This window comes from Sphingomonas sp. SL1004, from assembly GCF_057815015.1.
The window spans coordinates 3990155-4045857 of sequence record NZ_JBYMUX010000001.1; the positions used below are offsets into that span (position 1 = coordinate 3990155).

Consider the following 55703-nt stretch of genomic DNA (forward strand, 5'->3'; position numbering starts at 1 on the left):
CGCGCGGGCCTCGGTGCCGATCACGCTCTGGAAATCGCGGACCATCTCCGGATACGGATGCGGGCCGGCGGCGGTGCCGATGATGTAGAAGGTGTCGTGGACGTTCGCGACCCAGTCGCGCATGCCCTCGTTCATCGCGTCCTTCAGCGTGTGTGCGCCGCTGGTTACGGGGCGGACTTCGGCGCCGAGCAACTTCATGCGGAACACGTTGGGCGCCTGACGCTCGACGTCCTTGGCGCCCATGTAGATCACACAAGGGAGACCAAAGCGCGCGCAGACGGTGGCGGTGGCGACGCCGTGCTGGCCGGCGCCGGTCTCGGCGATGATCCGGGTCTTGCCCATCCGCATCGCGAGCAGGATCTGGCCGATGCAGTTGTTGATCTTGTGCGCGCCGGTGTGGTTCAGCTCGTCGCGCTTGAACCAGACTTGCGCGCCCATGCCTTCGGGAGCGCACTCGCGGAGCGCTTCGGTCAGCCGTTCGGCGTAGTAGAGCGGGCTCGGCCGGCCGACATAATGTTCGAGCAAATCGTCGAACTGCGCCTTGAACGCAGGGTCGGCCTTGGCGGCGCGATACGCCTCGTCGAGTTCGAGGACGAGCGGCATCAGCGTCTCGGCGACATAGCGGCCACCGAAGTCGCCGAAATGGCCGCGCTCGTCGGGCTGCGCGCGGTAGGAATTGGGAGCGAGGGTTGGAGCGTTCATGCGGAGCGCTTTAGCACTTCGAAATGTCGCGCCAAGCCCTTGTATCCCCGCGAAGGCGGGGACCCAGTCTGGGCACCCGCCTTCGCGGGTGAACAATTCAGGTGCGGGCAGCCGTAAGGAACGACGCGATCCTGGTTTCGTCCTTGATGCCGGGCTCGCTTTCAACGCCTGACGACACGTCGACCAGTTCCGCCCCGGTCCGTCGAATCGCTTCCGCCACATTCGCTGGATCGAGTCCTCCCGACAGCGCCCAAGGCAATGGATGCCGGAACCCGTCGAGCAGGTCCCAGTCGAACCTGAGCCCCATCCCTCCCGGCAAGGCCGCCGAGTCCGGCGTTTTCGCGTCGTACAATATCCGGTCGGCAACACCCGCAAACTCGTGCGCCCCGTCAAGGTCGCCACGCGTGCGAACCGCCACCGCGACCCAGGTCTCGATCCCGAACTTCGCACGGATCGCGGCGGCGCGAGCCGGCGTCACCTTGTGGAGTTGCAGCACGTCGAGCGCCGCGGATGCGACCGCCTGTTCGAGCATCTCGTCCTCCGGATCGACGAACACGCCGACCTTGGCGACATGACCCGGTACGCGCGCCGCCAGCTCGGCGGCCTTGGCAAACGTCACGTGTCGCGGCGAAGCGGGAAAGAACACGAACCCGACATGGCTCGCGCCGTGCCGGATCGCCGCTTCGAGCGTCGCGGGGGTGGAGAGGCCGCAAATCTTGGCGGTGGTCATCATCGTTCCTAAAACGGATCACGGAAGCTTGATCATCCTCCCCCTGGCGGGGGGTGTCACCGCAGGTGACGGAGGGGCGGCAAGCGATGAGCTATCGTTCCGTATCCGCCCCCTCCGTCGCCGTTGGCGCCACCTCCCCCTGGCGGGGGAGGATCGTGAGAAAACAAGTCCGCCTCTACAGCGTTGCGCCGATCGCGCGGGCGGCTGTGTCGGGGTCTTCCGCTTGCGTGATCGGGCGACCGACCACCAGGATCGAAGCCCCCGCGTCGAGCGCCTGGCGCGGCGTGACGACGCGTTTCTGGTCGCCGATCTGCCCGTTGGGAAGGCGTACGCCGGGCACCACGAAGAACCCCTTCGGCCAGATCGCCTTTGCCGCCGCAACCTCCGCGCCCGAACAGACGATACCGTCGACACCCGCCTCGCAGGCCAGTTCGGTCAGTCGCGTGACCTGGTCATGCGCGCTGCCGATAACACCGGTCGCCGCGAGATCGGCCGCGTCGAGACTGGTCAGCATCGTCACTGCGATTACCTTCGTGCCGACCGGCGCGGCTGCTTTGGCGTCTTCCAGCATCGCCCGGCCGCCGCTGGCGTGCACGGTCAGGATCGCGGGCTCGAGCGCGCCGAGCGCCTGCACCGCCTTGGCAACGGTGTTGGGGATGTCGTGCAGCTTGAGGTCGAGGAAGATCGGCAGGCCGAATTCCGCCATCGCATGCACGCCGGGCTGACCGTGGGCGGAGAAGAATTCGAGGCCGAGCTTGATTCCGCCGACATGATGCCGGACCCGCGCCGCCAGAGCCTTGGCGCGGGCCAGATCGGGCGTGTCGAGCGCGACGTAGATGCGGTTGCTCATGACGGGACCCCCGGCGGCGCGGCGGCAGGGACAACGGGTGTCACAGGCATTGCTGCCGGCGCTTCGGTCGGCACGAAAACCACCGGCTCGGGCCGCGGTGTGCGCAGCTCGAGCAATTCGCGCTCGCATGTCGACAGCCGCTGGCGCAATCGCCACCGGATCGCGTGGTTGTACAGCATCGTCGGCACAAACCCGATCAGGAACGTCACGAACAGCAGCAGCGGCAGATTCACGTCGGCGATCAGCCCGCCCCAGAGCTGGATCTGTACCGCATTCCAGTTCGATATCGTGAAGACTGCAGCGATGAACGCCAGCAGGCACCAGAACAGGATTTTCAGGAACTGCATGCGGCCACCTCTATCGCGTCCCCCGGCGCCAAAGCGCCGATGGGTATCGCAGAGCTACCGCCACGCGGCCGGTTTGGCCAGCCTTAGCCGATTTCGGTCCGGATCTGCGCGATCAGCGGCAGGATCGTGGTCAGCCGCGGTTCCTCCTCGTCGAGGATCGCCAGGAACGCCGCGCGCTTGATCGCGGCAACCCGTCCGGGCTTCATCCTCGCCGTCTGGGGGAGGGTGGAGACGGTGATGTCGATCATCCGCTCCGACCCGTGCAGCCGTCCCCAGAGATAGTCGTTCTCGCGGTAGGCCCGGCTGAAGAACGCGCCGAACGTGCCGAACTGGATCCCCTTCAGCGTCGCTTCGGCCCCACCCGAACGGATCGAGGTCGCGTCGTCGGGGGCGATCCGGTCGACCTTGATCGGATCGAATTCGTCTAGCCCTTCGCCCTGCAGCAGCGGCAGGGTTGCCGTGTCGAAATACGGAAAGCCGAGATAGGCGAGCAACAGCGTACGCCGCGCAGGCTTGGCGAGCGCCGCGAAAGCCTCCGCCAGCCGCTGATCGGTCTCCGCATCGAGCCGTTCGAGATCGAAGGTCTTGCCCAGCGTCTCCAGCACCGCAGTCGCATCGCCCTTCATCGCACGCACCGCATCGTGCATTCCGGCATGCATCTCAGCCCGCAGCCGATCGAGATACGGCGACAGCGATTCGTAGATGGCGTCGCGCATTGGTGCCAGTTCGGGCTCGTCGGCGGCGGTCTCGACCTCCGACAACCGCCGCGCCATCAATCGCAGGCGGCGGATACGAAAGCCGATGTCGAAGCGTCGCAGGAACGCGATCGACGCCGGGCTTGCGCCACCCGCAAAACCCGAGCCGAGCTGGTCTGCGCCCGCCGCCGCGACATGCGCGACGATCGCGGCACGGATCTGGGTCAATCGACGCAAGCTGTGATGCAGTCCGGCGTCATAGAGAAGCCCGGTGAGCGTCTCGATCACTGCACTGCGTTTCAGGTGACCATACGCGACGAAGCCGTACCCCGAACTCGCAGCGGCTGCTTTCTGCGCCCGCCGCCGCCACGCGATCAGCCTTGGCGCGGTCGGCCGGTCGAGGAACAGCGTGTGACCGAACAGCGACTCGACGTCAGCCTCCACTTCGGGCCGGATCGCGGTGACGATCCCGCGCATCCGGTCGATCCGGGCCGAGCGCTCGGCGATCGCCTCCAGATTGTCGCGGATCGGTTGCTGGCGCGGAATGTCGCTGATCGCGCCGATGATCGTCTGGAAGAAGCCGGGCGTGCCCTCGCCGCGGTTCAGCCGCAGCTTGATGCCTGGCGAGGGGTCTATGTAGATGAACCGCCGGTCGATCTGACGGCGCGCGGGACGTTCCTTGAGTGCGTCGAGCGCCGGGCGGAACGGTGCGTTGGCCAGGACCGAGCCGTCGATCAAAACCGCGCTCTCGGCGGCGTTCGCCGCGGTGTGGCGGGGCAGGACACGCGCTAGAAAACCGCTACGCTCGGGCCAGCCCAGGCTACGGTCTTTCAGTACTCCATCGAGTTCGGCGACCGTAAACGGCGGAAACGCACCCGGAAAGCTCGATGTCGCACGCGCAGCGAAGGTGAGTTCCGCACTGGGCGCAAGCGTATCGCAAGGATGGCCGTTATCGGTGAAGTCGACAACCATCCGGTGTTCTGTCTCTACCACTTCCGCGGGCGAATTGAGCTGCAACCGCTCGGGATGCCCAGAGAAATCGGTCACCGTCACGAACAGGTCGAGCGGCTGGCCCGGCGGCAACAGCCGCGGCCCGCGCTCGCTCGCGCCCATCGCGTCGAACGCATCGAGCAGCAGGTTGGTGAAGGTCTTCCCCCCGAACGGCGGCTCGAACCAGCGCGAGCGGACGAAATGCGACAGCTTGGCCCGCACCTCCTCGCGCGTCGGCTCGTCGAGCGCATCGACCTTGTCCGTGCTCCGCCCCGCCGCCATCCATGCGAGCGGCATCGCCCACGCCTTCGAGAAGCGCGACTTCGGCGCCGCCTCGGTATCGATCAGCGCCTCGACATCGGCGGACGTCATCCACAGATCGGTCAGCGGATCCAAGCTCTGGCCGGTCGCGATCGCCTGCGCCAGGAAGATGCCGTTGATCCCGCCCGCACTCGCGCCCGCAATGATGTCGGCGAGCACGCGCACGCGGATCGCGGCATGCTCCTCGATCTCCTGGAGCAGCGCGTGATAGACGCCCTGGCTACCCCCCTTCGGCGCATCGCCATCGTGGAACGCGCGGCTGGCGCAGACCAGCCGCCAGATCTCCTTGGTAATCCCGTGCATGTAGACCGCCAGGCTGATCCCGCCATAGCAGACGAGCGCCAGCCGCAGTTCCTTCTCGCGCATTCTACATCCTCGTCCGGCTGGCGATCATACGGCTAAGCGGTTTCCGGCCTCACGGGCTCCAGCATAGCCCAGATCGGCAGATGATCCGATGCTTTCCGCGCCGCCGGGCTGGCATGCACGCCACACTCGACCACCTTCAACTCGCGCGAGACCATGATCCGGTCGAGCCGCGCGACCGCACGCCGCGAATGGAAACTCGCGCCCGTCTCGGCAAACGCATAATCGCGCCCGAAATCGCGCAGGCATCCGGCGCCGGCGCTCCACTCGTTCAGGTCGCCCATCAGCACGGTCGGGTGGCGATGCGTGCAGGCATCGACATGGCTCATGATCGCCGCCGCCTGCTTGCGCCGCCACAGCCCCGACAGGTCGAGATGCATGCCGAGCACGCGGATCGAGCCGCCGGGCAGCTGCACATCGGCCATCACCGCGCCACGCGGTTCGAGCGAGGGGAGGTGGATCGCTTCGCAATCGACGACCGTCGCGGATTTGCGCACGAGTATCACGTTGCCATGCCAGCCCATGCTGAGCGACCGCAGGCCGAAATCGACCGGGATCCAGTCGCTATGCTCGTCGAGCAGATGATGCGGCAACACGCACGCCTTCGCGCCGAACCGTCGGTCGGCCTCCTGCAGCGCGATCACATCGGCGTCGATCTCCCGCAACACTTCGACCACGCGCTCGGGATTACGCCGACGGTCGAGCCCGATGCCCTTGTGGATATTGTAGCTGGCAACTTTGATCATGCGTGCAGGCATAACGCGGCATGCCCGATCCGGGTTGCGGTGTTATGCCTGCGAAACGACATGATCCGACTAAGTCCCTGTCGGAACAGGCTTAGTAAGTATCGATCCGATCAGTTGCTGTCGGAATCATTGTCGTCGGTGATCGCGATGACGCCGCCGGCGATCACGCCCGCTGCCAGAACCGCGACGATGATCGCGCCCGTGCCGGCAAGCTTGTTGCCACGCTTTGCGGTCGAGCCGACACGAACGCTCTTGGCGGTCGACAGCGACAAAGCGGAGTTGGCCGATGCGACCGGTGCAGCGACGGCCTGCGTTGAAACGAGGGCGGCGGCGGCGGCGGCGATCGCCATCATCATCTTGGTCTTCATACTACACTCCCAGACGTGCAGCAAAGACGCTGCAACACAACATAGGTTAGGTCCTCTTGAAAGAAATAGAAAGATGCTGCAGTGCAGTATGCTGCTTTCGCACTCAAAACTTCCTCCTGTGTGCGACCTTCCTAGACTTGGAACAGTGATCGCGCCTTCAGGATCGACGTCGCCCCGTTCGCGTCCGTGACCGCGTAGGTAAAGCCGGGCAGGAGGCAGTAGGCGCCGACATTGCCATGCGTATCGAGCGCGAGAAAGCCGACCTGGACGCCGCGGATCGCGTCGCCGCGCAAGGTCGCGATATGGCGGACGACCTCTTCGCAGGCTTTTTGCGGCGTTGCGCCCGCGCGCATCGACGCGACGACCCGCGCGGACCCAGCGACTCGCGTTACCTCTTCGCCAAGGCCGGTCGAGGTGGCGCCGCCGACCCCGGCCTCGACATAGAGCCCCGAACCGACCTGTGGCGAATCGCCGACGCGACCGCGCATCTTGAACGCCATGCCGGAGGTCGTGCAGGCACCGGCCATGCGTCCGGCCGTGGTCCGCGCGAGCAAGCCGATCGTGTCGTGGTCCAGCGCGCCTCCGGGCACGCGGGTTATGCGGTTTTCGCTATTGGCCTCAGGTTGGTACTTCGAGGTCTTAAGCCATTCACGCCACGCCTTTTCCGCCTCGGGCGTCAGCAGTTTTTCCTGCGGGAAACCCTGGTCGCGCGCAAAGGTCGTCGCGCCTTCGCCGACCAGCATCGTATGCGGCGTCCGCTCCATCACGCGTCGCGCGACCGAGATCGCATGCGTCGTGTTCTCCAGCGCGGCGACCGCGCCGACGCCGCCGGCATCGTCCATGATGACCGCATCCAGCGTGACGTGGCCGTCGCGGTCGGGATAGCCCGAATAGCCGACGCTGTGGTTGTTCGGATCGGCTTCCGGCACCATCCCGCCCGCCTCGACGGCGTCGATCAGCGAGCCGCCCGCGCGCAGCTTGGCGAAGGCGGCGGCATTGGCCGCGGCGCCGAAATCCCAGGTGGACAGGATGAGCGCACCCGTCGTGCCGCCGGCACGCAGGGTGTCGGTCCGTGCAGCGGCCTTGCCGGAGCCTTGCGCGGCACGCGCGAAGGCCGTGGTGAAGGGCAGGGCGCCGAGCCCGCTCAAGGCCGCCAGCATCGACCGTCTCGTATTCACAGATTGATCCCCTATCCAAACACCCGCCAACGCTATCGCAGGCAATCTTGGTGCGCCAGTTCTAACGCCATTACGCAATGATTCGTCTCAAATGTATCTAACAGGTATTGTTTGGGTATTGACTGATATGACAAATTGACGAAATCTGTCGTCCGAACCGGTCGAAGCGTCAGGGCGCAGCCGGGATAAGGGGTAATTATATGATCTTCGACCAGACTGTGTCGCGTATCGCTCTCGCGGGATCGCTGCTGTTCTGCGCGGTCCCGGCAATGGCGCAGGACGTCGCTGCCGATCCGGCCCAGACTCCGGCGCAGGCCAAGGTCGAGGCAGATGCCACAACCGCACTCGCGCCCGATCGCGCACCTGCATCGGACGACACGATCGTCGTGACCGGATCGCGCATTCAGCGCCCGAACATGACGTCGGCCGCACCGATCACCTCGGTCACCGCGCAGGACATCCGCGCGCAGGCGCCGACCAACATCGAAGACGTGCTGAACCGCCTCCCGCAGATCGCGCCGGACGCGCAGCAGAACTACCAGGATTCGGACGGCCGCCAGCGCATCAAGCTGCGCAGCCTGGGCTTCGAGCGCACGCTGACGCTGATCGACGGCAAGCGCATCGGCACGCAGAACGGCGCGGACGTCGGCATCATCCCGCCGTCGCTGCTCGAGCGTGTCGACGTGCTGACCGGCGGCGCCTCGTCGGTCTATGGTTCGGACGCGGTCGCCGGCGTGGTCAACTTCATCCTGAAGAAGGATTTCGAAGGGCTGCAGATCGACGGCAACTACAATTTCTATAACCACGACAACAAGGACACGATCGTGTCGTCGCTGGCGCGCGCGAACACGTTCGGCAGCCCGCGCGGCATGACCAATGACGGCGGCCGGGCCGACATCACCGTGACCGCGGGCAAGAAACTGTTCGACGGCAAGCTGCGCCTGTCGGGCTTCGTCAACTACCGCCACACCGACGCGGTCGATTACGACGCGCGCTCCAGCTCCGCCTGCCAGCTCATCCAGACCGGCAAGGACGGCCCGCTGTCCTGCTCGCTGTCGACCTATTCGCGCAGCGGCTACGTCTCACCCCAGAGCGGCCCCAACAGCGGCGCGCAATATGTCAACAACCCGGACGGAACGCGCACCTTCGTCCCCTACGGCGTCGGCGCGGGCAATGCGGCGAACCCGTATGACGGCTATTCCTATCAGCGCGGGTCGGAGCGGTGGAACGCGGGCGGCTTCGTCAGCGCCGATCTGACCTCCGATATCGAAGTCTACGGATCGGGCATCTGGTTCCGCGACAAGTCCGTGAACGTCTATCCGGCACGGATCTACAGCTACACCGTCTACGGCGATCAGCCGTACCAGGTGAACTGCAACAACCCGTATCTGTCGGGCTCGCAGGCGACCGCGATCTGTGGCGGTGCAGCCGGTACCAACACCAAGGCACCGATCGAACTCCGCTATCGCTTCAACGATCTCGCCGACATCCCCGATACCTATATCAACAGCGGCATCCGCGCGACCGGCGGCTTCCGCGGCAAGGTCGGCGATGCGTGGACCTGGGATGTCGGTGGCGTCTACGCGCGTAACCAGCAGGTCGTGAACTACGGCAATCTGCCCGATTACGACCGCGTCAACCAGTCGCTCGACGTCGTCAACGTCAACGGCGTACCGACCTGCGCCAGCGGCGCTGCGGGCTGCGTACCGTTCAACGCGTTCACCGCCAACACCCCCGGCCAGCCGGTCGCGGACTGGCTGTTCACCGCGCCGGGCGGCCGCACCAAGGGCGTCGGTACGCTCTGGGACGGGCTGATCTCGGTCACCGGCGATCTCGGAAAATACGGCGTCACTTCGCCACTCGCCACCCAGGGCGTCGCGATCGCGCTCGGCGCCGAATATCGCCACGACAACTACACCTCGACCGCCGATTCCTTCTACCGCGACCTGAACGGCGGCAGCGATCTCGACATCTCGCAGGGCGTCTGGGAATCGAACATCGAGGTTCAGGCCCCGCTGATCGAGGACCGTCCCTTCGCGCATCTGTTGCAGGCGAACGGCGGCTACCGCGTGTCGAAATACAGCAGCAATCCCAAGACCTTCAACACCTGGAAGATCGAGGGCATCTACGCACCGGTCAGCGACCTGACCTTCCGCGGCTCGTACAACAAGGCGCAGCGCGCGCCGACGGTGATCGAGATCGGCCAGTCGCGGAACATCAGCTACGGCCTGCAAGGCGGCTCGCAGAACGATTTCTGCGCACCCACCGTCACGACCAATCCGGCCACCGGCGCGATCAGCTACGGCACGCCGGTCGCATCGCGCGACGTCTGCCGCGCGACCGGGCTTTCCGACGCGCTGTACGGCAGCCCGACGCTGCTGTGTAACCAGGGCGACGGCAACCAGTGCACCGTCCAGTCGGGCGGGTTCACCGCGGATCCGGAGACCGCCTACACGCTGACCTACGGCCTGGTGGTGAAGCCCAGCTTCATCCGTGCCCTCGTTTTCTCGGTCGATCGCTATCAGATCAAGATCGACAACTCGCTGGGGTATAATGACTACACCTATTATACTGATGGCTGTCAGCGTTCGAACGGCGATCCGTTCTTCTGCTCGGGCATCGTCCGCCAGCCTGGTACCGGCATCCTCTACGCGCCGGCCAGCAGCAACCCGACCAGCGGCTTCATCCGTCAGGGCACGACCAACTATTACAAGTCGATCGCGCGCGGGATCGATTTCCAGGCGCAATACACGCTCGCTCTTGGCGGCGCAGGCAAGGTCGACTGGAACTTCAACGGCTCGCTGACGACCTTTGCCGGCAGCCAGGATTCGCCGCTCCAGCCCAAGCGCAACTGCGTCGGCTATTACGGCAATGGCTGCAGCCAGTTGCTGCCGAAATGGTCGCACGGCCTGCGCACGACCTACACCACCGGCGACGGCATCTTCAGCACGTCGTTCAACTGGCGCTATGTCGGTTCGCTGACCAGTGCTGACAACTCGGGCGACGAGGCGATCGGCGGCACGCCGGACCGGGCACGCACGACGTTCTACCACATTGCGCCGGCCAGCTATTTCGATCTGGCGCTGTCGTTCGCGATCGCCAAGGACTTCTCGCTGCGGTTCATCGCGAACAACCTGCTCGACAAGACCCCGCCGATCCTGGCGAATTCGTACGACATCAGCCTCGCGCGGAGCAACACGATCCCCGCGCGCTACGATTCGCTCGGCCGCAACATCGCAGTCGGCGCCACCATCCGGTTCTGATCCGACCTGCACGATCGAAGGGTCCGCTGGCGACAGCGGACCCTTTTTTTGTGGCGAGAGGGCGGTGTGGGAGCGATCCCGTCCCTAGGCATGAACGGCTGCGGCCACCTGATTGAACACTATTCGATGTATCGCGTGCACTTCACGCGGCGTATCCCACTGCATAACCTCGACAAAATATAGGATGGAGACCGATCCGCAAACTAAAGGGTCCGATACGGATCGACCTTCATTGACAGTTACTGGCGAGTGGCGCGCTATCGGCAACAGTGAAGGCGTCAGTTTCTCCAATAGCAGGATCTGGACATGCGCAGTGGAACGATCGCCAATAGTCTTGTTCCGCTGGTGCTATCCGGAGCGGCCTTTGCTTTTGCGGCAGCTACGGCGCAGACTATTCCGATGGATGCGCAGCCAACCTGCGCCATCGCTCCTGCCACCTTTGCCGCGATGTTCGAAACCGGTGCGGTCACGCTCAACGGCGTGGTCAAGCCGGCCGACAGCACGGTCGTCCTGACGCCCAACTGCTCGTTCTTCAACTGGAGCGATCAGATGTTCCTGTGGCTGACGTCGCCGGCGCCGCGGCGGTACGGCGGCGGCAGCCGGATCATGTTCTCGCCAAGCTTCTATACCGCCAGTCCGCCCTTTGGTCCCGCCGGTGCGACGCGACGGGATTTCATCCCGAACCGCCCCGGTCTGCCGCTGCGGATGATGTTGCGCGCGACCGAGCTCGGGCCGCATCTGCTGCCGGCGGTCATCTCGCGTACCGGCCAGGTGATCGAGGTGCAGCGCGCCGATCCGACCAAGCCTGTCCCGCCGCTGGTCCGATTGCAGAGCGGCGCGGTGGTGCGGCTTGCCGACGTCCGGCGCGCGCCCGCGGGTGGGCTACAGTTCTTCGACGCGCGCGGTGCACAGCTGCAGGTACGCAAGCTCGCCTTGCCGACGGTGTTGCGGCAGAGAGTAAAGCTGCAGAACGACAGGATCGTTCCGGTCATTCCGCTCCGGGCAATGCAGGCGGCGATTCAAGCGCGCAAGTTCGTCGTCGGCGGCATCCCGATCTTCGTCAACGCCAGCAACGTGGTCATCGACGTGGAACCAGGCCAGGCCGATGGCGGCGTCCTGATCTCGCAGAATGGATCGCTGATCTACTACATCATCGCGCTGAACGACGTGTTTGCCTATTCGCGGACGATGCGCGGCAGCGCGATCATTCCGGAGGCGACCACCCTGACCATGCCGATGACCGGCGCGGATGCGGCGACGATCGCGACCTTCGCCGCCGCGCATGGTCATAATATCGCCGACCCCAAGGCGCTTGCGATCGAATCGAAGAGCAGTTGGGTGGCGGCCAGCGCAGTGACCAACCCGAACGACTATATCCAGGCCGATGCGACGGTCCCGGTGTTCGACAAATCGAACCCCAACATGTGGGTCGCGACCAGTGCCCAGACGACGATCAAGGTCGTGATGGTGGGTCTCCACGTCGTTGGCAGCACCAAGGGACACGGCGAGATGGTGTGGGGCAGCTACGAGCATGTCGGCAACGCGCCGAGCGCCAGCTACACCTATAATTCGACCTCCGGGATCAAGACGGTACCGCAGGATACCGCGGGCGCCTGGGTCTTCACGCCCAGCGGATCGAGCGGACCGTTCAATGCAATGAACGCCAGCGTCGACGGATCGGGGCATATCATCGGTACGCCGGTGCGGTCGACACCGGTCCTGCGCACGTCGCCCTGGGGAATGCCCGGCAACAGCACGTCGATGAACACCCAGGTCATCTCCTCAACCGCCAGCGTGATCAAGCAACTCGCGCCGGGCGACGTACGCCGCAACTATTTCCAGCTCGGCACCACCTGGACGATCAACGGCGCACCACCGAGCGGCAGCAACGAGGTCGGAACCAATCAGCTTGCCAATGCGACGATCGAGACCTTTGCACAATCGTCTGGGCCGTCCGGCAGCGGCACCAACTGTTTCTCGTGTCACCAGCACAATACGGTCTCGGTCAGTCACGCATACAATATGATGAACCCTCTGTTCTGAGTGAACGACCTCGGGTCCAACCGCGTGGGACGGGGAGGGCCGGGGTCGCGCAGGGGCGGTTCGGGGCGGGTTGAGGCGTCGGCGTCAGGACTGCGGCAACAAGACGCGCCGTGAAGCACCACGGTGCCCCCCTTTCAGAAGGCCGGCGTACTATGACCTCGCGGTTCGGCCACGATCGACCGCAAATGCCGATATAGCCTCAGGATAGCGCCGCGCCGAATACCGGTTAGGCCATGCCCTACCGACCAAGGCTCCACCGACCAAGCATCCGACCGAAGAACGCAGCGGCATCGGGGCTAATCTGGGCCCGCCGGTTGCGCACCGATCGGCCTCGGTGCGATCACGCGGCGTAAGCGCGGTTGAACAGATCCAGCGTCTTGACGGCATGCGCGTGGATTTCCGCGACGCTGGGAATGCCGACGACGCCCCATAGACGCAGGTTCTGCTGCATCTGGGCGAGCTGGATCAGATTTATCGCAGCCTGCATCGGATCGTCGTGACGCAAGTCGCCCGCGGCCATCCGGCCGCGAATATAGTCGGAGAGCCGCTCCAGCACGATCTGCGGTCCGCGAGCGTAAAAGATCCGGCCGATCTCGGGAAATCGGCCGCCCTCGCCGACGATCAGCCGGTGCAACCGGATGCTGTCGGGATGGAGCATTTTCAGCACGAACCGCTCGGCGAAATCGAGCAGCGTCGTGTTGCAATCCCTGCCCGGACGCAGCGCGTCGTCGAGATTCTGGCGAAAGCTGGACGTGACGTCGTCCAGGACCGCCGTGAACAAATCTTCCTTCGACGGAAAATACGCCCACAGCGTTCCCTTCGACCCGCCGAGTTGCGCGGCGATCGTCGACATCGAGGTTGCGGCATATCCGTGTTCGAGAAACGCCTCACGCGCGGCCGAGACGATAATAGCCTTGCGCGCCTCCCGGTTTTGATCGCGACGTGTCTTCGTTTCGAACATTACCGTACTATAGGGTACGGTTTAAGATTGACAAGTTAGTAGAGCAAGACCATTTGGCTGCCGTACCGAGGAGTACGGTAATTCAATGAAACTGATTCGATTTGCCGGTTGCGCGAGCGTCGCAGCGGCGCTGGCAGGCTGCGCGGTGCCAGACCTGGGGCCGCGTCCAGAGCTCGCTGGCCCCGGCGCATTCGCGACGCGCGACAGTCTTGCTGCGCCCAGCGGGACCATGGCGGCGTGGCCTGTGGCGCAATGGTGGCGGGGTTACGGCGATACGCAGCTCGATACGCTGATCGCCGAGGCGCTGGCGGGATCGCCCGACATCGCGATTGCGGCGGCGCGGGTCCGCATCGCGCAGGGCGCCGTGCAGCAGGCCGGCGCGGCGAACCAGCCGACGCTCGACGGCGAAGCCTCGGCCGGGCTTAACAAGCAGAGCTATAACAACGGCATTCCGGCGGCGTTCGTGCCGCGCGGCTGGAACGATACCGGCCGGCTGGCGCTGAACGCAGGGCTCGATCTCGACCTGTTCGGGCGCAACCGCGCGTCGCTGGTCGCGGCGACCTCCGAGGCCGAGGCCACGCGACTGGACGGCGAGCAGGCGGCGCTGACGCTCGCGACCGACATTGCCGCGCGTTACGCCGATCTGGCGCGGCTCTATGCCGAACAGGACGTTCTGCAGCGTGCGCTCGCGGTCCGCATGTCGACGGAAAAGCTGGCGGCGGACCGCGTCGCGATCGGTCTCGATACGCAGGCCGAGCTGAAACAGGCGCGTTCCGCTGTACCGGCGTCGCGCGTCGACCTGGCTGCGAATGCGGAGCAGATCGCGCTGACCAAGAACGGCATCGCCGCGCTTCTCGGTGCCGGCCCGGACCGGGCATTGTCGATCGCGCGGCCGTCGACCCCCGTGCTGGCGACCGAGCTACCGGCGGACGCGGCGATCGCGCTCATCGGTCGTCGGCCCGACATTGCCGCGGCCCGCGCCCGTGCCGAGGCAGCCGCCAGCCGGATCAAGGTCGCGCGCGCCGATTTCTACCCGAATATCAGCCTGTCCGGGCTGATCGGCTTGCAGTCGCTCGGCCTAGACAATTTGTTCAAGGGCGGATCGAGCATCGGCAATGTCGGCCCGGCGATCAGCCTGCCGATCTTCCGCGGCGGCGCGCTGCAGGGCCAGTACCGACAGGCTCGCGGCCAGTATGACGAAGCGGTCGCAAGCTATGATCGCACCGTGATCGGTGCGCTGCGGGAGGTGGCGGATGCCGTGACCAGCCGCCGCCAGGTCGCGGCGCAGCGGATCGACGCACGCGCTTCGCTGGCCGATGCGGAGGGCGCGTACCAGGTCGCGCAGTTGCGCTACCGCGGCGGGCTGTCGACCTTCCTCAACGTGCTGAGCGCCGAACAGGCGGTGCTTACCGCGCGGCGCTCGCTTGCCGATATCGAGGCGCGTCGGTTCGCGCTCGACGTCCAGCTCGTGCGCGCGCTTGGCGGCGGCTTCCAACCTTCTCTTCAGATCAACGGGACACGATGATGGCCACCCCATCCACCGACAGCGATCAGACTCCGGCGACGGAGCCCAAGATCGACACCGCCAATCCCGCCAAGCGCAAGCGGTTGCTGCTGATCTTCGCGGCGGTGCTGCTCGTGATTGCTGCCGCGTATTTCCTGTACGACACGCTCGTCCTGTCGAAGCGGGTGACGACCGACAACGCCTATGTCGCGGCCGAGACCGCGCAGGTCATGCCGCTCGTCAGCGGGCAGGTGATCGACGTAACCGTCAGCGATACCCAAAACGTCAAGCGCGGGCAGGTGCTGATGCGGCTCGATGACGCCGACCAGCAGATCGCGGTCGCGCAGGCGGAGGCGGATCTCGCGGGGGCGGAGCGTCGCTACGGCCAGACCGCGGCGACCGGTGACGCGTTGCAGGCGCAGGCCAATGCCCGCGGTGCCGATATCGGCAGCGCCCGCGCGCAACTGTTGCTCGCCCAAGGTAATTTGGAGCGCGCCCAGATCGATTTCCAGCGCCGCCAGGCGCTGGTCGCGGCAGGCGCCGTCTCGGGCGACGAAGTGACGGCCGCGACCAACGCGCTGCGCACCGCGCGTGCCAATGTCGCGATTGCGCAGGCGGGGATCGTCCAGGCGACCGCGACGCGCGCATCCGCCCTGCAGGATCGCGCCGCCAACACCGCACTGACTCGCGGCACGACCCAGGCCACTGCGCCCGAAGTGCTGACGGCGCGCGCGAAGCTGCGTCAGGCGAAGCTCGATCTGTCGCGCACCGTCGTCCGCGCACCGATCGACGGCGTCATTTCGCAGCGCAACGTCCAGATCGGCCAGCGGCTCGCGCCCGGTACCGCAGCGATGGCGATCGTCCCGGTCGACAAGCTCTACGTCGATGCGAACTACAAGGAGGGCCAGTTGCAGCACGTCCGCGTCGGACAACGTGCGACACTGACCTCGGATCTCCACGGTGACGACGTCGTGTATCACGGCCGTGTGGTCGGGCTCGCGGGCGGTACGGGTGCATCGTCAGCCCTGATCCCGGCGCAGAACGCGACCGGCAACTGGATCAAGGTGGTACAGCGTCTGCCGGTCCGTATCGCGCTCGACCCGAAGGAGCTGCGCGATCATCCGTTGCGGGTCGGGCTGTCGATGGACGCCGAGATCGACATCTCGGGCGATCGCTAGGAACCGATAGATGGCCGACGATAGCGCCCCGCAGCCGCTGACCGGCACGCGCCTGCTCCTCGCGGGCTTCGTGCTGGCACTGACCAATTTCATGGTGGTGCTCGACACCACCATCGCCAACGTGTCGGTGCCGCATATCTCCGGCGGGCTGGGCGTGTCGCCGACGCAGGGGACCTGGGTGGTCACCTCCTATTCGGTGGCGGAGGCGATCTGCGTGCCGCTGACCGGCTGGCTGGTCCGGCGCTTCGGCACGATCCGCGTGTTCATGGCGGCGATGATCGGCTTTGCGGTGTTCTCGGCACTCTGCGGCATCGCGTCGTCGCTCGGTGCGATGGTCGCGTTCCGGATCGGGCAGGGTTTCTGCGGCGGCCCGCTGATGCCGCTGACCCAAACCTTGTTGCTGACGGTCTTTCCCCCCAAACAGCGCGCGGCGGCGATGGGCGCTTGGGCGATGACGACCGTCACCGCGCCGATCCTGGGGCCGATCCTGGGCGGCACGATCAGCGACAATTGGTCGTGGCCGTGGATCTTCTACATCAACCTGCCGATCGCGATCTTCTGCGTCATCGGCGTATTCACGCTGCTCCGCAAATCCGAGACCAAGACGGAGATCGTGCCGATCGATCGGTTCGGCCTGTTCCTGATGGTGCTCTGGATCGCGGCGTTGCAGATCATGCTCGATCTCGGGCGTGAGCATGACTGGCTTGGGTCGAGCTTCATCGTCGGCTGCGCGATCGTCGCCGCGATCGGCTTCGTCACCTTCCTGATCTGGGAGCTGACCGCCGGCAACCCGATCGTCGACCTGCGCGTGTTCCGCCACCGTGGCTTCACGGTCGCCGTGACCGCGCTCGCCTTTAGTTTCGGGACGTTCTTCGCCTCGGTTGTGATCATCCCGCAATGGCTGCAATCGACGATGGGCTATACCGCGACCGACGCGGGGTATGTGACGGCGTTCAACGGCGTGCTGGCGGTGATCTTCTCGCCGATCGTCGCCAAGCTCAGCACCAAGGTCGATCCGCGTGCGCTGGTGTGTTTCGGGATCTTCTGGCTTGGGCTGACGTCGATCCTGCGGACCTTCTGGTTCAGCGGCGCGGACTTCTGGATCCTGGCGGCACCGCAGTTTGTGCAGGGGCTGGGCATGCCGTTCTTATTCATCCCGCTCACGATCATCGCATTGGGCGCGGTGGACCCCGAGGAAACCGCGTCGGCGGCGGGCGTCATGAGCTTTCTGCGGACGCTGGCGGCGGCGATCGGCACGTCGATCGGCAGCACCCTGTGGCAGAACGGCGCGCAGGAGAACCGTGCCGAACTGACCAATATCCTCCACAATGGCGACCAGGTCATCGCCAACGCCGTCCAGCACGGCATGTCGGCGGAGCAGGGACGGGGGATGATCGAGCGCTTGGTCGATCAGGAAAGCTTCGCGCTGGCGACGAACCATATCTTCGCGCTGGCGGCGGTGGTGTTCTTCATCTCGGCCGCGATCATCTGGCTCGCCCCGCGTCCGGCCCGCGCAGTCGACACCTCCGCCGCGCACTAGACGGTTCGTGGCGAACGCTGTGGTGGGGGATGGGACGAGCATGGATGGTGCCGGTTGCAGGGATCGATTAAACATGGCTAAAGTCCCGGAATAGCGCTGAAAATTAGTTTTCGGTTTTGGGGAATGCCCCCAAGAATGCCCCCTCGTTTGGGGGCTTATTCGGCTGGCTGAGGCGCCCGATGCTCGCTGGCCCAAGCGGCGTAATCGCTTTCCCACCACCCTACGCACCGCTTCGTGAGCGCGGTTGGCTTCGGCATTTCGCCCTCGCGAACGCGCCGGCGGATCGTCGATTCGCTTAGGCCGGTCGATGCGATCATGTCATCGAGCCGCAGGAAGCGGCCGCGTGCGCTGGGCACGCCGAGCTGCTTGCTTTGGGCCAAGGTACGGCGCTCCCGGTGCGCAGTAGATCCCGGCATCACAATGTCCCCTGTTTTGCTTGTTCGTAGGCTTGGCTGAGGCGGTCCCACGTCGCGCGGTCACCGCCAGCGTTCGGATGGGCGGTCTTCGCCATCGATCGGTAGGCAGCGTCGATCGCCGCACGATCGGCCCGGGGTGAGACGCCAAGGACTTCCCACCAGCGATCCGGCGCCGGCAGCGCGACGTGGCCAGCGAAGGCCTGCTTCAGATCCGCGACGCCCCAGCGCTCCTGACCCCGCAGCGCCTCAACATGCGCGGCGATCGCGGCGATGTTGTCGGCTACGGTATCCCAGCGATCGCAGGCCAATACGTGCGGCCGCTTATCGAGCGTGAAATAGAACGCGACGCCGGCATCCTCGGGATCGCGGCGGCTGACGTTCTGATCTCGGCTACCGGAGGCGGTGAACCGGATGTTGGTCGACAGTACCATGTCCAGAACGCGCCAGTCCTGACCATGCTTGGTCAGCATGCCGATCTGCTCACGAAGCCGGGTACGGCTCGTCGTAAGGGTCATTCGGCTACCGCCGTTGCGGAACAGTGCCGCCTTCGGCGATTGCGTGCGCGGTCGGCCGGTCGGCCAAGCCAGGGGGTAGCCTGGCTCGATGCGTGGCTCAGTGTTCATTCGGCTGCCTCGCGATCGTCGGCGGGGAGGGGTGCGTAGGGAACGTTGAAGCGCAGCAGCGGGTGGACCCAACGAAGGCCGCGGCTGCCGGCCCTGGTCAGCAGCGCCAGGACGCCGGTCGTCAGATCTGCAGATTTTGCCTTCGCCCAGGTGGCCAGCGTCGGGACGTCGACGAAAGGCTCCGCGATCGCGAGGCGCTGCGCCTTCGGGAACATGTCGAGCATGTCGCCGGTCGGCATCCAATACTTGCGGAAGTTGTCGGTACCGATCCCGGCCTCGCTGGCGACGACGTCGTGAACCGCGCACCGAAGTTCAGGGGTCGCGAGGCTGCGCTCGAGCACGAAGCCGGCGATCGTCGCGGCGGTGAGCGACTTGATCTCTGGCGAGGCAGCCCGATACGCCATAAACGCGGTCTCCAGATCGTCGTCGGTGAAGAAGTCCTGCTGGCTGATTGTAAGGACCGCCTTGGCGGCGATCTTGGCGGCTTCCGTTGCAGCCGCATGTTCCCGCGCGAGCGCCAACGCGTCGTGCGATACGCCGACCAGGCTATCGCCAGCGATGATGCGGATGCCGAGGCGCTGCTGGCGGTAGCCGGTCGTCAGCAGCGCGCGAGCCTGGGCCCAAACCAGATAGTCGAGTCCGACCGTGCCGAAGTCTTTCGCGTCATCGATGAGCGCGGCACGAAGGACCACCTTCCGGACCGCGCTCATCGCGAACGTTCCGTCGATCGTCAGGCCGTCACCCTCGCGCGCCACTTCAGCGCGGTGATGAGCTTCGAACGGACTATCATTCACCGGCGCTGGCGTCCGCGGGACCGCGGCGATCGGCGCGGCCGGCTTCTCGTTACCGAACTTCGCCTTCCGGCTTGCCCACCAGTAGGACACGACCGGAGCGCCGGTAGCGTCGATCGCGATGTGCGCCACGATGTCACCGTCGGGGAGCTCGAGGCCACCTTCAGCACCGGGCTTGGCGTTCACGCTTAGCTGGTGATCGACATTGTCCCACTGATCCTTCGGCTGGTCGGGGATGAAGCGGAGATCCGGCCGCGCGGTGCTCTTGCGGATCTCGGCGCGGACGATCGCGATCTTGTCGTCGACGAGCTGCTGCAGCTTGCCCTCGTCGACGATGCGGCCGCGCTCCTCTGCGACGTCGGCGAACAGATCCTGGTCGAACCGTCCGCCGGCGGCGCGGTAAGCGTCAGCTCCGACGAACGCGAGCTCGCGCTGGGCCCGCACGTCGCCAACCTTCATCGCTTTGCGGATGTCGGCCGGCGTCGGGTGCGTCGGGTTGATCGGCGCGAGGCGTTCGAAGGTGACGCGCTGCAGCTCCTGATCTTCTACGGCAGCGAAGGCTGTTGCCTGGCCCAATGAGATCTTCTCGGCCCGAAACGCCTCGAAGATCGGCGGCGCCAGTCGGCCGAGGCGGAGCCAGCGGCTGACAGTCCCGACGTCAGGTTGCCCGATGCCCTTGGCGATCTGCTCGACGCCGTGACCACGAGCAGCTGCGCGCGCGACGCCGGCGTACAGCTCGTGTTCGCGCAGATCGCGGCGGATCAGGTTCTCGGTGATCGAATGCTCGATAAGCTCCGCGTCGCTCAGTCCGTCTAGGACATTGACGCGCACGGCATAGTCGGCCGGCAGGTCGCCGTTGCCGATCAGCGCCTTAATCGCGCGGTACCGGCGACCGCCGGCGATCGCGCCCCACTTCGTCTTGCCGCCCTTCATCTGGTGGACGGCGATCGGATTGATCAGTCCGTCCGCGAGGATCGAGGCCTGCAAGCCCGCAGTGTCCTCCGCGTCGGGCGAGTAGGTACGGACATTGAGGGGCGATAGGCATAGCTGGTCGATCAGCAGCGTCGTGCTAGACATGGTGGGGCTCCGGCTTTGCGGCCGCGAGCGCGCGTTTCGACAGAGCGGCCTTGGTTGGTGCGCTCACACCGACGGCTGGTACCGTCGGTGCGTCGTTTCCGGGGAGGGGGGCCGCACCCGGCCGGTCCCCTGAACTGGCGGACGCAATCGCGTCCTCGATGTCGGTCTGGCGATCGTCCGCGACGTCCTCGCCGTAGCGAACCGACATGTAGACGTCGGTCCAAGTGACATGCTTTGTGGCGTCATAGTGTCGCGCGGCGACGCCTTGGGCGTTGCCACCAATCCAGAGCGCGTCGCTGCCCCCGCATTCGAAGCAGCCGGCGCGAACGTCGCGGCTGGTGAACGTTGGGCGAGTCACGCGCGAGCCTGCCAAGCTTCGAGCGCCTCGACGTGCGACGGACATATATCTTTGTCCGGAGCCGGCGATGTCGTGCACTTGGCGCAGATCGGCGCGTCGCAAGTGCCACTCTTCTTGGTCGGTACCTTCCAGTCGCACGCCAGCGTCGCGCGTTTGCCGCACGCGCACCGCTGCCGGCTGCGCGTACCGCAAACGATCGCGGAGCCTCCGCCTGGTATGGTGACGTGCTGGCAGGCCATCAGGCTCGCGCCTTCTGCTCGCGCAGTTCGACGAGGCGGGCAATCGCGAAGCGCTTCCAGTCCGCGCCGTGCTCGAGCGCAAACGGAATAAGGAAGTGCAGGGCTGCCGCCTGCTCGTCCTCGTAACGCGTCTTCACTATGACACCGACCTCGCGGAGCGCCATCCAGAACGGATGGAGGACGAAGTTCGGCATGCCCAGGACTTCGGCGAGCCCGGGCGTCAGCTCAGTCGGATAGTCCGCCATCAGATCATCCCCAGCGCTTGGAGATAGACCTCGAGGATGGCTTCCTCCTCCTGGTACTCTTCCTTCTTCTTCTTCCGGATCGACAGGATCCGGCGGATCGCCTTCGGGTCGTATCCACGCCCCTTAGCCTCCGCCATCACGTCCTTGATGTCGTCGGAGATCCCCTTCTTCTCTTCCTCGAGGCGCTCAGCGCGCTCGATCAAAAGGCGGAGTTCATCGGCCGCAACCTTGCCGCCGCCCATGCCGTGCTGGCGTTCGTCGCTCATCGCGGTCCGTCCCGATCATACGAGATCTCTTCGTCGGCAAACCGAACAGCTTCGGTGCCGTACTCGACGACGTGCATCGCGGCTTTGTCGATCGCGAGGTGGACGTCGGTTGTACCGTCCTCCTGCTCATTGTTCTGGAGGGCGTTCGCGATCTCGGCCGCGAACGTGTCAGGATCGACGACCGTCATCGTCTCGTCGTCCCAGTCGTCACCGGCCTGGACGGCGATCATAAGCGTGTCGACGCCGATCCGGATGACGAGTTCGCCTTCGACGATTTCGATCGTCAGCGCCTGGTTGCGATCACCGGCCATGATCAGAAGCCGATCGTCGCGCGCAACGCCGCAGCGGCGCCAGCAGAGTCGATCGCGAACATGATCGCGGACCCGACGGCCGCACCGAGGCAGGCGAGCTTGCCCATGTCGGTTGCGGTCAGTCGATCGGGGTCACTGGGCACGTAAGGCACGCAGGCTGCGCAATCGCAGTCGTGATCGTGGATCTCGACGATACGCAGATGCGGTTCACGCAGGCGATAGGCACGCTCGATCTTGGGCTGACGGCTCATGGCCTTTTCTCCGGACGGGATTGAATGGCGACGCGGAGCTTCTCGATGCTCCACGTCAGCAGGATCGTGCCGATCGCGAGGGCAGCGATGGCGCTACGGGGGGATCCGAGCACGGCCATGGCCAGCACGACGCCGCACTGGATGACGATGATCGCGTGAATGGTCCGAAGGCCGCTCATGCTGCGACGTTCGGCGAGGGCGCCATCCGTATCCTCTACCAGCGCGCCGGCTTCGGCGATCGCCACGTCCCGCACGGATGGCGTGCCAGCTTCTCGACGATCCTGAACGAGCAGCTGCCCGACGAGCGCGCCGCGATCGACCGTGCGCTCGGCCATGTCGGCGGCGGGAAGGACGAGGAAGAGCAGGGGATCAACCGGAAGGTCGAGGGCGCCTACAACCGGTCGACGCACATGCCGCGCCGGCGGCAGTTGTTCGACGCCTGGGCCGAGGTCCTCGCCGGGGCGGCGCCGATCGCCGCGGCGGCCGCGGCGGCGGCCTGACCCCCCGGGGGGTCGAAAGTGGGCAGGGCAGGGTGCCGGACACCGCATAGGGGGTTCGTGTGCACTGCGAGGTATTCCAGGGTAAAAAGATCAGGCGATCGCGTTACCGCGAGCAACGGCCGGCTGAACATCCCGGGCGGCACATAGCGAGGTCACGGGGACGATGCTCTTGGAGCAGACGCCAGTCGTCATCCGATATCTGACCCCGCCGTCGCATCTCATGCTCTAGATCGTGGACGTCGCACGCCAAGTGCGCGCTGAGGTACGCTTCGCTGATCTCTCGGTTGGTCATAGGTCTCGTCATCGACAGCGCCGCGTGCGCGACGCAAGAAAAGAACAACGGATCTCGCACACTTCCCCCATCGATAGCCCGGGGCGGCGCAAGCCGCCTCGCTCCGACAGCCGGGTCTTGGCGGTCGGGTGCTCGAGGCATGCCGTTTCGGCTTTGGGGGAATATCAAATTAGCGCCGGCTCCGCGTTCAGCGGAGACGTTCCTTATTCCTCATACCTGAATGCAGGATAGAGCACATTTCATGTACTCGCGTTGTCAAACGAAGAAGCCGCGCTAGCGAGCGCAGCGCGCAGTGCCGGATCTTGGACTTCGCGGGGCGCGGCTGGGGTGCCAGGCGCTACGGCGGCAGGGACAGCCCCCAGGCGCCTTAGCTTGGCGACGAGGATCTGCATGTACCGTTGCCATGTTCGGGGTGCCATGCTGCGTCTGTGGTCGAAATAATAGGCGTTCGACGTCTGCTCGCGCTGGGGGGCGAACTCGCCTTCGTTGTTCGTCCGGATGCTACGGCGCACCCAATCCACGAAGCCGCGGCTCTTCAGCCGCTTGATCGATTCGATCGCGGCGTTGCGGCTACAGACCGCCCACTTGGCGATGGTATCGTACGACGGGAAGAGCGCGCCGGTCGCGAACTCGATCTTTGCGAGCAGCGCCTCGAGGACGGTAACGTCGATGCGCGTCAGCCGGCCGTCGGCGCGCGCGATCGTCGCGTCCAGGCGCTCGATCTCGTGCCGGAGCGTCGCCGGCCGGCCGATCGGGGCCTGCCCTTGGGCGACGAGCGTCGCCAGCTCGGCCGCGAGCACGTCGCGCAAGTCGCGGACCTCGCGCAGCCGACGGTTGGGCAGCTCCTTCCAATCCTGCCGGCGCTGCTCCTTGACGCTCTGAACCAGTGCCTCGCGATGGATCACGCCCTGGGCGTGTGATCCGTCGCCGACCTTCTTCCATGGCTGGGCGCGCAGGTCGTCGACGTCATAGCTGTGGCGCCGCGGTACGCGGCGGCCTTCGCCGTGGTCGGGGCCTCGGGACTTCTCCGACAAGGTGGCGCCAGCGCCACGGATCAGGTTGCGAACGGCTTGCGCTGATGGCGCGGTACGATCGACCGCGCTCACAGTGCCGCACCCGTCAGGAGTGCCGCTGCCCCTCGAGCAGCTGGGCTGGCTGTAACAGATCGACGGTCAGCAAGTCCGCCCATTCCTGCGCGATCTCGCGACGTCGGGGCATGTACGCATACCGATTGTAGATCGCCTCCGTACTGCCATCGATATGCGCCAACATAAGGTCGACGATCTCTCGATCTCCCTTCCGACCCTGCTCGGCCGCGAGCCGGTTCATGACGGTAGAGAACGTTGCCCGCCAACCGTGCGGCACGTGGATCGCGGCGTAGCCGGCTTCCCGATACAGCTTGCTGATCGTGCTGTCGCTGAGCGGCCGCTTGGCAAACCTGATCGATCGGAAAATCAGACCGGTCGCCCCGCTGAAGCTGATCGCTACCTTCACGATCTCTACGGCCTGCCGTGACAGCGGGACGACAAACTCGAACGCTGGATCGTTGCGACGTTCCTGCGCCAGTTTCATTTTGGTAGCGGGAATGCGCCAGATCGGTGCATCGCCGTCCAGGTCCTCGAACTCGTGCACCTCGGCCAGGCGCAGCACCCCCGACCTTACCGCCGTCAACGCCAGTAGGCGCGACGCTAGGCGCGTCAGCGGGTAGGCCGGTCGCACCTCGACAACCCTCAGCAGCTCTTGCGCTTGAGCGATCGTTTGGACCGCGGGGTAATGACGGTGCCGAACCCGACCAAGCGCCTTGCCCATCTCCGCGGCCGGATTGTTGGTCGCGATCGCGCTGGCTATCGCGTGCACGAAGATGTCGGAGATCCGCTGCCGGCAGCGGTGCGCAACGTCGGCCGAACCGCGCGCCTCGATCTTCCGAAGCAGGGTGACGATCTGCGGCGACGTGACCTGTGAGATCGGCATCTTGCCGATCGCGGGGAATACGTCGTTCTCCAAGGTACGCAGCACGTGCGCCGCATGACGGGGTTTGAAGAGCGGGACCTGACTGGCGTGCCACGTCAGCGCTACCGACTTGAACGTATGTTCGCCCGCAGCTGCTGCCTGTGCCGCCTGCAGCACCCGATCGATCGACGGATCCACGCCCGTCCGAAGCAGCGCCGCGGCCTGCTCGCGCGCGATTCGCGCCTTCTTCAGCGAGACGTCCGGATAGAGGCCGAACGTCAGTCGCTTTTCCTTGCCGTGGATGCGATATTTCCACCGCCAGGACCGAGCGCCCGACTTCAAAATCTCGAGATAGAGGCCGTGACCGTCGAAGAGTTTCGTCTTGCCGTCGGCCGGTGGCGATTTGCACTGCAGGTCGGTCAGCATCTGATGCCCCCACCGCCGATAAACCGTGCCCCCATAATGCCCCCGAATGCCCCCGCCAGTCCTGACAGCCAATGACGGCTTTTGACGGTAACAGAAACCCCCAAAATTGGCTGTTTTCCGGGGTTTTTGGCTGGCCTTGACCGCCAATGGCGGTAAAAAATGGTGCCGGTTGCAGGAATCGAACCCGCGACATCCAGTTTACAAAACTGGCGCTCTACCAACTGAGCTAAACCGGCCCACATATCGGGCGCTGTTCGCCCAATGCTTCAAGAAACGCCGAAGGTCCAGCCCTCGGTTTGCGCGATATGCGAAGTCATCGCCGGTGGCGCCCAAAGCTCGGGCCGATCCGCGTTGTTGCGCAGCCAGGCAGCGGTAAGAATCGCGTCGGTCGCGTGATCGTCATAGCGGGCGAGCGGCTGGTGCGGATCGCTACCGATCGCCGCCAGCGCACCATCGAGCGTGGCGGCGTCGCGGATCTTGCTCAGCCCCTTGCGGATACCGGCGGCGCGCGCGGCGATGGTCGTGTAGATCTCGACGATCGCCGACCCCCGTAGCGGCAATCGATCGAACGGCCATATCGGGATCTGTCCTGCAATCCGGTGCAGCACGCGCATGCCGGTCAGGCTCGACTTGCCGACCTGCGCCGCGCCGACGAGGTTGAGATTGCTGGTCGGGCTCAGCCCCTGCCGCCGCTGCGCCTCCTCGGTCTCGCGCAGCCGTCCGCGGCCCTCGAAATACTCGCCCTTGCGCCCGCCGTGGCGGCGCAGGTGCCGCGCAACCTCGTGATGATCGACGAAACTGCTCGCGCCGAGATGCGGATCGTCGGCACAGATGTTCTCAATCAGCGCCCACAGCGCGCGCGCATGTGTCGGACTCTCCGCCCAGCCAGGAAAGAAGGCACCCCGGTCAACGAACGGCAGCGACGGCCCGAGATCGAGCCCGACCAGCGTATCCGGCGGCATGATGTTCGTCAGCCAATCGAGTGCCGCGGTGCGCGACCAGCCGCCCTCGGCTGCGACCAGTATCGGCGCGGCGGTACCCCGCGCGCAGATCGCGACGGCGATGCCGGGTTGGCGGGGACCGACCGCACCCGACCAGTCGATAGCGGCGAAATGATCGAAGCGGTCAGGGGCGATCGCCGAACCCCTTTCGCTGTTTCACAGACGCCTGATCCCACCACGCGCGGGCGATCACGCGGGCGATCCGCCCCGGATCGCTCGCGCCGTAGCGGACCAGCAGGCCCGGCCAGGTCTCGTAATGCGGGGTCTGCCAGAACGTGTCCGGGTCGGTCGCGATCAGGACGGTTTTCTCCTCATGCGGGCTGCGGACGTGGAAGCTGCCGGCGACCTGCCCGGCGCTCACGAACATTTTCCCGCGCGTCTTGATCGCGGGCTGTCCGTACGACGTCGAGGCTTCGGTATCGGGAAGCAACAGCGCGCAGGCCGCGACCGCATCCCAATTCTTCACGATCGTTTCGCCGCGCGCAGTTCTTCCCAATAGGCGAGCCGCTCAGACAGGCGCTTCTCGAACCCGCGTTCGGTCGGCGCGTAGAAGGTCTGCGGGCTCATCTCGTCGGGCCAGTAATCCGAGCCGGAAAACGCATCCTCCGTGTCGTGATCATAGGCGTAGCCCTTGCCGTAGCCGATATCGCGCATGAGCTTGGTCGGCGCGTTGCGGATCGAGGCGGGCGGCATCAGCGAGCCCGTCTCGCGTGCCGATTTCCACGCCGCCTTCTGCGCCTTGTAGACCGCGTTCGATTTGGGTGCGGTCGCGAGATAGACGCAAGCCTGTGCGATCGCGAGTTCGCCTTCGGGGCTGCCGAGGAAGTCGTATGTGTCCTTGGCGGCGATGCACTGGACCAGCGCCTGCGGGTCGGCGAGCCCGATATCCTCGACCGCGGCGCGGGTCAGCCGACGCAGCAGGAACAGTGGTTCCTCGCCCGCCGTCAGTATCCGCGCGAGATAATAGAGTGCCGCTTGCGGGTCCGACCCGCGGATCGATTTGTGGAGCGCGGAGATGAGGTTGTAATGCCCCTCGCGATCCTTGTCGTACACCGCCACCCGGCGCTGCAGGAACGCTGACAAACCGGCCGGATCGAGCGGTTCGGGAAGGTTGACCGAGAACAGAGTCTCCGCCTGGTTGAGGAGGAAGCGGCCGTCGCCATCGGCGCTCGCGATCAGCGCATCCTTGGCGGGCGGGGTGAGGGGCAGGGGGCGCTCCATCTCCACCTCGGCGCGGTCGAGCAATTGTTCGAGCGCGCCGCGACCGAGACGTTCAAGGATCAATACCTGCGCGCGGCTGAGCAAGGCTGCGTTGAGTTCGAACGAGGGGTTTTCGGTGGTCGCGCCGACCAGCGTTACCGTGCCGTCCTCGACGTACGGGAGGAAGCCGTCCTGCTGCGCGCGATTGAAGCGGTGGATCTCGTCCACGAACAACAAGGTGCGCTTGCCGATCTTCGCGTGCTCGCGCGCCTCGGCGAACGATTTCTTCAGGTCCGCCACGCCTGAGAACACCGCCGAGATCGCGACGAACCGCAAGTCGACCGCGTCGGCGAGCAATCGCGCGATGGTCGTCTTGCCGGTGCCGGGCGGGCCCCACAGGATGATCGAGGACAGCCGTCCTGCCGACACCATCCGGCCGATCGCGCCTTCGGGGCCGGTGATGTGATCCTGCCCGACGACTTCGCTTAGCGTGCGCGGGCGCAGGCGGTCGGCGAGCGGCGCGTTTTCAGGATGCGTTTCGGTGGGGGCGGCGGGTTCGAAGCCCGCGAAGAGATCGGCCATTCCGGCAAGATAGGGGCGGGGTGGCGGTTTGCCCATCCGTCAGCCGCCTTCATTCCGTCATGCCGGGCCCGTTCCGGCATCCACCGTTCCACGTACTCATCGATGGCGAGTTTGCGGAACGGTGGACTCCGGAACAGGTCCGGTTGACGGATTTTTTGGAAGCACCCCTTGAACCGGAAACAGTCTGCGATATATCGCAACTCATGAATGAAGATATATCGGAGAACACTCAAATGCGTTTTGGTATGGGATATGGAGCCTGGACAGGTGGCCCTCGCGGCGACGGCCACAGGCACGGCGGTCGCGATCACGGACCTGAGCATTCAGCCTGGAAGCAGGGCGGCGGCCCGCGTGGGCGAGGTCGACGGCTGTTCGACGGCGGCGAGTTGAAGCTCGTCATGCTGAAGCTGATCGCGGACGCGCCGCGACACGGCTACGACCTGATCCGCGAGATCGAGGGGCTGACCGGGGGGGGCTATGCGCCGAGTCCGGGCGTCGTCTACCCAACGCTCAGCATGCTCGACGAGATGGGGCTGATCGAGGAGCAGCAGTCGGAAGGCGCGAAGAAGCGCTTTGCGGCAAGCGACGAGGGCCGCGCGCATCTCGCCGAGAATGCGGCTGTAGTGGACGGCTTGTTCGCCCGGCTGGCGGCGGTCGGGGCGGAGTCCGAGCGGACCGATGGCGCGCCGATCCGGCGGGCGATGGGCAATCTTCGGCAGGTGCTCCAGCACCGGCTGATGCGCGAGGACGTCAACGAGGACACGCTGCACGAAGTCGCGGCGTTGCTCGACGAGGCTGCGCAGAAGATCGAGCGCTTGAAGTGAGCGTCTCGGTAGCACGCGTGCCGACGCATTCGGCCAGCAAGTATCTCCAGCAACTCGCCAAGCACTGGAGCCACAAGATGGAGGTGACGTTCTCGGAGGAAGAGGGCCGCATCGCCTTCCCGAGTGGCGCGGTTCTGGAGATGCGCGCGGACAGCGAAACGCTCGACGTCGCGCTGACGGTGCCGGAGGGTGAGGGCGTCGAGCGGATGCGCGGCGTGGTCTCCAGCCACCTCGACCGCTTCGCCTTCCGCGAGGCGCCGCTGACGTTCGACTGGGCGACGGTCTGACAGCGTCCCCAAACCGTCATCCCAACCCTCAAACTGTCATCCCACCCCCAAGCCTTCATCGCAGCGAAAGCTGGGATCTCCCCATTCGGGTCACAGCGCCTGCCAATGGGAATACCCCAGCTTTCGCTGGGGTGACGGTTTAGGGCGGGGGAATAGGATCGCGTGAGGCGCGGCAGGCAACTTAGCTGCCCCGCCGTGCCATCACCTCAAGATACGCGTCCAAGACCGCCTGGTTGATCGTATCCCAACGATAACCGGCGGCCTTGTCGTGTCCGGCCCAGCCCATCGTCTCGCGCAGGCCCGGCTCGGAGACGATCCGCCCGATCGCGTCCGCATAGCCGCCGATGTCCGTCGGCGGCACCAGGAACCCCGTTATGCCATCGTCCACCAGCCCGACCGCGCCCGACGCCCGCGCGGCAACCACCGGCACACCCGCCGCCATGGCCTCCAGCGTCACGTTGCCGAACGTCTCGGTCACGCTAGGATTGAAGAACACATCCATCGACGCGACTGCACGCCCCAGATCGTCGCCCGACTGGAACCCCGCGAACACCGCACCGGGCACGTGGCTTGCGAACCAGTCGCGCGCCGGACCTTCGCCGATCACCAGTACCTTGTGCGGCACGCCGCGCTGCTCAAGCGTCCGGATCACGTCGGCAAAGACGTCGAGCCCCTTCTCCTTCACCAGCCGCCCGAGAAACCCGACCGCGATTTCACCGTCGGCAATCCCGCGCTCGCGCCGCCACGCCAGATCGCGACGCGTCGGCGTAAAGCGATCGTGGTTCACCCCGCGTGACCAGATCGCGGTCGGCGTCGTCACGCCCCAGTCGCGAACGATCTCGGCCATGCCGCGCCCGGGCACCAGCACCTCGTCGACCCGGTTGTAGAAGCGTGTCAGGATCTTCACCATGATCGGCTCGAAGAACGCCATCTTGTAATAGCGGAAATACGTCTCGAACCGCGTGTGCAGCGACGCGACCGTGGCGATGCCGCGTCGCCGGCCATAGCTGATCGCGCGGTGGCCGAGAAAATCGGGCGCCGACACGTGGACGATGTTCGGCGCGAACGCGTCCAGGTCGCGGCGGATCGCGGCCGGCAGCCCGCGCGCCATCTTGTATTCGCCACGTCCTGCGGGCAGCGGCAACGACGGCACCGCGACCAGATCGCCGGTCGGCGGGAAGGCGGGCTTGGCGTTGGTCGGCGAATAGACACGCACCGTCACGCCCTGCGCCAACAAATGGCCGACGAGCAGGTTCAACGCCTGGTTCGCGCCGTCGCGAACGTAATTATAGTTGCCGCTGAACAGGGCGATGCGCAGGTCGGTGGCGTGCATCATCGCGCGGATAACGCCGTGTGCCGCCAAGCGCCACTGAATCTGTAACATACGCTAGCCGCCCGCCATTGATGTTCCCGTATCGTTCTCGTACATCGGCTGCATGGCGAAACCCCAGAAGCGTTACGTATGTCAGGCCTGCGGATCGGTGTCGCACCGCTGGGCGGGGCAATGCAGCGATTGCAGCGAATGGAACACGCTGGTCGAGGAGGCGAACACCGCCGCCACGCCGTTCCATTCGAAGCATAATCTCCAGACCGGCGGCCGCGCGATCCAGCTCGTCGGGCTCGATGCGGAGATCAAGCTGCCCGACCGGATGGCGACCGGTATCGCCGAACTCGACCGCGCGCTGGGGGGCGGGTTCGTCGAGGGCTCGGCGACGCTGATCGGTGGCGATCCCGGCATCGGCAAGTCGACATTGTTGTTGCAGGCGGCGGCGAAGATGGCGCTGGCGGGGCAGTCGGTCGCGTACGTCTCGGGCGAGGAAGCCGCGGACCAAGTCCGTTTACGCGCACGGCGGCTCGGCCTCGGCAACGCGCCTGTGCAGTTGGCGGCGGCAACCTCGACGCGCGACATCCTGACGACGTTGCAGACACGGCCGCCGGCGATGCTGGTGATCGACTCGATCCAGACGATGCACTCCGACCTGATCGAAGGCGCGCCCGGCACGGTCAGCCAGGTGCGCGCGTCTGCGCAGGAGCTGATCCGTTTCGCCAAGGAGCGCGGCACGGCCGTGGTGCTGGTCGGGCACGTGACGAAGGACGGCTCGATCGCCGGCCCGCGCGTGCTGGAGCACATGGTCGATACGGTGCTGTCGTTCGAAGGCGAGCGCAGCCACCAATACCGCATCCTCCGTGCGATCAAGAACCGCTTCGGCGGCACCGACGAGATCGGCGTGTTCTCGATGCAGACCGAAGGGTTGGCGGAAGTCGGTAATCCCTCGTCGCTGTTCCTGACGCACCGCGACGACGCGATGACCGGCGCGACGGTGTTCCCGGCACTGGAGGGAACGCGGCCGGTGCTGGTCGAAATACAGGCGCTGACCGTGCGCTTGGCATCTGGTGCGACGCCGAGGCGGGCGGTGGTCGGCTGGGATTCGGGCCGGCTGGCGATGATCCTCGCGGTGCTGGAGGCACGGTGCGGGCTGAGCTTCTCCAACGCCGAAGTGTATCTGAACATCGCCGGCGGCTACCGCGTGCAGGACCCCGCAGCAGATCTTGCGGTGGCGGCGGCACTGATTTCCGCAATGTCGGAGCGGCCGGTGCCGGTCGATGCGGTCGCGTTCGGCGAGGTCGCGCTGTCGGGTGAGATCCGTCCCGTCGCGCATGGTCCGTTGCGGTTGAAGGAGGCGAGCAAGCTTGGCTTCGAACGCGCGCTCGTTCCCGCGTCGATGACGGGGGAGAAGAGCGGGATGAAGCTGTCGGGGTTCAAGACGCTGGCTTCGTTCGTGGATCACATGATGGGGCGGGGGTAGGCCATCCAAACCGTGTTTCCCCGCGAAGGCGGGGATCCAGACTGCTCCCGCCTTCGCGGAGAACAGGGCCAATAGTAGTGACGGTGCGGAACCACGCGTACCTTTACGATGCGGATAGCTGCCGTTCGTTATTGACGTCCCGGTTAGGTACCACCCCGGCGGAGGCCGGGGCCCAATTGGGAAGCGCTGCTGGCGATCGCTGTGCTTCGCCACCACGACCTCTCCAATTGGGTCCCGGCCTCCGCCGGGGTGGGGCCTTGACGTATTTCGTCGGTTACCGGTCAATCGAACCGCGCGTAACAGCGTCGTGGCAGGTAGGTTTGGCCGAGCGCTGAGCGCATGGCCTCTTACGCCAGCTATGCTATGGGCGCCGGCATGGCGAACACGCGAAGCAATACCGGTACCGTCGAGGTAGATGGCACCCGATACGATTGGAACCTCGAGCGCGAGCCACAGCATACGGATGCCGAGGGCTGGAAGGGCATGACGATCTCTCTGTTGCAGGACGATGCCCAACGCGAAGCCCTGCTCGAGTTCCCCGCGCCCAAGCGTCTGTTGAAAGGCCTGCCACGTGGGCGGCTCCAGATCGACGACGCGACGATCTCGCGCGGCGTGCGGGCAGCCTTGCAGGCGGGATGGGAGCCGATGTCGCGCGGCAAGCCGATGGTCTTCACGGTGGACGCCGAAGGGAACTGAGCCGTGGCTCGGCGTGAAACCGCCCCACCCATCCCGGTAGCCGACTCAAGGGCGCAGATGCAGCCCCAGGCCGATCTGGAAACCACGCTGCTGGGGCCGGTCCTGCTCGATCGGAACTGCGGCGACTGCACCGCGTGCTGCACCGAGTTGACCGTGAGCACGCCCGAGTTCGCCAAACCGGCGGGAACGCCGTGTATCCACCTGTCGGGACAGGGGTGCGGTATCCACGCGGTTCGCCCGCGCATTTGCCGGACGTGGTTCTGCGCCTGGCGACGGGTTGCGCGCCTGCCCGACGCGGCCCGGCCCGACCGGTCCGGGCTTCTCGTATCGCTCAATTTCGTAAGCGCGCCGCAGAATTGCCTGGAAGGCGTCTCGATCAACGTCCGCGTGCTCGCCGGCAGCGACGCGATCGCGAATGGCATGGCGGCGACCGTATTGGACAGCGTGTGCGACCAGCTGGTCCCGGTATGGTTCAGCGACGGGGCGAAGAAAATGCTGATGCACCCCGACAACGACGTCGCCCGCTTCGTTCTGTCGGGGGGCTCCGCGCCGGCCCATCTGCAGGACGAAGTCGCCGCGTGGCGCGAACGCTACGGTGTTTTCGGATTGAACGGCTAAGTCCTGGTTTGCGCATGCACTAGCGGTTCGCCGCCCGCGTCCCTATTCCAGAGCGCATGAACCTCACCGCCCTCGACATCGTCGTCCTGATCGCCGTCGCCGGCTCCGCGGTGCTCGGCTTGATCCGCGGCTTCGTTACCGAAGTGCTGTCGATGTTCGCCTGGGTCGCGATGGTGGCGATGTTGAAGCTGTTCCACATCCCGCTCGCCGCGGCGGTGTCGCCGATGATCGGCACGGTCGGTGGCGCCGCGGTGCTCGCCTTCGCGATCATCACCGGCGTCACCTATATCGGCGGCCGCCTCGTCGCGAACGCGATCGGCGCGCGGACGCGGACCTCGATCCTCGGCCCCGTAGACCGCGCGCTCGGCTTCGGCTTCGGCGCCTTGAAAGGCCTGATCCTCGCCAGCCTCGTCTTTCTGCTCGCCACGCTCGTCATCGACACGATGAGCGGCGGTCCGTCGCGCCGACCCGAGTGGATGACCAAGTCGCGCACCTATCCGCTGCTCAACGCTACCAGCGCCAGCATCGCAGATTTCGTCGACCGTCGCCGACGCGGCCAGCCGGTGTTCGGCGCGCACGCGTCGACGCCTCCCAAATCCGACAACGCAAGCGAGCCGAAACCATGAGCGCGCCCCTCTACAACGCCGAGATCCTTCGCCTCGCGGCAACGATCCCGCACCACGAACGCCTTCCCGAGCCGATGGCGACCGCCGAGAAACGTTCGCCGATCTGCGGCAGCCGCGTCACGATCGATGTCGCGGTGGACGACGCCGGCAAGGTCAGCGAGGTCGGCCTGCTGGTCCGCGCGTGCGCGCTGGGGCAGGCGTCGTCGTCGCTGCTCGCGTCGAACATCCTCGGCCGCACCCCCGCCGAACTCGCCGCGACACGCGACGCGCTGACGGCATGGCTTGCGCGCGAAGGCGATGCGCCTGATTGGCCGGGAATGGACATCTTCACCCCCGCGCTCGACTATACCGCGCGCCACCCCTCGATCCGGCTCGCGTTCGAAGCCGCGGCCGAGGCTGCCGATACCGCTGCAAAGGCGAAAGTCTGATGGCCGAGGGAACGACGCCCTCGCTGTTGCGCGACGGCGTCGTATTGCTCGGCTTTGGGCTGATGTTCGTGCTGCTGTTCCGGCGGCTCGGGCTCGGCGCCACGCTGGGGTATCTCGTCGCGGGCGCGGTCGTCGGGCCGCATGTCCTCGGCCTAGTCGGCGACGCGGAATCGAAGCTCGGGTTCGCCGAGCTCGGCATAACCTTACTCCTGTTCATCGTCGGGCTCGAACTCAATCCAACGCGGTTGTGGCGGATGAAGGAGGAGATCTTCGGGCTCGGCGCGTTGCAGGTCGTGGTATGCGGTCTCGCAATTACCGCGATCGTCTGGATCGGTGCGAAGTTCTCGATCCCCGCAGCCCTGGCGTTAGGCCTACCGCTCGCGCTGTCCTCGACCGCGCAGGTCCTGCCGATGCTCCGCTCGTCCGGCCGAATGCGGACCCCGTTCGGCGAACGTGCCTTCTCGATCCTGCTGTTCCAGGACCTCTCGATCGTCCCGCTCATCACGATCGTTGCGGCAATGAGCCGTAATCCGGCCGACGCCAACGCGCCGCCGGGGTGGCTGCTCGCGGTTTATACCGTGCTCGCGGTCGTCGGGCTGGTGATCGCCGGGCGCTTCCTGTTGCGCCCGTTCTTCCGCCTGATCGGCAATCTCGGCGAGCGCGAGATGTTCGTTTTCGCGGGGCTCTTCACCGTCATCGCCAGCGCGGCGATCATGGAATGGCTCGGGCTGTCGACCGCGCTCGGCGCGTTCATCGCCGGCGTGATGCTCGCGGACAGCCCGTATCGGCATGAACTCGAGGCGGACGTCGAGCCGTTCCGTTCGATCCTGCTCGGGCTGTTCTTCCTCGCGGTCGGCATGGTGCTGGACCTGAACGCGATCGCCGAACGCCCGTTGTTCGTCATGGCGATGGCAGCCGCGCTGATCCTCACCAAGACCGGCGTCATCATGGCGATCGGCATGGCGTTCAAGATGACCTGGCGCCAGGCGTTCGCGCTCGGCCTGTTGCTCAGCCAGGGCGGCGAGTTCGGCTTCGTCCTGTTCGCGCAGGCGCAGGCCGGGCTGCTGATCGAACCGCAGGCGGCCAGCCTGTTCGGCGCGATCATCACGCTGTCGATGGCAACGACGCCGTTCCTGATGGGCATCACCAAGCGCCTCCGCACCGAACCGATCGCCGCGAACCAAGAGCGCGACGGGCCCAAGGTCGATGGCGCCAATGCGATCATCGTCGGCTATGGTCGCTTCGGACAGACGGTCGGCCAGATGCTGCTCGCGCAGGATATCCCGGTCACGCTGATCGACACGGATATCGAAATGATCGACATCGCCAGCGAATTCGGTGCAAAAGTCTATTACGGCGACGGCACCCGGCTTGATCTGTTGCGACAGGCAGGCGCGGCGGAGGCGGAACTGATCTGTTTCTGCATGGACGGCGACCAGCTCGAGCCCGACACGATCGAGGGCGTGCACGAGGCGTTCCCGAACGCGGCCATCTATGTGCGTGCATTCGACCGCCGTGCGCTGGTCAAGCTGAAGAACACGTCGGCGAATGCCGTCGTCCGCGAAGTGCTCGAATCGGCGGTGAAGATGGCGCGGCTGGCGTTGAAGGGGCTGGGCATCGCAACCGCCGACATCGATCGCGCGGAGGAAATGTACCGCGCACGCGACAAGGAGAGGTTGCAGTTCCAGATCGCGTCCGGCGACATCCGCGGCGCCCGCACGGAGACCGCGCAACGCTTTCCCTGGGGGAACGACGGCAAATGATCCTGGTAATCCTGGCGGCGCTGTCCGGCGCACTCGCAGTCGCGGCGGGAGCTTTCGGTGCCCACGGCGCGAGCGGTTCGGCCGCGGAGTGGTTGCGGACCGGCGCGCAGTATCAGCTCGTCCACGTTGTGGCTGCGCTCGTCGCCGTGCGAATGGAGGCGCGGGGCCCGGCGTGGCTGTTCGTGTTCGGTGCTGCGATATTCGCGATGACGCTGTACGCGATGGCCCTCGGCGCACCGCGCTGGTTCGGCGCGATCACGCCGATCGGCGGCGCGCTGCTGATCGGCGGATGGTTGTGGCTGGCCTGGAGTGCGGCGCGGACCTGACCAGCGAACGGCAGTTCGCTCTTACGATCCTCCCCCGCCAGGGGGAGGTGTCGCCGTAGGTGACGGAGGGGGAGGACACCGAACAGAGGTTATCGCTTTCCTCCCCCTCCGACTGGCAAGCGCCAGTCACCTCCCCCTGGCGGGGGAGGATCGCAAGGTTACCGCTTCTTCCGACACGCGTCGGAGCAGTAGATCACGCTATCCCAATCCCGCGCCCACTTCTTCCGCCACGTAAACGGCCGCTCACAAGCAGGGCAAACTTTAGTCGGCAGATTCTGCTTGGCGACGCCGTTAGGCATCAGCGCGGCTGCGCATCGAGGAATGTCTCGACGTCCCCGAGGTTAACCGATTTGTCGAGATAGGTCTGGCCGATCCCGCGCGCGAGCAGGAAGGGAAGCGTGCCTGCCGCCATCTTCTTGTCGTGGCGCATGTGATCGACCAGCCGAGCCCCGCTCGCGCCGACCCCTGCCGCCGCCAGACCATCGGGCAAGCGCGTGTCACGCCAGTGCGCTGCAACCCGCTGCGCATCCTGTCCCGAACAAATCCCCTGCGCCGCCGAAAATCCGAACGCCAGCGAACAGCCCGCCGCGACACCCTCGCCGTGGATCAGTGCCTGCGAGAACCCGGTCTCCGCCTCCAGCGCATGCCCGAACGTGTGCCCGAGGTTGAGCAACGCCCGCGTTCCGTTCGTCTCATGCTCGTCCGCCGCGACGATTCGCGCCTTGGCCGACACGCTGTGCGCGATCGCATATTCACGCAGCGCCAGGTCGCCCGCGAGCAGCGCGGCGCCATTTGCCTCGCACCATTCGAAGAACGCGAAATCGTCGATCAGGCCGTATTTCACGACCTCGGCATACCCAGCGCGCAACTCGCGAATCGGCAGCGTATCCAGCACCTGCGGATCGATCAGCACCATCGCCGGCTGGTGAAACGCGCCGATCAGGTTTTTCCCCGCCTTCGTGTTTATCGCGGTCTTGCCGCCGACCGAACTGTCGACCTGCGCCAGCAAGCTCGTCGGGATCTGCACGAAGTTGCAGCCGCGCTTGAGGATCGAGCACGCGAACCCGACCAGATCGCCGATCACGCCGCCGCCCAGCGCAACGACATGATCGCCGCGCTCAACGCCCAGTTCGAGCAGTCGGTCGCAGAGCATTTCCAGCGTCGCCCAGCTCTTGCTGCCTTCGCCGGGGGCGAGGATGATCGCCTCGGATGCGATCCCCGCCGCGGTCAGCGACACCTGCACCGTCGCCAGATGCTCGGCCAGGTTCTGGTCGGTGACGATCGCCACCCGCCGCCCCTTCGCTAGCGGCGCCAGAAACTCGCCGGCGCGGGCGAGGATTCCCGCCTCGATATGGATCGGATACGTCCGCGCACCCAGTTCGACGGTAACGGTCTTCATCGGCCAAGCGCCCTCAGGATAGCGGCGACGGTCGCTTCGTGCGGCGTCTTGTTGCTGACAATATGGATATGCGCCTGCGCGTAGATCGGGTTGCGTACCCGCGCCAGTTCGGTGAGCACTTTGCCCGCATCGCGATTGCGCAGCAGCGGACGGCTGTCGCGGCGTCCAACGCGCTCGACCAGAATATCGGGATGTGCGCTCAGCCAGACCGATACTGCATCGCGCAAAATCAGTGCGCGCGTGTCGTCGTTGATGAACGCGCCGCCACCCGTCGCGATGATCTTCGGCGTACCGTCGATCAGGCGGGCGATCACACGGCGCTCGCCATCGCGGAAATACGCTTCGCCGTATTTGGCGAAGATCTCGGCGACGGTCATGCCCGATGCGGCCTCGATCTCGTGATCGGCATCGACGAACGGCAGGTTCATCCGCAACGCCAGACGGCGGCCGACCGTCGTCTTGCCCACGCCCATCAGCCCGACGAGCACGATCGGCCGGTCGATCGGGGCATGGTTGGGGCCGCCTGCGGGGTTGTGGCTTTGCAACATCGTGAGGGGCGCTATACAGCGGCACCGCGCGAGGGCAAAAGCTCTTGGCGCCTGTTTTGTCCGCTTCCCCGTCCACTTCAAGGTTACGCCGCCATGTCCCGTTTCATCATTTCGGTCGTCGTCGTTCTTGTCGTGGTGGTCGGCGGCCTGTTCCTGCTTGCCGGCCGTGCGACCGAGCGTCCGCAGAGCCGCGTCGAAAAGGCCGTGACGCTTGCGAACCTCTCGTAAGGCAACACTGACGGCGGCCGTCGCCGTTGGAGTGTTGACCGTTACCGGGGCGATCGCGCTTGCCCCCGCGATCGGGCAGGACCGTCCCGAATCGATCCTGCCGCCGGGGTTTGGCGAACCGACGCCCGCACCCGTACCTGCGCCGCGTCCGGCTGCTCCGGCTGGCACGCAACCCGCGCGTCCGACGACACCCGCCTCGCCACCGTCGCAAACGCCATCGCCGTCGCTGCCGCCTGGCGCGATGATCCAGCCGCTGCCGTCGGTCTCGCCCGAAACGGCGTTGCCGGTGTCCGCCGCCACGCCGGCACCGGTCGATCCGGCCATCCTCGCGCGGTACGAGATGCCTCAGTCCGCGCGCCGGTCGTTGAAGACCGTCGGCCCCGTGACGTCGAGTCAGGGGGGGCTGAGTACGGATGCGTTCGGTGATGCCGATGGTCAGTATGTCGAGACGCTGATGCGCCGCTTGACCGCGCCGCTGCCGTCGCGGTGGATGTCGATCCTGCTGCGGCGCGCGCTGGTATCGCGCGTCGATACGCCGGCTCGGACCAACGGCGCGGATTTCGCCGCCGAACGCGCGTGGCTGTTGTTGCGGATGGGCGAATCGGTTGCCGCACGCGCTGTCGTGCAGAACGTCGACACCGACAATTACACGCCGAAGCTCTATCAGGTCGCGATGAACGCCTCGCTCGCGACCGGCGATCCGGCCGGGTTGTGTCCGCTGGTTGCTGGCGCAATGCGCTATGCGCCGGCACGCGGCTGGACGATGGCGCAGGCGATGTGCGCAGGCCTGTCGGGCAATCCTGCGCAGGCAGGCCCGCTGATCGCCACCGCAAAACGGCGTAACGTGGCCAGCGGCGTCGACATGCTGCTCGCGCAGAAAGTCGTCGGTGCCGGCGCGCAGGGACGCCAGGCGGTCACGATCGAATGGGACGGCGTCGACCAGTTGACCGCGTGGCGGTTCGGGCTGGCGATGGCGACCGGCGTGACGGTGCCCGACGAGCTTTACGCCACCGCTGAACCGCAGGTGAAATACTGGCAGGCATTGTCGCCGAGCGTGGCCTTGGGCGGACGGATCGCTGCGGCGGAAGCAGCGGCGGGGCAGGGGGTGCTCTCCAACGCGGCGCTGGTCGATCTGTACGGCGCCGCGGCGAGCGACGACGATACGCAAAGCACGATCAGCGCGACCGCGACCGATTTGCAGACCGCCTATGCCGATCGCAATACCAGCGCCCGGCTGACTGCGATGCGCCAGCTTTGGGGCGGCGCGAACGTTCGGCCGTCCTATGCGCGTCTGGTGCTGACCGCACGGGCGGCGGCGCGGCTCAACCCGACGGTCGCCAAGGACGAGGCCGATCATCTGGTCGCCTCGATGCTGTCCGCCGGGCTTGACCGGACCGCCGCGCGCTGGCTCGGGTCCGTGCCGACCGGCAGCGACGCCTGGGCTATGATCGTGCTGAGCGATCCCGATGCGTATCGTCGACTGACCTATGCCGATCTTGCCTCCTATTCGGGTGGCGAAGGCGATTCGGCGCTGAAGCAACGCATGTTGTTCGCCGGGCTCGCGGGGCTTGGCCGTCTCAACCAAGCCGATGTCGAACGCGCGGCGGAAACGCTCGACGTGCGGATCGGCGCCGAGAACGCCTGGACGCGCGCGCTCGACCGCGCTGCACGATCGGGCCAATCGGGCACCGTCGTCGTCCTTGCGGCAATCGGTATGCAGACGTCCGGCTGGAAGAGCATTCCCCCCGAAGCGCTATACCGGATCATCGGCGCGCTTCGTGCCGTGGGTCTCGACGGTGAAGCGCGGATGATCGCCGCCGAGGCCATCGCACGGGCGTGACCCAGTCAGGCGATCGCGCGCTGATCGACCGCTTCCTGGAGATGATGACCGCGGAAGCAGGCGCGGCGGCCAACACCGTCGCCGCCTATCGCAGCGATCTGTCGCTGGCCTCTATGGCCCTCGAGGGCGGGCTAGCCGAGGCCGATACGGAGGCGTTGGCGACGCTCGCCAGTGGCTGGTCCGCCTTGTCACGCTCGACCGTCGGCCGGAAATCGGCCGCGCTGCGCCGTTTCTTTGCGTTCCTCGCCGATGAAGGCCACCGACCCGACGATCCGGGCAAGGCGCTCCCTCGACCCGGTACCGCTCGCGCATTGCCCAAGGTGCTGAGCCATGCCGATATCGATCGCCTGTTCGCCGCGATCGCGGAACGCGCGGCGCGAACTCCGCTCGACCCCAATGATTTGCGTCTCTCCGCACTGTTCGAACTCCTCTACGGCTCGGGCCTGCGCGCGACCGAACTCGTCAGCCTGCCGCGCAACGCGGTCCACCCCGATCGCCCGTTCCTGATCCTGCGCGGCAAGGGGGGACGCGAGCGACTCGTGCCGATCTCCGATCGCGCGCGCGCCGCGGTGGCGGTCTGGCGCACCTATGTCGCGGTCGACCGGGCATGGCTGTTCCCGTCAGGCAAGGGCCACCTCTCGCGCATCCGCCTGTACCAGCTCGTGAAGGCGCTCGCGGCGGAGGCCGGCATCCCGCCCGATCGGGTCAGCCCGCACGTCCTGCGCCACGCGTTCGCAACGCACCTCCTCGCCGGTGGCGCCGATCTGCGCGCGCTGCAATCGATGCTCGGCCACGCCGACATCGCCACCACCGAGATCTACACGCACGTCGATTCGAGCCGCTTGGTCGAACTCGTCAACACGCGCCACCCGCTGGCGGATCTGCCCCCGCGGTGACGCGAACTGGCCTCCGCGGTGACACGAACTGGCCCCCGCGGTGACGCGAACCGGGCACCGCGGTGACGCCAGCCGGCCCCCGCGTTGACGCGGGCCGCCTCGCACCGTAACCGCCGCCTATGCCAAGCTTCCTCGACTTCGAGAAACCGATCGCCGAACTCCAGGGCCGGATCGACGAACTCCGCGACACCGCCGCCGAAGGCAGCGTCGACCTCACCGCCGACATCGCTCGCCTGCAGGGCAAGTCCGACAAGCTGTTGAAGGACACCTTCGCGCGGCTGACGCCGTGGCAGAAGACGCAGGTCGCGCGTCATCCGGAACGTCCGCACTTCAAGGATTACGTCGCCGCGCTGTTCGACGAGTTCGTGCCGCTGGCTGGTGATCGTGCGTTCGGAGACGATCAGGCGATCATTGGCGGCTTCGCGACCTTCCGCGGACGAAAAATCATGGTGCTCGGCCATGAGAAGGGCGACGACACCGCCAGCCGCCTCCGCCACAATTTCGGCATGGGCAAGCCCGAGGGCTACCGCAAGGCGATCCGTCTGGTCGAGCTCGCCGACCGGTTCGGCCTGCCGATCATCACCCTGGTCGACACATCCGGTGCATTCCCTGGCATTCAGGCGGAAGAGCGCGGCCAGGCCGAGGCCATCGCGCGCTCGACCGAAGCCTGCCTCAACGCCGGCGTCCCGATCGTGTCGGCGATCGTCGGCGAGGGCGGTTCGGGCGGCGCGGTAGCGCTGGCAGCGGGCAACCGCGTCCTGATGTTCGAACACGCGATCTATTCGGTGATCAGCCCCGAAGGCTGCGCTTCGATCCTGTGGCGTACCGCCGACCGGGCTCCTGAGGCGGCCGAGGCGATGCGCATCACCGCGCAGGATCTGTTGGCGTTCGGCGTGATCGACGGCATCGTGCCGGAACCGCTCGGCGGCGCGCACCGTGACCGGGCGACGGCGATCGACTCGCTGGGCGGCGCCCTGTCGTCGGCGCTCGCCGATCTTGCGGCGCTGACGCCGGCGGAACTGCGCAAGGATCGCCAGGCCAAGTTCCTGAAGATGGGCCGTCTGTAACCGCTGACGAAAAAGGGCGGCGGAACCGATGTTCCGCCGCCCTTTCGTAACGCTGGGGTAGCTCGATGCCGAACCACCCTGCGATATCCGCTCAACCGGTCGAGTTGGTCAGCTTGGTCGAGACGTTGTTGAACGTCTTGTTCAGGCTGTTGCCCAGGCCCTGCATGGCGGCAATGGCTGCAACTGCGATCAGCGCGGCGATCAGGCCGTACTCGATTGCGGTCGCGCCCTTGGAATTCTTGAAAAACTTGCGGATCGTCTTCATTCCGGTCTCCATCGTTCGATTGCTTCAGTGTCACCCGGCTGGACCGGACGGGCCGGATCAGCATTCCGGGAATAGGTGCGGTGAGTTGAGAAAGGTTTAAGGTCGCAGCGAAATTTTGCAGAGAAGGCGGACTTTCGTCAGCGCGCCGTCGTGACCTTGTCGTTGACAGTGCCCCACATCGACGTCGTCGAGTTGGCGAGCGTGGTCAGCCCGACGATCATCGCTATGACGACAAAGGCAAGGATCAGCCCATATTCGATTGCCGTAGCGCCCCGACAATTGCGTAGCAGGCGTGCGGTGACGCGGGCGACGAACGTCGCCACTGGGAGTTTCGGCCTCATGGAGGTCAATCTAACCGACGGAAAATTAAAGAATGACCAACGATCTGACCGATCCGGCTACGCATTATCCCGTATCGACGCTGCTGCCGGTCGTGGCTGCCGCGATGGTCGATCTGGAGGGCCGCGTATTGCTGCAGCAACGCCCCGAAGGAAAATCGCTTGCCGGTCTCTGGGAGTTTCCCGGCGGCAAGGTGGAGCCCGGCGAGACGCCGGAGGCCGCGTTGATTCGAGAACTCGAGGAAGAATTGGGTATCGCGGTGCCACATGCGTGTCTGGCGCCCGCCGCCTTTGCCAGCGCACCGCTCGGCGATCGTCACCTGCTGCTGCTGCTTTATGTCACGCGTAAATGGAGTGGTGTTCCGCGCGCGCTGGAAGCGACCGCACTACGTTGGGTGCGTCCGGCCGACATGCACGCATTGCCGATGCCACCGGCTGATCGCCCGCTGATCGGGTTGCTCGACGCACTCATCTGACGGCTCGGACGTGCCGAGGACCGCCGCGGTCGTTCGGCATACCCCGGCTTCAAATATAAACTTGATTTGGTATATTTCGCTGTCAATATGATTGCACCCAGCGCGCGTCCCAAGACCGCTCGCGGGTATCTGGATGGCGGCTCGCACGGGTTATTCCCTTTTCTCGAGCGAGCCGTATCCGCTGACGGCGCTACCGCCGTTCCGCCATCGATGCGGCAGCCATTGAGGTGGGCGAATATGCCAGCGTCCAGCCCTGCGGCAAATAGTCCGTCGACATGTAGTAATAGAACAGGCACGTTCCGTCGCGTCGATACGTCCCGCCCTTGACGAGCCCTAGCGCCGTCGTCCCGTCGAACACCGGCGCACCGCTGTCGCCACCTTTGCAGGTAGGTCCTTCGACCGCCGCCCAGGTTGGCAGGCACGCACCGCCGCATAGATCGCCCGCCGGCGCGAAATCGACCATCGCCACCAGCGCGCAACTATAGCCCGTGCGTTCGCCGCGGTGACAGACGAAATCACCCGCGCGCACGCTGTTGCGCAAGCGCCATGTCGATACAGGTCGGACGTGCGTCTTCGCAGTATCGGCGAAGAAGACCGGCGCGAGCACCATGCCGTCGGGCACCAGATTGACCTGTACGTCCTGATAGCCCCAACCCCATTGCCCGATGAACTCGAGCGGGACCTCGGCATGGTTCGCGCCGACATAGGTCAGGTCGTTGGGGCAATGCGCCGCGGTGACGATGCCGGATCGCGTGCCGTCGGTGACGACGAAGCCGGTGGTGCAGGCATAGCGGCGGCCATCGACCGTGCCGACGACCCGTGCGCCACCATCGACCGGGCCCATACCGGCAGGAACGTTCGAACCATTGTCCGCCATGTTGCCGCCGGGGTCATCGACCGCAGTGATCCGCACCGGGACTCCGGTCATCGCCTCGAACCGCGCCTTGAGCGCGCCATCGCGATCGAGTGCGCTGTCCCGACCGCTGATCATCACTACCATCGAGCCTGTCCGCGGATCGGCGCCGAGCCCTGGCGGATGCGGCAACGCAGCGCGAATCTGCGCCTGGTACGTGCCGATCGCCGCGATCACCTGCTCACGGGTGGCCGCGGCGCCGGTTCGGAAGACGATCGGCACGACGATCCCGCCTGCCGAGATCGACCGGTCGGCGACGGGCTCGTCGCCGGTCAGCAGGACGACGATGCGGTAGGCAGGGACATGTTCGACGACGATTCCCGCCCAGCGATCCTCATACGTCTCGTGCAAGGCATCTGTTGCTGCCACGCTGTCGCTCTGCGCGCGCAACCGGTGCATTGCCTCGTCGAGCGACACGTCGAACGCCCGCGCATATTCCGCCGCATCCTGCATCAGCGCCTCGACCGGCAACTGCACGTGGAGGGCGGGGGCAGGGACGGGGGCAGGGGCAGGAGCAGGGGCAGGGGCAGGGGCGGGGGGCACCACAACCTCCGTCTGCACCGCCGCCGACACCGCGGTGGTGACGTTCGGCAGCAGAAAGGCGAAGGCAAAGAGCATCCGCGCTCGAAACATCGACATAGGAAGTTGAAATCCGAAGCGGGAACAGGCCTCGTATACGCCGCACGACGGTTAACGCACGCTTGCCGGCTTGACGACAACGCGTCGTCTGCTGGCGCAAGAGTCGAATTGTGCGCTGGAGGCCCGACCGGGAATCGAACCCGGGTGCGAGGATTTGCAGTCCTCTACGTCACCACTCCGCCATCGGGCCCCGATGCGGACGGCGCAAATGCTTCGTTTTTATCCTCCGGTCAACCGTGACGACACCGATGTGCGGATTATTCCTGCCGACCGCGGATCCAGACCCTTCGCAGGCAATCCGGGCTAACCGCGTCGATCTGTCGGACGCTCGCCGGATTTCGTGACTCGCTCCGTTACGGTTCTATGCCTAAGCAGGAACGATGGGGACGACTTGGGGGCGAGTCACGATGGAAGTACAGGATGTTACGGGCGGTACCAACGCAACTGGCATAGACGAGGCGGTGTTTGCGATGCCGCCGGGAATGGCGATCCGCTACGATCGCCCGACTGCCGCGCTCGCTGATTATATTACCGGCTATCACGTCTATCGGACGAACGGCGATCTGCCACAGCTGGACTGGTTCCTTCCCGCGGGGGCGAACGTCCGGATCGCCCTGGACGCCGGCCCGATCGCGGTCTCGATCGGTCGCCGGGCCTATAATCCGCTTCCCACCGCCAGCCTGTTCGGCCCGACCAGCGTTGCATTGCAGGCGACCACGACAGGCGGGGTCATGATCGGCTTCGGGATCAGCGCGCTCGGCTGGGCGCGCCTGTTCCGCCGCCCCGCCGGAGACTTTCGCAACCGGATCGTTCCGCTCGAAGACGTGATGGGGCATGCCTTCACCCGCCGCCTCGTGACGGCGCTGCACGGCGCGACGAGCGATACGATGATCGCGGCGATCCTCGACGCGATGCTGCTCGCGCGGCTCGGTCTGCCGCATGCCGATGCGCCGCGGGTTCGTCAGTTGATGGCGATCATCGCTGAGGACGGACCGACCGACATCGTCGCGGTCGCAAACCAGCTCGACATGCCGACGCATGGCCTGCGCCGCCTGTCGGTGCGGCATTTCGGGTTTCCGCCCAAGTTGCTGCTCATGCGCGCGCGCTTCCTGCGCTCGTTCCTTCGCTTGATGGCAGCAGGCGAGGGGGCGGACTATTCCGTGATCGACGGCAGTTATTTCGACGCCTCGCATTTCCTGCGTGATTCGACGATGTTCCTGGGCACGACGCCGCGCCGGTTCATGGCCCTGACCAAGCCGTTTCTCGATGCGAGCGTGCGAGCGAGGGAGGCGGTACTGGGCGCACCGACTCAGGTGCTCCATGACATCGCCGCAGCCTCGGCTCAGGCCGGCATCCGTCACTCCGCAAAGGCCTCGCGTGCCATTTCCAGCGACGCCGAGGGAATTCGCTGCTAGGGTATCGTCAGAGGTGTTGCCGTGGACTTCCGCATGCGCCCTCGACGTCCCGCCCGCGGCATCTCGGTGTCACACGGGCGGGCGGGGCGTCTACATCCGTTCGGCTTGGCCTCGTTTGCGACCCGCCGTGCGGAGCCCGGATGCAACACCCGACCCGAAATCGGATCATCGCGTGCTTGGCGTCATCGCCGCCGCACGATACATGTCGACGCAACAACTAGTGTATTGCACAACTAAAACAGTTGTGCGACAGGATGGGCCATGACGACGATGAGCATCGATACCGCGACTGCGACCCCCGCGACCGTAATGCCGGGAACTTCGGCCTCCGCTTTTGCAGAGATGCGTCATGCGATGGTCGCCAGCCAACTGCGTACCAACGCGGTCAGCGACCAGCGCGTCGTCGCGACGATGGCGCGGGTGCCGCGCGAGGATTTCCTGCCCGCCGATGTCCGCTCGATCGCGTACCGCGACACCGCGATCGCGCTCGGCGGCGGTCGTTATGCCAATCTCCCGATGGCGACCGGCCGGTTGCTGACCGAAGCGTATCTGACTGCTACCGACCGCGTCCTGCTGATCGGCGCCGCGACCGGTTACACCGCCGCCGTGCTGGCCGAGATCGTGGACTCGGTGGTTGCGGTCGAGAGCGATCCGGCGCTGATCGCGGTCGCGCGCGGTGCGCTTGCCGGTATCGGCAACGTCGAATTGGTCGAGGGTCCGATGCAGGACGGCAGTGCCGCGGGCGCACCCTATGACGTGCTGATCGTCGACGGTGCGATCGAATCGATTCCGGATGCGCTTGTCGCACAGGTCCGCTCGGGCGGACGGGTCGTCGCCGGGATCGCCGAGCGTGGCCTCACCCGGCTCGCGTCGGGCCGCAAGACCGATGGCGGCTTCGCGCTCGCCGCGTTCGTCGATGTCGAATGCGTGACGCTGCCAGGCTTCGACGCCCCCAAACCCTTCAAGTTCTGAGCCAAACCATGCCACGCACCGCTCGTTTCCGCCCTCTGCTCCTGAGTGTTGCGCTGGTCTATAGCGGTGCACCAGCAAGTGCGGAAACGCTGCGAGAGGCGCTGGCCAAGGCTTACACCACCAACCCGCTCCTGACCGGGCAACGTGCCACGTTGCGCGCCACCGACGAGACCGTGCCGATCGCCCGCGCTGCCGGACTGCCATCGGCCAATGCGACGGGTGACTACACCGAATTCGTCGTGACCGCGGCGAACAGCTTCACCGCCTTGCCGCGTCAGGCAGTAGCCCGCGCCAACGTGTCAGTGCCGCTGTATCAGGGCGGCCAGGTCCGCAATTCGGTTGCTGCCGCCAAGACCAGGGTCGAGGCCGGTCGCGCAACGCTGCGCGGCACCGAGGCCGATCTGTTCACCAATGTCGTTGCCGCGTACATGGACGTGATTCGCGACGAGGCGATCGTCGGTCTTAATACCCAGAACGTCCGCGTCCTCGACGTCAATCTGCAAGCCAGCCGAGACCGGTTCCAGGTCGGCGATCTCACGCGGACCGACGTTGCCCAGTCCGAAGCGCGCCTCGCGCTCGCCCGTGCGCAGCTCCAGTCGGCGGAAGCGCAGCTGATCTCCAGCCGGGAGAATTATATCCGGTACGTCGGCACGCCTGCCGGGACGCTCGAAACGCCGCCTACCTTGCCGCATCTGCCCGACAGCCCGGCGTCTGCGGTGACCGTCGCGATCGAGAATAATCCGGTCCTGATCGCCGCGGCGAAGGAGCGCGACGCAACGCGCTATGACGTCGGCGTCGCACGCGCGACCCGCCTGCCACAGATCAGCGCAGTGGGAGGCGCCAGCTACACCAACTATCTCGGCTCGGCGTCGAATGCCGATGGCAGCGCACTTTCGTTCCCCAACGTAAACAAGACGGTCCAGGCCGGGCTGTCGCTGACGCTGCCCTTGTTCCAGGGCGGCCTTCCTGCCGCGCGGGTCCGCCAGGCCGAGGCGTTCCAGAGCCGCGCGATCGAGAACGTCACCGCGACCGAACGCAACGTGATCTCGCAGGCGCGTTCCGCCTTTGCCGTCTGGCGGTCGTCGGAGCAGGTGATCCAGTCGTCCGAGACGGCGGTCAACGCGAACAAGCTCAGCCTTGAGGGCGTCCGTGCCGAGAACAGCGTCGGTACGCGGACGATCCTCGACATCCTCAACGCCGAGCAGGAATTGCTCAACAGCCAGGTGACGCTCGTCACCGCGCGCCGCGATGCGTATGTCGCCGGTTTCGCGTTGCTGGCTGCGATGGGGCAGGCGGAGGCGCGTGACCTCGGTCTCGATGGCGGCGTGCTCTACGATCCGGTCGCGAATTATCAGCGCGTGCACCACAAGATCTGGGACTTTGGCGGCGATGGCGAGCCGGTACCGGTGGGTACGCGCACCGCGCAATCGCCCGCCCAGGACGCTCATGTCGCGCCGCAGGCCGATCCGTTGCTCGATACGCCAGTTGACAGGAACCCCGCCTTGACGACAGGTAAGGACGCGCCGAGCCGCCAATAGGGGTGCGCGCGGCTACGGGGTTTGGGATGGTCCGGATGGGGGACGTGAACGGCGAGCCGTCGATGGAGGAAATCCTCTCGTCGATCAAACGCATCATCGCCGAAGAGGGCGACACGCCCGGCCGCGCGCGACGTCCGTCGCGGACGATGTCGGCACCCGTGGACCTCGATCTCGACGACGAGATGGACGACGACGAGATCCTCGAACTGAGCGACCCGATGCCGATGGCCGACCGTACCCCCCGCACGCCGAAATCGCCGGTGCTGACCTCCGTCGATGCTGCACCCGAGCCGCGCCAGCCGGCACCGAAGCCGCAGGCTGCGCCCGTTGCTGCGCCGACGCAGCAGGCCGAGGCACCGATCGTCTCGCGCGAAACCGCCGCTGCAACGCGCGCGCCGCTCGAAGCGTTGACGCGCATGATGGTAAAACCCGATGCAAGCAGCGACGGCACGCTCGAAGGCCTTGTCCGCGAGATGTTGCGCCCGATGCTGCGCGAATGGATCGACGCGAACCTGCCCGGCATGGTCGAGGACATGGTGTCGCGAGAGATCGCCAAGATCATGAACCAGCAGCCGTAATCGGATCCGGATCAGCCGTGCGCTCGGCGGTCCGGGGCGATGCTCCACGCCAGGTGGAGGTGGCAGGCATCGCCTGACGGAGGGGGCGGCAAGCGAAACATCTGGTTCGTTTCATTTGGTTCTGCCGCCCTTGGCGCCAACTCTCCTCCGGGAGAGACTCACAAACACCGACGACCCATCAACCGAGGCGTAGTGTCGCGTACGGAACAACGCCGCCCGATACAGGGTTTGGCTACCCATGTCCGATACCGAGACCATAACGCCCGCCGAGAAACCGGATCGTCCCGCGTCACGCCGCGACGGTCGAAATGACATCTCCCCCGCGGAGGCCGGCAGCGACATCTTCTTCGCGGCCGTGAAGACCACGCGGATGCCCATGGTCGTCACCGACCCGCACCGCGACGACAACCCGATCATCTTCTGCAACGAGGCGTTCTCGTTCATGAGCGGCTATTCGCAGGACGAAATCCTCGGTCGCAACTGCCGCTTCCTGCAAGGTCCAGAGACCGACCGCGCCGCCGTCGCCGAAGTCCGCGCGGCGATCGAGAAGCGCGAGGAAGTCGCGGTCGAGATCCTCAACTACCGCAAGAACGGCTCGACCTTCTGGAACGCCTTGTTCGTCTCCCCGGTGTTCGACGAAAATGGCACGCTCAAATACTTCTTCGCCAGCCAACTCGACATTTCCCGCCGTCGCGAGGCCGAAGAAGCGTTGCACGAAGCGCAGAAGATGGAGGCGGTCGGCAAGCTGACCGGCGGCATCGCGCACGACTTCAACAATCTGCTGCAGGTCATCCAGGGCTATGCCGATATTCTCGACGCGCGGATCGATTCGAGCGATCGTTCGGCGCGTCGCGCGGTCGATGCGATTGCGACATCGGCATCGCGCGCGGCAACGCTGACGCAGCAACTGCTCGCGTTTGCGCGGAAACAGGAACTGCGCGATCGGTTGATGAATCTCAACCAGCTGATCGGCGATTTCCGTCCGATCCTGGAGCGCAGCATCGGCAGCGGCATAACGCTGAAGCGCGATCTCGCGGCCGATCTGTGGAATTGTCGCGTCGATCCGGTCCAGGCCGAAATGGCCTTGCTCAACATCATCGCCAATGCGCGCGATGCCACCGGCGGAACGGGCAAGGTCACGATCGCCACGCGCAATGCCGTGCTGCCCGAGGATGCGAGCGTTGCGAAGCTCGAACCCGGCGAATATGTCGTCGTCAGCGTCTGCGACGACGGTCCGGGCATCGATCTTGCCACTGCCGACAAGCTGTTCGAACCATTCTACACGACCAAGGAAATGGGCAAGGGCGCGGGGCTCGGCCTTGCCATGGTCTATGGCTTCATGCGGCAGTCGGGCGGTCTTGCCACCGTGACAAATGGCGACGGCGGCGGTGCGGAATTCTCGCTGTATTTCCCGCGTGCAAGCGGCGCGGTCGAGCGTAAGCCGGCAGCGCCCCTGGCGCCGCATACGGGCGGTGCCGAGCGTGTGCTGATGGTCGAAGATCAGGCGGAGGTTGGCGAACTCGGCCGCACGATCCTCGAGGATCTCGGCTATGAGGTCGTGCTGGTCAACAGTGCGCGCGGGGCGCTCGATACGTTGGCGGGCGACTCGAACTTCAGGCTGCTCTTCACCGATATTCTCATGCCCGGCGGGATGAACGGCGTCGCGCTCGCCCAGTCGGTGCGGCGCGATTATCCGCATACCGCGGTACTGCTGACGACCGGTTTCGCGGACGAAGCGATCGACGAGGGCAGCCGGTCGTTCGAACTGATCCGCAAGCCGTATCGCCGCAACGAACTGAACGAGCGGATCCGGCAGGTGCTCGACAAACCTGGCGCGCGGACCTGAGGCTGGCCTAGGGCGAACGCGCTCGCTAAGGCATCGGCCATGAGCGAGCTTCCCAAAACCTTCGACCCTGCTTCCATCGAATCGCGCTGGTACGCGCATTGGGAGGAGAGTGGCCAGTTCCGTCCCGACCGCCCGAACGCCGAGCCGTGGACGATCGTCAACCCGCCGCCCAACGTCACGGGCTCGCTGCACATCGGCCATGCGCTCGACAATACGCTGCAGGATATCCTCACGCGCCACGCCCGCCTGAAGGGCAAGGATGCGTTGTGGGTGGTCGGCACCGATCACGCCGGCATCGCGACGCAGATGGTGGTCGAGCGCCAGATGGGCGCGCTCAATCCCCCGCAGAAACGCACGGACATGACGCGCGAGGAATTCGTCGCGAAGGTCTGGTCGTGGAAGGAAGAGAGCGGCGGCGAGATCACGCAGCAGCTCCGCCGGCTCGGCTGCTCGATGGACTGGGCGAACGAGCGCTTCACGATGGACGAAGGCTTCTCGAAGGCCGTCCTGAAAGTGTTCGTCGACCTGCACAAGCAGGGCCTGCTCTACCGCGACAAGCGCTTGGTGAACTGGGATCCGGGCCTCGGCACCGCGATCAGCGACCTTGAGGTCGAGACGCGCGAGATCAAGGGCAGCTTCTGGCACCTCCGCTATCCGCTCGAAGACGGCTCGGGCTTCATCGAGGTCGCGACCACACGCCCCGAGACGATGCTCGCCGACATGGCAGTCGCGGTGAACGGTGCAGATGCACGCTATACCGCACTGATCGGCAAGCAGGTGAAGCTGCCGATCACCGGCCGGCTGATCCCGATCATCGCCGACGACCATGCCGATCCGGAGTTGGGATCTGGCGCCGTGAAGATCACGCCGGGCCACGACTTCAACGATTTCGAGGTCGGCAAGCGGGCAGGGATGGCCGCCGGATCGATGCTCAACATGCTCGATGCGAAGGCGCGCGTCGTGCAGGTGTCGGACGGACTGATTCCGGACGAGCTGCTCGGGCTGACGACCGCGGAGGCGCGGAAGGCCGTCGTTGCGCGGCTGAAGGACGAAGGCTTCCTGATTTCGCACGTCGACAAGGACGGCGAAGAGCACGACGCCGAGCCGCGCACCATCCAGACTCCTTATGGCGATCGCTCGGGCGTGGTGATCGAGCCGTGGCTGACCGACCAATGGTATGTCGACGCGAAGACGCTCGCCCAGCCGGCGATCGAGGCGGTGCGGACCGGCGCGATCGATATCGTGCCCAAGACCTGGGAGAAGACGTTCTTCAACTGGATGGACAACATCCAGCCCTGGTGCGTGTCTCGGCAATTGTGGTGGGGGCATCGGATCCCGGCGTGGTTTGCCATCGACGGCAACATTTTCGTCGCCGAAAACGAGGAAGCGGCTTTAGCCCAGGCCAGAGAGTTTTACGGCGCGACGGAAAATATTCAGTTCAGTGAAATGAACGAAGGTTTCTTGGCTCCTACCAATCTCGATTCGAATGCGCGTATTTTATATCGCGATCCCGACGTGCTCGACACGTGGTTCTCCTCCGCTCTCTGGCCCTTCGCCACACTTGGCTGGCCCGAGGAGGGTGCCGTTCCCTCTCCCCTCCGGGGAGAGGGCCAGGGTGAGGGGCTGCCAAGCAGCGCCACGCCCGGTACGACCCCTCACCCCGACCCTCTCCCCGCAGGGGAGAGGGAGCAGAAGCAGTTAGGCGGGCGCTACCCCAACGACGTGCTCATCTCCGGCTTCGACATCCTGTTCTTCTGGAACGCGCGGATGATGATGCAGGGGCTGCACTTCATGAAGGACGTGCCGTTCCGCACGCTCTACCTCCACGGCCTCGTCCGCGCGGCGGATGGCGCGAAGATGTCGAAGTCCAAGGGCAACGTCGTCAACCCGCTCGGCCTGATCGACACCTACGGCGCCGACGCGCTGCGCTTCTTCATGGCGGCGATGGAAAGCCAGGGCCGCGACATCAAGATGGATGAGAAGCGCGTCGAGGGCTATCGCAACTTCGCCACCAAGCTGTGGAACGCGGCGCGCTTTGCACAGGCCAACGGCATCGTCGCCAGCACGACCCTGGAAGCGCCGCGCGCGAACCTCGCGGTCAACAAGTGGATCATCGCCGAGACGATCGCGACCGTCCAGACGGTCGACCTCGCGCTCGCCGACTACCGCTTCGACGGCGCGGCCAACGCGATCTATCAATTCGCGTGGAGCCGCTTCTGTGACTGGTATCTCGAACTCATCAAGCCGCAGATGATCGGCGACGAGCGCGGCCAGATCGACGACGAATCGAAGGCCGTTGCCGGCTGGGTGCTCGACCAGATCCTGGTCCTGCTCCACCCGTTCATGCCGTTCATCACCGAGGAACTGTGGCACGCGATGGGTGCTCGCGAGCACGACTTGATCGTCGCGCAGTGGCCGATGGCGGATGCGCGCGCGCTCGATCCCGAAGCGAGCAAGGAAGTCGACTGGCTGATCCGCCTGGTTCAGGAAATCCGTACCGCGCGGAATGAACTGAACGTCCCGCCCGGCGCGCGCCTGCCGCTCCACGTTCGCGATGCGAATGCGGCGACGCTGGCGCGGTTGGAACGCCAGGCGCCAGCGCTCGCGCGTCTCGCCCGCGTCACGCATGCCGACGGCGAAGCCACCGGCGGCGCGGCGCAGGTCGTCGTGGACGAAGCAACGTTCGTCCTGCCGCTAGAAGGCGTCATCGACCTCGACTCCGAACGCGCCCGCCTGACCAAGGCGATCGCGGCGGCGGAAAAGGAGCGCGACGCGCTGTCGGGCCGGCTCGGCAATGCCAGCTTCGTCGAGCGCGCCAAGCCCGAAGCGGTGGAAAAGGCCAAGGCTGACCACGCCGACAAGGCCGCCGAAGCCGCACGGTTGCAGGCCGCGCTGGGCCGGCTGGGCTGAGCTGCTCCCCTCCCGCCTGCGGGAGGGGTTGGGGGAGGGGCGTGCCTCAAAAACCGGACGCCAGTACGTACGTCGCACCCTCCCCTGACCCCTCCCGCAAGCGGGAGGGGAATGCATGCCGTACCGCCGTCCCAGCAAATCACTCAAACCAAACCCGTCACCCCAGCGAAAGCTGGGGTATCCCAGTGCGTAACCACACCGGCCACCCAACGACGGGGATACCCCAGCTTTCGCTGGGGTGACGGTTTGAGGGGGGTGGCTCTGCCGTGCAAATTATCCAACCGCCATCTTGTTCTCCCGCGAAGGCGGTAGCCCAGACTGGGTCCCCGCCTTTGCGGGGAAACAGGGTACGCTTGGTTCGGCGTACGGGACCTACCACCTTGTTCCGGAGTTCACTCCGCGGCTAGGCGTGACATGACAGGGCGCCTGCCCGTTCACCGGTATATGCCGGACCGAGTTCGGCCTGACGGAGAGACTGTGTGAACGACCTTCCACCCGACGCCGAGATCATCGCCGACCCCCGCGGGCCCTTGAGCCCAAAGCCAGACCGCCCTCCCAGCAAGCCAGGCCAACGCGACCTCACCACTGGGCATATCGGCCGCACGCTCCTCGCGTTCGCGCTCCCCACGCTCGGCTCGAACATCCTGCAATCGCTCAACGGCTCGATCAATTCGATCTGGGTCGGCCGCTATCTCGGCGAAGGCGCGCTGGCGGCCACCTCCAACGCCAATATCATCATGTTCCTCACTTTCGGCGCGGTGTTCGGCTTCGGCATGGCGGCGACGATTCTCGTGGGTCAGAGCTTCGGCCGACACGATCTGGAGGGTGCGCGCCGGGCGTTCGGCTCGGCGATCGGCCTTGTGCTCGGCGGCGCGATCGTGATTGCCGCGCTCGGCTGGGTGTTCGCACCCGAGATTCTGCACCTGCTCGCCACCCCCGGCGACGCTATGCCGCTCGCGCTCGCGTATCTCCGCGTGATCTTCCTCGGACTGCCGGCGTCGATGATGATGGTGCTGGCGATGATGGGCCTGCGCGGCACCGGCGATTCGATGACCCCGCTATGGTTCATGGGGCTCAGCGTGGTGCTCGACAGCGCGCTCAACCCGCTGCTGATCGCGGGTATCGGGCCGTTTCCGCGGATGGGCATCGCCGG

58 protein-coding genes and 2 tRNA genes (2 of these 60 running past the window's edge) are annotated in these 55703 nt (G+C 65.8%); 29 read left to right on the forward strand and 31 right to left on the reverse strand.

Annotation, left to right across the window (positions count from 1 at the left end):
• The 8 genes from trpB to AC3D24_RS18440 form a co-directional block, all read right to left on the reverse strand.
• Positions 1–702, reverse strand: the 5' portion of a protein-coding gene (trpB, locus tag AC3D24_RS18405; RefSeq protein ID WP_489032518.1) for a tryptophan synthase subunit beta. It extends 540 nt beyond the left edge of the window; the window shows 702 of its 1242 coding nt (coding positions 1–702); it begins with the start codon at positions 700–702; its stop codon lies beyond the left edge, outside the window.
• 97 nt (positions 703–799) lie between these two features.
• Entirely contained in the window at positions 800–1435 is a 636-nt protein-coding gene (locus AC3D24_RS18410) for a phosphoribosylanthranilate isomerase (RefSeq protein WP_489032519.1), read from the reverse strand.
• Between the two features lie 172 nt (positions 1436–1607).
• A complete protein-coding gene (pyrF, locus tag AC3D24_RS18415; RefSeq protein WP_489032520.1) occupies positions 1608–2282 on the reverse strand; it encodes an orotidine-5'-phosphate decarboxylase in 675 nt (224 codons plus the stop codon).
• Entirely contained in the window at positions 2279–2629 is a 351-nt protein-coding gene (locus AC3D24_RS18420) for a LapA family protein (RefSeq protein WP_489032521.1), read from the reverse strand. The genes pyrF and AC3D24_RS18420 overlap by 4 nt, the downstream gene beginning before the upstream one ends.
• Positions 2630–2712: 83 nt before the next feature.
• The gene (locus AC3D24_RS18425) at positions 2713–5001 is read right to left on the reverse strand and encodes a patatin-like protein (RefSeq protein ID WP_489032522.1); all 2289 of its coding nucleotides are present in this window, start codon (positions 4999–5001) and stop codon (positions 2713–2715) included.
• A gap of 32 nt (positions 5002–5033) precedes the next feature.
• Complete coding sequence (locus AC3D24_RS18430; RefSeq protein WP_489032523.1) at positions 5034–5744, reverse strand: endonuclease/exonuclease/phosphatase family protein; 711 nt, start codon at positions 5742–5744, stop codon at positions 5034–5036.
• 110 nt (positions 5745–5854) lie between these two features.
• Positions 5855–6112 (reverse strand): hypothetical protein, encoded by a 258-nt coding sequence (locus AC3D24_RS18435; protein ID WP_489032524.1) that lies wholly within the window; start codon positions 6110–6112, stop codon positions 5855–5857.
• 131 nt (positions 6113–6243) lie between these two features.
• The gene (locus AC3D24_RS18440; protein WP_489032525.1) at positions 6244–7272 is read right to left on the reverse strand and encodes a glycosylasparaginase; all 1029 of its coding nucleotides are present in this window, start codon (positions 7270–7272) and stop codon (positions 6244–6246) included.
• Between the two features lie 218 nt (positions 7273–7490).
• On the opposite strand from AC3D24_RS18440, the gene AC3D24_RS18445 reads away from it, so the two are divergent.
• A complete protein-coding gene (locus AC3D24_RS18445; protein WP_489032526.1) occupies positions 7491–10553 on the forward strand; it encodes a TonB-dependent receptor domain-containing protein in 3063 nt (1020 codons plus the stop codon).
• A gap of 306 nt (positions 10554–10859) precedes the next feature.
• Positions 10860–12596, forward strand: coding sequence for a hypothetical protein (locus AC3D24_RS18450; protein ID WP_489032527.1), 1737 nt, complete (start codon positions 10860–10862; stop codon positions 12594–12596).
• Positions 12597–12936: 340 nt separating this feature from the next.
• Here AC3D24_RS18450 and AC3D24_RS18455 read toward each other — a convergent pair whose 3' ends face one another.
• Positions 12937–13557 carry a TetR/AcrR family transcriptional regulator gene (locus tag AC3D24_RS18455; RefSeq protein WP_489032528.1) on the reverse strand — a complete coding sequence of 207 codons (621 nt, stop codon included), beginning with the start codon at positions 13555–13557 and terminating at the stop codon, positions 12937–12939.
• Positions 13558–13642: 85 nt separating this feature from the next.
• On the opposite strand from AC3D24_RS18455, the gene AC3D24_RS18460 reads away from it, so the two are divergent.
• Genes AC3D24_RS18460 through AC3D24_RS18470 form a run of 3 tightly spaced genes read left to right on the forward strand, consistent with a single transcriptional unit; the run spans position 13643 to position 17779 of the window.
• A complete protein-coding gene (locus AC3D24_RS18460) occupies positions 13643–15082 on the forward strand; it encodes an efflux transporter outer membrane subunit (RefSeq protein WP_489032529.1) in 1440 nt (479 codons plus the stop codon).
• Positions 15082–16239, forward strand: coding sequence for an EmrA/EmrK family multidrug efflux transporter periplasmic adaptor subunit (locus AC3D24_RS18465; RefSeq protein WP_489032530.1), 1158 nt, complete (start codon positions 15082–15084; stop codon positions 16237–16239). Before AC3D24_RS18460 ends, AC3D24_RS18465 begins: the two co-directional genes overlap by 1 nt.
• Before the next feature lie 10 nt (positions 16240–16249).
• The gene (locus AC3D24_RS18470; RefSeq protein WP_489032531.1) at positions 16250–17779 is read left to right on the forward strand and encodes a DHA2 family efflux MFS transporter permease subunit; all 1530 of its coding nucleotides are present in this window, start codon (positions 16250–16252) and stop codon (positions 17777–17779) included.
• A 155-nt stretch (positions 17780–17934) separates the two neighbouring features.
• Here AC3D24_RS18470 and AC3D24_RS18475 read toward each other — a convergent pair whose 3' ends face one another.
• From AC3D24_RS18475 to AC3D24_RS18510, 8 genes are all read right to left on the reverse strand, one after another.
• Positions 17935–18195: a helix-turn-helix transcriptional regulator gene (locus tag AC3D24_RS18475; protein ID WP_489032532.1), complete on the reverse strand. Its 261-nt coding sequence runs from the start codon at positions 18193–18195 to the stop codon at positions 17935–17937.
• Positions 18195–18710, reverse strand: a complete 516-nt coding sequence (locus AC3D24_RS18480; protein ID WP_489032533.1) for a J domain-containing protein — start codon at positions 18708–18710, stop codon at positions 18195–18197. The genes AC3D24_RS18475 and AC3D24_RS18480 overlap by 1 nt, the downstream gene beginning before the upstream one ends.
• A gap of 104 nt (positions 18711–18814) precedes the next feature.
• The gene (locus tag AC3D24_RS18485) at positions 18815–20686 is read right to left on the reverse strand and encodes a ParB/RepB/Spo0J family partition protein (RefSeq protein WP_489032534.1); all 1872 of its coding nucleotides are present in this window, start codon (positions 20684–20686) and stop codon (positions 18815–18817) included.
• Positions 20679–21044, reverse strand: a complete 366-nt coding sequence (locus AC3D24_RS18490; protein ID WP_489032535.1) for a hypothetical protein — start codon at positions 21042–21044, stop codon at positions 20679–20681. The genes AC3D24_RS18485 and AC3D24_RS18490 overlap by 8 nt, the downstream gene beginning before the upstream one ends.
• 238 nt (positions 21045–21282) lie before the next feature.
• Positions 21283–21528 carry a hypothetical protein gene (locus AC3D24_RS18495; protein WP_489032536.1) on the reverse strand — a complete coding sequence of 82 codons (246 nt, stop codon included), beginning with the start codon at positions 21526–21528 and terminating at the stop codon, positions 21283–21285.
• Positions 21528–21770 carry a DUF2312 domain-containing protein gene (locus tag AC3D24_RS18500; protein WP_037529852.1) on the reverse strand — a complete coding sequence of 81 codons (243 nt, stop codon included), beginning with the start codon at positions 21768–21770 and terminating at the stop codon, positions 21528–21530. The genes AC3D24_RS18495 and AC3D24_RS18500 overlap by 1 nt, the downstream gene beginning before the upstream one ends.
• A 20-nt stretch (positions 21771–21790) precedes the next feature.
• Positions 21791–22105, reverse strand: a complete 315-nt coding sequence (locus AC3D24_RS18505; protein WP_489032537.1) for a hypothetical protein — start codon at positions 22103–22105, stop codon at positions 21791–21793.
• Positions 22106–22107: 2 nt separating this feature from the next.
• Positions 22108–22356, reverse strand: coding sequence for a hypothetical protein (locus AC3D24_RS18510; RefSeq protein ID WP_489032538.1), 249 nt, complete (start codon positions 22354–22356; stop codon positions 22108–22110).
• 24 nt (positions 22357–22380) lie between these two features.
• Between AC3D24_RS18510 and AC3D24_RS18515 the strand changes: the two genes are divergently transcribed.
• Positions 22381–22515, forward strand: a complete 135-nt coding sequence (locus AC3D24_RS18515; protein WP_489032539.1) for a hypothetical protein — start codon at positions 22381–22383, stop codon at positions 22513–22515.
• Positions 22512–22856 (forward strand): hypothetical protein, encoded by a 345-nt coding sequence (locus AC3D24_RS18520; protein ID WP_489032540.1) that lies wholly within the window; start codon positions 22512–22514, stop codon positions 22854–22856. Before AC3D24_RS18515 ends, AC3D24_RS18520 begins: the two co-directional genes overlap by 4 nt.
• Positions 22857–23387: 531 nt before the next feature.
• On the opposite strand, the gene AC3D24_RS18525 is transcribed toward AC3D24_RS18520, so the two are convergent.
• The 4 genes from AC3D24_RS18525 to AC3D24_RS18540 form a co-directional block, all read right to left on the reverse strand.
• The gene (locus tag AC3D24_RS18525; protein WP_489032541.1) at positions 23388–24254 is read right to left on the reverse strand and encodes a helix-turn-helix domain-containing protein; all 867 of its coding nucleotides are present in this window, start codon (positions 24252–24254) and stop codon (positions 23388–23390) included.
• A gap of 13 nt (positions 24255–24267) precedes the next feature.
• The gene (locus tag AC3D24_RS18530; RefSeq protein WP_489032542.1) at positions 24268–25671 is read right to left on the reverse strand and encodes a tyrosine-type recombinase/integrase; all 1404 of its coding nucleotides are present in this window, start codon (positions 25669–25671) and stop codon (positions 24268–24270) included.
• Positions 25672–25684: 13 nt separating this feature from the next.
• Positions 25685–25760, reverse strand: a tRNA-Thr gene (locus AC3D24_RS18535).
• A gap of 30 nt (positions 25761–25790) precedes the next feature.
• Complete coding sequence (locus tag AC3D24_RS18540) at positions 25791–26486, reverse strand: hypothetical protein (RefSeq protein ID WP_489032543.1); 696 nt, start codon at positions 26484–26486, stop codon at positions 25791–25793.
• On the opposite strand from AC3D24_RS18540, the gene AC3D24_RS18545 reads away from it, so the two are divergent.
• Positions 26485–26640 (forward strand): hypothetical protein, encoded by a 156-nt coding sequence (locus AC3D24_RS18545; protein WP_489032544.1) that lies wholly within the window; start codon positions 26485–26487, stop codon positions 26638–26640. The genes AC3D24_RS18540 and AC3D24_RS18545 overlap by 2 nt on opposite strands.
• Before the next feature lie 9 nt (positions 26641–26649).
• On the opposite strand, the gene AC3D24_RS18550 is transcribed toward AC3D24_RS18545, so the two are convergent.
• Both AC3D24_RS18550 and AC3D24_RS18555 read right to left on the reverse strand, forming a co-directional pair.
• Positions 26650–26991 (reverse strand): MmcQ/YjbR family DNA-binding protein, encoded by a 342-nt coding sequence (locus tag AC3D24_RS18550; RefSeq protein ID WP_489032545.1) that lies wholly within the window; start codon positions 26989–26991, stop codon positions 26650–26652.
• Entirely contained in the window at positions 26988–28307 is a 1320-nt protein-coding gene (locus AC3D24_RS18555; RefSeq protein ID WP_489033224.1) for a replication-associated recombination protein A, read from the reverse strand. The genes AC3D24_RS18550 and AC3D24_RS18555 overlap by 4 nt, the downstream gene beginning before the upstream one ends.
• Before the next feature lie 233 nt (positions 28308–28540).
• Here AC3D24_RS18555 and AC3D24_RS18560 point away from each other — a divergent pair, with 233 nt between their 5' ends.
• Together AC3D24_RS18560 and AC3D24_RS18565 are read left to right on the forward strand one after the other, a co-directional pair.
• Positions 28541–29131 (forward strand): PadR family transcriptional regulator, encoded by a 591-nt coding sequence (locus AC3D24_RS18560; RefSeq protein ID WP_489032546.1) that lies wholly within the window; start codon positions 28541–28543, stop codon positions 29129–29131.
• Positions 29128–29418, forward strand: coding sequence for a DUF2218 domain-containing protein (locus tag AC3D24_RS18565; RefSeq protein ID WP_489032547.1), 291 nt, complete (start codon positions 29128–29130; stop codon positions 29416–29418). Before AC3D24_RS18560 ends, AC3D24_RS18565 begins: the two co-directional genes overlap by 4 nt.
• Before the next feature lie 181 nt (positions 29419–29599).
• Here the strand turns inward: AC3D24_RS18565 and AC3D24_RS18570 are convergent, their stop codons facing one another.
• Positions 29600–30751: a glycosyltransferase family 4 protein gene (locus AC3D24_RS18570; protein WP_489033226.1), complete on the reverse strand. Its 1152-nt coding sequence runs from the start codon at positions 30749–30751 to the stop codon at positions 29600–29602.
• Positions 30752–30854: 103 nt separating this feature from the next.
• Between AC3D24_RS18570 and radA the strand changes: the two genes are divergently transcribed.
• From radA to AC3D24_RS18605, 7 genes are all read left to right on the forward strand, one after another.
• On the forward strand, positions 30855–32225 hold the full coding sequence (radA, locus tag AC3D24_RS18575) for a DNA repair protein RadA (protein WP_136189650.1): 1371 nt from the start codon (positions 30855–30857) through the stop codon (positions 32223–32225).
• 363 nt (positions 32226–32588) lie between these two features.
• Positions 32589–32921, forward strand: a complete 333-nt coding sequence (locus AC3D24_RS18580) for a hypothetical protein (protein ID WP_489033228.1) — start codon at positions 32589–32591, stop codon at positions 32919–32921.
• 57 nt (positions 32922–32978) lie between these two features.
• Positions 32979–33539: a YkgJ family cysteine cluster protein gene (locus AC3D24_RS18585; RefSeq protein WP_489032548.1), complete on the forward strand. Its 561-nt coding sequence runs from the start codon at positions 32979–32981 to the stop codon at positions 33537–33539.
• Between the two features lie 56 nt (positions 33540–33595).
• Complete coding sequence (locus AC3D24_RS18590; protein WP_489032549.1) at positions 33596–34165, forward strand: CvpA family protein; 570 nt, start codon at positions 33596–33598, stop codon at positions 34163–34165.
• A complete protein-coding gene (locus AC3D24_RS18595) occupies positions 34162–34593 on the forward strand; it encodes an iron-sulfur cluster assembly scaffold protein (protein WP_489032550.1) in 432 nt (143 codons plus the stop codon). Before AC3D24_RS18590 ends, AC3D24_RS18595 begins: the two co-directional genes overlap by 4 nt.
• On the forward strand, positions 34593–36356 hold the full coding sequence (locus AC3D24_RS18600; RefSeq protein ID WP_489032551.1) for a cation:proton antiporter domain-containing protein: 1764 nt from the start codon (positions 34593–34595) through the stop codon (positions 36354–36356). The genes AC3D24_RS18595 and AC3D24_RS18600 overlap by 1 nt, the downstream gene beginning before the upstream one ends.
• Positions 36353–36682 (forward strand): DUF423 domain-containing protein, encoded by a 330-nt coding sequence (locus AC3D24_RS18605; protein ID WP_489032552.1) that lies wholly within the window; start codon positions 36353–36355, stop codon positions 36680–36682. The genes AC3D24_RS18600 and AC3D24_RS18605 overlap by 4 nt, the downstream gene beginning before the upstream one ends.
• Before the next feature lie 158 nt (positions 36683–36840).
• Here AC3D24_RS18605 and AC3D24_RS18610 read toward each other — a convergent pair whose 3' ends face one another.
• Genes AC3D24_RS18610 through AC3D24_RS18620 form a run of 3 tightly spaced genes read right to left on the reverse strand, consistent with a single transcriptional unit; the run spans position 36841 to position 38629 of the window.
• The gene (locus tag AC3D24_RS18610; RefSeq protein WP_082444318.1) at positions 36841–36981 is read right to left on the reverse strand and encodes a DUF2256 domain-containing protein; all 141 of its coding nucleotides are present in this window, start codon (positions 36979–36981) and stop codon (positions 36841–36843) included.
• Positions 36981–38081, reverse strand: a complete 1101-nt coding sequence (gene aroB / locus AC3D24_RS18615; protein WP_489032553.1) for a 3-dehydroquinate synthase — start codon at positions 38079–38081, stop codon at positions 36981–36983. Before aroB ends, AC3D24_RS18610 begins: the two co-directional genes overlap by 1 nt.
• Positions 38078–38629, reverse strand: coding sequence for a shikimate kinase (locus AC3D24_RS18620; protein ID WP_489032554.1), 552 nt, complete (start codon positions 38627–38629; stop codon positions 38078–38080). The genes aroB and AC3D24_RS18620 overlap by 4 nt, the downstream gene beginning before the upstream one ends.
• A gap of 93 nt (positions 38630–38722) precedes the next feature.
• Between AC3D24_RS18620 and AC3D24_RS18625 the strand changes: the two genes are divergently transcribed.
• The 4 genes from AC3D24_RS18625 (at position 38723) to AC3D24_RS18640 (ending at position 42660) form a co-directional block, all read left to right on the forward strand.
• The gene (locus AC3D24_RS18625; RefSeq protein ID WP_489032555.1) at positions 38723–38857 is read left to right on the forward strand and encodes a hypothetical protein; all 135 of its coding nucleotides are present in this window, start codon (positions 38723–38725) and stop codon (positions 38855–38857) included.
• A gap of 31 nt (positions 38858–38888) precedes the next feature.
• Positions 38889–40697 (forward strand): hypothetical protein, encoded by a 1809-nt coding sequence (locus AC3D24_RS18630; RefSeq protein ID WP_489032556.1) that lies wholly within the window; start codon positions 38889–38891, stop codon positions 40695–40697.
• Positions 40694–41593, forward strand: a complete 900-nt coding sequence (locus AC3D24_RS18635) for a tyrosine-type recombinase/integrase (RefSeq protein ID WP_489032557.1) — start codon at positions 40694–40696, stop codon at positions 41591–41593. The genes AC3D24_RS18630 and AC3D24_RS18635 overlap by 4 nt, the downstream gene beginning before the upstream one ends.
• Positions 41594–41712: 119 nt before the next feature.
• Complete coding sequence (locus AC3D24_RS18640; protein WP_489032558.1) at positions 41713–42660, forward strand: acetyl-CoA carboxylase carboxyltransferase subunit alpha; 948 nt, start codon at positions 41713–41715, stop codon at positions 42658–42660.
• Between the two features lie 91 nt (positions 42661–42751).
• Here AC3D24_RS18640 and AC3D24_RS18645 read toward each other — a convergent pair whose 3' ends face one another.
• A complete protein-coding gene (locus AC3D24_RS18645; RefSeq protein ID WP_489032559.1) occupies positions 42752–42925 on the reverse strand; it encodes a Flp family type IVb pilin in 174 nt (57 codons plus the stop codon).
• A gap of 137 nt (positions 42926–43062) precedes the next feature.
• Entirely contained in the window at positions 43063–43266 is a 204-nt protein-coding gene (locus AC3D24_RS18650) for a Flp family type IVb pilin (protein ID WP_489032560.1), read from the reverse strand.
• A gap of 32 nt (positions 43267–43298) precedes the next feature.
• On the opposite strand from AC3D24_RS18650, the gene AC3D24_RS18655 reads away from it, so the two are divergent.
• Positions 43299–43739, forward strand: a complete 441-nt coding sequence (locus AC3D24_RS18655) for a (deoxy)nucleoside triphosphate pyrophosphohydrolase (protein WP_489032561.1) — start codon at positions 43299–43301, stop codon at positions 43737–43739.
• Positions 43740–43929: 190 nt separating this feature from the next.
• Here AC3D24_RS18655 and AC3D24_RS18660 read toward each other — a convergent pair whose 3' ends face one another.
• Complete coding sequence (locus AC3D24_RS18660; RefSeq protein ID WP_489032562.1) at positions 43930–45270, reverse strand: chymotrypsin family serine protease; 1341 nt, start codon at positions 45268–45270, stop codon at positions 43930–43932.
• Between the two features lie 137 nt (positions 45271–45407).
• A tRNA-Cys gene (locus AC3D24_RS18665) sits at positions 45408–45481 on the reverse strand.
• A gap of 217 nt (positions 45482–45698) precedes the next feature.
• Between AC3D24_RS18665 and AC3D24_RS18670 the strand changes: the two genes are divergently transcribed.
• The 7 genes from AC3D24_RS18670 to AC3D24_RS18700 form a co-directional block, all read left to right on the forward strand.
• Positions 45699–46706: a helix-turn-helix domain-containing protein gene (locus AC3D24_RS18670; RefSeq protein WP_489032563.1), complete on the forward strand. Its 1008-nt coding sequence runs from the start codon at positions 45699–45701 to the stop codon at positions 46704–46706.
• A gap of 309 nt (positions 46707–47015) precedes the next feature.
• Positions 47016–47678, forward strand: a complete 663-nt coding sequence (locus AC3D24_RS18675; protein ID WP_489033230.1) for a protein-L-isoaspartate O-methyltransferase family protein — start codon at positions 47016–47018, stop codon at positions 47676–47678.
• A gap of 8 nt (positions 47679–47686) precedes the next feature.
• Positions 47687–49216, forward strand: coding sequence for a TolC family outer membrane protein (locus AC3D24_RS18680; protein ID WP_489032564.1), 1530 nt, complete (start codon positions 47687–47689; stop codon positions 49214–49216).
• Between the two features lie 35 nt (positions 49217–49251).
• Positions 49252–49794 (forward strand): DUF2497 domain-containing protein, encoded by a 543-nt coding sequence (locus AC3D24_RS18685; RefSeq protein ID WP_489032565.1) that lies wholly within the window; start codon positions 49252–49254, stop codon positions 49792–49794.
• A gap of 238 nt (positions 49795–50032) precedes the next feature.
• Complete coding sequence (locus AC3D24_RS18690; RefSeq protein WP_489032566.1) at positions 50033–51640, forward strand: histidine kinase famiy protein; 1608 nt, start codon at positions 50033–50035, stop codon at positions 51638–51640.
• Between the two features lie 39 nt (positions 51641–51679).
• On the forward strand, positions 51680–54550 hold the full coding sequence (locus AC3D24_RS18695) for a valine--tRNA ligase (protein WP_489032567.1): 2871 nt from the start codon (positions 51680–51682) through the stop codon (positions 54548–54550).
• 509 nt (positions 54551–55059) lie between these two features.
• Positions 55060–55703, forward strand: the start of a protein-coding gene (locus AC3D24_RS18700; protein WP_489033232.1) for an MATE family efflux transporter. The gene runs 838 nt beyond the window's last position; only the first 644 of its 1482 coding nucleotides appear in the window; it begins with the start codon at positions 55060–55062; its stop codon lies beyond the right edge, outside the window.

Coding starts and splice junctions, on each gene's coding strand:
- AC3D24_RS18585 (WP_489032548.1), top strand. CDS start 32,979: ATGCAGCCCCAGGCCGATCTGGAAACCACGCTGCTGGGGCCGGTCCTG.
- AC3D24_RS18560 (WP_489032546.1), top strand. CDS start 28,541: ATGCGTTTTGGTATGGGATATGGAGCCTGGACAGGTGGCCCTCGCGGC.
- AC3D24_RS18660 (WP_489032562.1), bottom strand. CDS start 45,270: ATGCTCTTTGCCTTCGCCTTTCTGCTGCCGAACGTCACCACCGCGGTG.
- AC3D24_RS18675 (WP_489033230.1), top strand. CDS start 47,016: ATGCCGGGAACTTCGGCCTCCGCTTTTGCAGAGATGCGTCATGCGATG.
- AC3D24_RS18570 (WP_489033226.1), bottom strand. CDS start 30,751: ATGCACGCCACCGACCTGCGCATCGCCCTGTTCAGCGGCAACTATAAT.
- AC3D24_RS18475 (WP_489032532.1), bottom strand. CDS start 18,195: ATGCCGGGATCTACTGCGCACCGGGAGCGCCGTACCTTGGCCCAAAGC.
- aroB (WP_489032553.1), bottom strand. CDS start 38,081: ATGAAGACCGTTACCGTCGAACTGGGTGCGCGGACGTATCCGATCCAT.
- AC3D24_RS18645 (WP_489032559.1), bottom strand. CDS start 42,925: ATGAAGACGATCCGCAAGTTTTTCAAGAATTCCAAGGGCGCGACCGCA.
- AC3D24_RS18595 (WP_489032550.1), top strand. CDS start 34,162: ATGAGCGCGCCCCTCTACAACGCCGAGATCCTTCGCCTCGCGGCAACG.
- AC3D24_RS18480 (WP_489032533.1), bottom strand. CDS start 18,710: ATGACCCTTACGACGAGCCGTACCCGGCTTCGTGAGCAGATCGGCATG.
- AC3D24_RS18650 (WP_489032560.1), bottom strand. CDS start 43,266: ATGAGGCCGAAACTCCCAGTGGCGACGTTCGTCGCCCGCGTCACCGCA.
- AC3D24_RS18430 (WP_489032523.1), bottom strand. CDS start 5,744: ATGATCAAAGTTGCCAGCTACAATATCCACAAGGGCATCGGGCTCGAC.
- AC3D24_RS18410 (WP_489032519.1), bottom strand. CDS start 1,435: ATGATGACCACCGCCAAGATTTGCGGCCTCTCCACCCCCGCGACGCTC.
- AC3D24_RS18600 (WP_489032551.1), top strand. CDS start 34,593: ATGGCCGAGGGAACGACGCCCTCGCTGTTGCGCGACGGCGTCGTATTG.
- AC3D24_RS18485 (WP_489032534.1), bottom strand. CDS start 20,686: ATGTCTAGCACGACGCTGCTGATCGACCAGCTATGCCTATCGCCCCTC.
- AC3D24_RS18580 (WP_489033228.1), top strand. CDS start 32,589: ATGGGCGCCGGCATGGCGAACACGCGAAGCAATACCGGTACCGTCGAG.
- AC3D24_RS18455 (WP_489032528.1), bottom strand. CDS start 13,557: ATGTTCGAAACGAAGACACGTCGCGATCAAAACCGGGAGGCGCGCAAG.
- AC3D24_RS18640 (WP_489032558.1), top strand. CDS start 41,713: ATGCCAAGCTTCCTCGACTTCGAGAAACCGATCGCCGAACTCCAGGGC.
- AC3D24_RS18465 (WP_489032530.1), top strand. CDS start 15,082: ATGGCCACCCCATCCACCGACAGCGATCAGACTCCGGCGACGGAGCCC.
- AC3D24_RS18690 (WP_489032566.1), top strand. CDS start 50,033: ATGTCCGATACCGAGACCATAACGCCCGCCGAGAAACCGGATCGTCCC.
- AC3D24_RS18505 (WP_489032537.1), bottom strand. CDS start 22,105: ATGGCCGGTGATCGCAACCAGGCGCTGACGATCGAAATCGTCGAAGGC.
- AC3D24_RS18685 (WP_489032565.1), top strand. CDS start 49,252: ATGGGGGACGTGAACGGCGAGCCGTCGATGGAGGAAATCCTCTCGTCG.
- AC3D24_RS18590 (WP_489032549.1), top strand. CDS start 33,596: ATGAACCTCACCGCCCTCGACATCGTCGTCCTGATCGCCGTCGCCGGC.
- AC3D24_RS18500 (WP_037529852.1), bottom strand. CDS start 21,770: ATGGGCGGCGGCAAGGTTGCGGCCGATGAACTCCGCCTTTTGATCGAG.
- AC3D24_RS18435 (WP_489032524.1), bottom strand. CDS start 6,112: ATGAAGACCAAGATGATGATGGCGATCGCCGCCGCCGCCGCCGCCCTC.
- AC3D24_RS18625 (WP_489032555.1), top strand. CDS start 38,723: ATGTCCCGTTTCATCATTTCGGTCGTCGTCGTTCTTGTCGTGGTGGTC.
- AC3D24_RS18555 (WP_489033224.1), bottom strand. CDS start 28,307: ATGGCCGATCTCTTCGCGGGCTTCGAACCCGCCGCCCCCACCGAAACG.
- AC3D24_RS18610 (WP_082444318.1), bottom strand. CDS start 36,981: ATGCCTAACGGCGTCGCCAAGCAGAATCTGCCGACTAAAGTTTGCCCT.
- AC3D24_RS18445 (WP_489032526.1), top strand. CDS start 7,491: ATGATCTTCGACCAGACTGTGTCGCGTATCGCTCTCGCGGGATCGCTG.
- AC3D24_RS18695 (WP_489032567.1), top strand. CDS start 51,680: ATGAGCGAGCTTCCCAAAACCTTCGACCCTGCTTCCATCGAATCGCGC.
- AC3D24_RS18425 (WP_489032522.1), bottom strand. CDS start 5,001: ATGCGCGAGAAGGAACTGCGGCTGGCGCTCGTCTGCTATGGCGGGATC.
- AC3D24_RS18420 (WP_489032521.1), bottom strand. CDS start 2,629: ATGCAGTTCCTGAAAATCCTGTTCTGGTGCCTGCTGGCGTTCATCGCT.
- AC3D24_RS18540 (WP_489032543.1), bottom strand. CDS start 26,486: ATGCCGCCGGATACGCTGGTCGGGCTCGATCTCGGGCCGTCGCTGCCG.
- AC3D24_RS18670 (WP_489032563.1), top strand. CDS start 45,699: ATGGAAGTACAGGATGTTACGGGCGGTACCAACGCAACTGGCATAGAC.
- AC3D24_RS18515 (WP_489032539.1), top strand. CDS start 22,381: ATGGCGACGCGGAGCTTCTCGATGCTCCACGTCAGCAGGATCGTGCCG.
- radA (WP_136189650.1), top strand. CDS start 30,855: ATGGCGAAACCCCAGAAGCGTTACGTATGTCAGGCCTGCGGATCGGTG.
- AC3D24_RS18655 (WP_489032561.1), top strand. CDS start 43,299: ATGACCAACGATCTGACCGATCCGGCTACGCATTATCCCGTATCGACG.
- AC3D24_RS18460 (WP_489032529.1), top strand. CDS start 13,643: ATGAAACTGATTCGATTTGCCGGTTGCGCGAGCGTCGCAGCGGCGCTG.
- AC3D24_RS18450 (WP_489032527.1), top strand. CDS start 10,860: ATGCGCAGTGGAACGATCGCCAATAGTCTTGTTCCGCTGGTGCTATCC.
- AC3D24_RS18545 (WP_489032544.1), top strand. CDS start 26,485: ATGATGTTCGTCAGCCAATCGAGTGCCGCGGTGCGCGACCAGCCGCCC.
- AC3D24_RS18510 (WP_489032538.1), bottom strand. CDS start 22,356: ATGAGCCGTCAGCCCAAGATCGAGCGTGCCTATCGCCTGCGTGAACCG.
- pyrF (WP_489032520.1), bottom strand. CDS start 2,282: ATGAGCAACCGCATCTACGTCGCGCTCGACACGCCCGATCTGGCCCGC.
- AC3D24_RS18620 (WP_489032554.1), bottom strand. CDS start 38,629: ATGTTGCAAAGCCACAACCCCGCAGGCGGCCCCAACCATGCCCCGATC.
- AC3D24_RS18470 (WP_489032531.1), top strand. CDS start 16,250: ATGGCCGACGATAGCGCCCCGCAGCCGCTGACCGGCACGCGCCTGCTC.
- AC3D24_RS18495 (WP_489032536.1), bottom strand. CDS start 21,528: ATGGCGGACTATCCGACTGAGCTGACGCCCGGGCTCGCCGAAGTCCTG.
- AC3D24_RS18440 (WP_489032525.1), bottom strand. CDS start 7,272: ATGCTGGCGGCCTTGAGCGGGCTCGGCGCCCTGCCCTTCACCACGGCC.
- AC3D24_RS18680 (WP_489032564.1), top strand. CDS start 47,687: ATGCCACGCACCGCTCGTTTCCGCCCTCTGCTCCTGAGTGTTGCGCTG.
- AC3D24_RS18605 (WP_489032552.1), top strand. CDS start 36,353: ATGATCCTGGTAATCCTGGCGGCGCTGTCCGGCGCACTCGCAGTCGCG.